The organism is Streptomyces sp. NPDC056452 (genome assembly GCF_042796085.1).
In the GTDB taxonomy this organism is placed as follows: domain Bacteria; phylum Actinomycetota; class Actinomycetes; order Streptomycetales; family Streptomycetaceae; genus Streptomyces.
Window position 1 is genome coordinate 1 of sequence record NZ_JBHTRI010000046.1, and the last position, 51,284, is coordinate 51,284.

At 70.8% G+C, this 51,284-nt stretch carries 53 protein-coding genes; 29 read left to right on the forward strand and 24 right to left on the reverse strand.

Annotated elements, in window-relative coordinates; translation table 11 throughout:
• Positions 1-40 precede the first annotated feature (40 nt).
• The 4 genes from ACFQ6X_RS32340 to ACFQ6X_RS32355 all read right to left on the reverse strand — a co-directional run bounded on the left by ACFQ6X_RS32340 (position 41) and on the right by ACFQ6X_RS32355 (position 4,560).
• Entirely contained in the window at positions 41-496 is a 456-nt protein-coding gene (locus ACFQ6X_RS32340; RefSeq protein ID WP_383186789.1) for an ATP-binding protein, read from the reverse strand.
• A 166-nt stretch (positions 497-662) separates the two neighbouring features.
• A complete protein-coding gene (locus ACFQ6X_RS32345) occupies positions 663-2,234 on the reverse strand; it encodes a CHASE3 domain-containing protein (RefSeq protein WP_383186888.1) in 1,572 nt (523 codons plus the stop codon).
• Positions 2,235-2,290: 56 nt separating this feature from the next.
• Positions 2,291-3,550: a PP2C family protein-serine/threonine phosphatase gene (locus ACFQ6X_RS32350; RefSeq protein WP_383186791.1), complete on the reverse strand. Its 1,260-nt coding sequence runs from the start codon at positions 3,548-3,550 to the stop codon at positions 2,291-2,293.
• Between the two features lie 113 nt (positions 3,551-3,663).
• Positions 3,664-4,560 (reverse strand): RNA polymerase sigma factor SigF, encoded by an 897-nt coding sequence (locus tag ACFQ6X_RS32355; RefSeq protein WP_383186793.1) that lies wholly within the window; start codon positions 4,558-4,560, stop codon positions 3,664-3,666.
• Positions 4,561-4,794: 234 nt separating this feature from the next.
• On the opposite strand from ACFQ6X_RS32355, the gene ACFQ6X_RS32360 reads away from it, so the two are divergent.
• The 3 genes from ACFQ6X_RS32360 (at position 4,795) to ACFQ6X_RS32370 (ending at position 8,464) form a co-directional block, all read left to right on the forward strand.
• Positions 4,795-6,252 carry an MFS transporter gene (locus ACFQ6X_RS32360; protein ID WP_383186795.1) on the forward strand — a complete coding sequence of 486 codons (1,458 nt, stop codon included), beginning with the start codon at positions 4,795-4,797 and terminating at the stop codon, positions 6,250-6,252.
• Between the two features lie 162 nt (positions 6,253-6,414).
• Complete coding sequence (locus ACFQ6X_RS32365) at positions 6,415-7,902, forward strand: SDR family NAD(P)-dependent oxidoreductase (RefSeq protein WP_383186797.1); 1,488 nt, start codon at positions 6,415-6,417, stop codon at positions 7,900-7,902.
• A 388-nt stretch (positions 7,903-8,290) separates the two neighbouring features.
• The gene (locus ACFQ6X_RS32370; protein WP_329215559.1) at positions 8,291-8,464 is read left to right on the forward strand and encodes a hypothetical protein; all 174 of its coding nucleotides are present in this window, start codon (positions 8,291-8,293) and stop codon (positions 8,462-8,464) included.
• Positions 8,465-8,538: 74 nt separating this feature from the next.
• Here the strand turns inward: ACFQ6X_RS32370 and ACFQ6X_RS32375 are convergent, their stop codons facing one another.
• The 3 genes from ACFQ6X_RS32375 to ACFQ6X_RS32385 are packed head-to-tail and all read right to left on the reverse strand — an operon-like array spanning position 8,539 to position 11,334.
• Complete coding sequence (locus ACFQ6X_RS32375; RefSeq protein ID WP_383186799.1) at positions 8,539-9,975, reverse strand: lipase maturation factor family protein; 1,437 nt, start codon at positions 9,973-9,975, stop codon at positions 8,539-8,541.
• A 16-nt stretch (positions 9,976-9,991) separates the two neighbouring features.
• Positions 9,992-10,504 (reverse strand): DUF1990 family protein, encoded by a 513-nt coding sequence (locus ACFQ6X_RS32380; RefSeq protein WP_383186801.1) that lies wholly within the window; start codon positions 10,502-10,504, stop codon positions 9,992-9,994.
• Positions 10,501-11,334, reverse strand: coding sequence for a YndJ family protein (locus tag ACFQ6X_RS32385; RefSeq protein WP_383186803.1), 834 nt, complete (start codon positions 11,332-11,334; stop codon positions 10,501-10,503). Before ACFQ6X_RS32385 ends, ACFQ6X_RS32380 begins: the two co-directional genes overlap by 4 nt.
• Before the next feature lie 134 nt (positions 11,335-11,468).
• On the opposite strand from ACFQ6X_RS32385, the gene ACFQ6X_RS32390 reads away from it, so the two are divergent.
• The 5 genes from ACFQ6X_RS32390 (at position 11,469) to ACFQ6X_RS32410 (ending at position 17,130) form a co-directional block, all read left to right on the forward strand.
• Positions 11,469-13,535, forward strand: a complete 2,067-nt coding sequence (locus ACFQ6X_RS32390; protein WP_383186805.1) for a SpoIIE family protein phosphatase — start codon at positions 11,469-11,471, stop codon at positions 13,533-13,535.
• Between the two features lie 120 nt (positions 13,536-13,655).
• Positions 13,656-15,017: a wax ester/triacylglycerol synthase family O-acyltransferase gene (locus tag ACFQ6X_RS32395; RefSeq protein ID WP_383186807.1), complete on the forward strand. Its 1,362-nt coding sequence runs from the start codon at positions 13,656-13,658 to the stop codon at positions 15,015-15,017.
• 159 nt (positions 15,018-15,176) lie between these two features.
• Entirely contained in the window at positions 15,177-15,347 is a 171-nt protein-coding gene (locus tag ACFQ6X_RS32400) for a hypothetical protein (RefSeq protein WP_383186809.1), read from the forward strand.
• Positions 15,344-16,213, forward strand: a complete 870-nt coding sequence (locus ACFQ6X_RS32405; RefSeq protein WP_383186811.1) for an amidohydrolase family protein — start codon at positions 15,344-15,346, stop codon at positions 16,211-16,213. Before ACFQ6X_RS32400 ends, ACFQ6X_RS32405 begins: the two co-directional genes overlap by 4 nt.
• Positions 16,214-16,269: 56 nt before the next feature.
• Positions 16,270-17,130, forward strand: a complete 861-nt coding sequence (locus tag ACFQ6X_RS32410) for an Fpg/Nei family DNA glycosylase (protein ID WP_383186813.1) — start codon at positions 16,270-16,272, stop codon at positions 17,128-17,130.
• A gap of 7 nt (positions 17,131-17,137) precedes the next feature.
• On the opposite strand, the gene ACFQ6X_RS32415 is transcribed toward ACFQ6X_RS32410, so the two are convergent.
• The gene (locus ACFQ6X_RS32415; protein WP_383186815.1) at positions 17,138-17,842 is read right to left on the reverse strand and encodes a zf-HC2 domain-containing protein; all 705 of its coding nucleotides are present in this window, start codon (positions 17,840-17,842) and stop codon (positions 17,138-17,140) included.
• Positions 17,843-17,965: 123 nt separating this feature from the next.
• Here ACFQ6X_RS32415 and ACFQ6X_RS32420 point away from each other — a divergent pair, with 123 nt between their 5' ends.
• From ACFQ6X_RS32420 to ACFQ6X_RS32435, 4 genes are all read left to right on the forward strand, one after another.
• Positions 17,966-18,718: a LytR/AlgR family response regulator transcription factor gene (locus tag ACFQ6X_RS32420; RefSeq protein ID WP_383186817.1), complete on the forward strand. Its 753-nt coding sequence runs from the start codon at positions 17,966-17,968 to the stop codon at positions 18,716-18,718.
• Between the two features lie 62 nt (positions 18,719-18,780).
• Positions 18,781-19,143: a hypothetical protein gene (locus ACFQ6X_RS32425; protein WP_383186819.1), complete on the forward strand. Its 363-nt coding sequence runs from the start codon at positions 18,781-18,783 to the stop codon at positions 19,141-19,143.
• Positions 19,144-19,166: 23 nt separating this feature from the next.
• A complete protein-coding gene (locus tag ACFQ6X_RS32430; RefSeq protein ID WP_383186891.1) occupies positions 19,167-20,630 on the forward strand; it encodes a cation acetate symporter in 1,464 nt (487 codons plus the stop codon).
• 19 nt (positions 20,631-20,649) lie between these two features.
• Positions 20,650-21,837, forward strand: a complete 1,188-nt coding sequence (locus ACFQ6X_RS32435; protein ID WP_383186821.1) for a sensor histidine kinase — start codon at positions 20,650-20,652, stop codon at positions 21,835-21,837.
• 19 nt (positions 21,838-21,856) lie between these two features.
• Here ACFQ6X_RS32435 and ACFQ6X_RS32440 read toward each other — a convergent pair whose 3' ends face one another.
• Complete coding sequence (locus tag ACFQ6X_RS32440) at positions 21,857-22,369, reverse strand: hypothetical protein (protein WP_383186823.1); 513 nt, start codon at positions 22,367-22,369, stop codon at positions 21,857-21,859.
• Positions 22,370-22,480: 111 nt separating this feature from the next.
• On the opposite strand from ACFQ6X_RS32440, the gene ACFQ6X_RS32445 reads away from it, so the two are divergent.
• Positions 22,481-22,678 (forward strand): zf-HC2 domain-containing protein, encoded by a 198-nt coding sequence (locus ACFQ6X_RS32445; RefSeq protein WP_383186825.1) that lies wholly within the window; start codon positions 22,481-22,483, stop codon positions 22,676-22,678.
• Here ACFQ6X_RS32445 and ACFQ6X_RS32450 read toward each other — a convergent pair.
• Complete coding sequence (locus ACFQ6X_RS32450) at positions 22,612-23,181, reverse strand: sigma-70 family RNA polymerase sigma factor (RefSeq protein WP_329205034.1); 570 nt, start codon at positions 23,179-23,181, stop codon at positions 22,612-22,614. The two genes, ACFQ6X_RS32445 and ACFQ6X_RS32450, sit on opposite strands and share 67 nt — an antisense overlap.
• A gap of 257 nt (positions 23,182-23,438) precedes the next feature.
• Here ACFQ6X_RS32450 and ACFQ6X_RS32455 point away from each other — a divergent pair, with 257 nt between their 5' ends.
• Positions 23,439-24,650 (forward strand): CapA family protein, encoded by a 1,212-nt coding sequence (locus tag ACFQ6X_RS32455; RefSeq protein WP_383186827.1) that lies wholly within the window; start codon positions 23,439-23,441, stop codon positions 24,648-24,650.
• 97 nt (positions 24,651-24,747) lie between these two features.
• On the opposite strand, the gene ACFQ6X_RS32460 is transcribed toward ACFQ6X_RS32455, so the two are convergent.
• Positions 24,748-25,209, reverse strand: a complete 462-nt coding sequence (locus ACFQ6X_RS32460; RefSeq protein WP_329205030.1) for a universal stress protein — start codon at positions 25,207-25,209, stop codon at positions 24,748-24,750.
• 165 nt (positions 25,210-25,374) lie between these two features.
• Between ACFQ6X_RS32460 and ACFQ6X_RS32465 the strand changes: the two genes are divergently transcribed.
• Positions 25,375-26,220, forward strand: coding sequence for a polysaccharide deacetylase family protein (locus ACFQ6X_RS32465; RefSeq protein WP_383186829.1), 846 nt, complete (start codon positions 25,375-25,377; stop codon positions 26,218-26,220).
• A gap of 27 nt (positions 26,221-26,247) precedes the next feature.
• Here ACFQ6X_RS32465 and ACFQ6X_RS32470 read toward each other — a convergent pair whose 3' ends face one another.
• Positions 26,248-26,910, reverse strand: a complete 663-nt coding sequence (locus ACFQ6X_RS32470; protein WP_383186831.1) for a class F sortase — start codon at positions 26,908-26,910, stop codon at positions 26,248-26,250.
• Positions 26,911-27,223: 313 nt separating this feature from the next.
• On the opposite strand from ACFQ6X_RS32470, the gene ACFQ6X_RS32475 reads away from it, so the two are divergent.
• The gene (locus ACFQ6X_RS32475; RefSeq protein ID WP_383186833.1) at positions 27,224-27,856 is read left to right on the forward strand and encodes a hypothetical protein; all 633 of its coding nucleotides are present in this window, start codon (positions 27,224-27,226) and stop codon (positions 27,854-27,856) included.
• Positions 27,857-27,954: 98 nt separating this feature from the next.
• Here the strand turns inward: ACFQ6X_RS32475 and ACFQ6X_RS32480 are convergent, their stop codons facing one another.
• The 3 genes from ACFQ6X_RS32480 to ACFQ6X_RS32490 all read right to left on the reverse strand — a co-directional run bounded on the left by ACFQ6X_RS32480 (position 27,955) and on the right by ACFQ6X_RS32490 (position 29,989).
• Entirely contained in the window at positions 27,955-28,500 is a 546-nt protein-coding gene (locus tag ACFQ6X_RS32480; RefSeq protein ID WP_383186835.1) for a hypothetical protein, read from the reverse strand.
• Between the two features lie 164 nt (positions 28,501-28,664).
• The gene (locus ACFQ6X_RS32485) at positions 28,665-29,432 is read right to left on the reverse strand and encodes a DUF4239 domain-containing protein (protein ID WP_383186837.1); all 768 of its coding nucleotides are present in this window, start codon (positions 29,430-29,432) and stop codon (positions 28,665-28,667) included.
• Positions 29,433-29,482: 50 nt separating this feature from the next.
• Positions 29,483-29,989, reverse strand: a complete 507-nt coding sequence (locus ACFQ6X_RS32490; protein WP_383186839.1) for a hypothetical protein — start codon at positions 29,987-29,989, stop codon at positions 29,483-29,485.
• A gap of 206 nt (positions 29,990-30,195) precedes the next feature.
• Here ACFQ6X_RS32490 and ACFQ6X_RS32495 point away from each other — a divergent pair, with 206 nt between their 5' ends.
• The 3 genes from ACFQ6X_RS32495 (at position 30,196) to ACFQ6X_RS32505 (ending at position 34,351) form a co-directional block, all read left to right on the forward strand.
• A complete protein-coding gene (locus ACFQ6X_RS32495) occupies positions 30,196-31,158 on the forward strand; it encodes an SCO0930 family lipoprotein (RefSeq protein WP_383186841.1) in 963 nt (320 codons plus the stop codon).
• A gap of 203 nt (positions 31,159-31,361) precedes the next feature.
• Positions 31,362-32,180, forward strand: a complete 819-nt coding sequence (locus tag ACFQ6X_RS32500; RefSeq protein WP_383186843.1) for an SAM-dependent methyltransferase — start codon at positions 31,362-31,364, stop codon at positions 32,178-32,180.
• Positions 32,177-34,351 carry a putative bifunctional diguanylate cyclase/phosphodiesterase gene (locus ACFQ6X_RS32505; protein ID WP_383186844.1) on the forward strand — a complete coding sequence of 725 codons (2,175 nt, stop codon included), beginning with the start codon at positions 32,177-32,179 and terminating at the stop codon, positions 34,349-34,351. Before ACFQ6X_RS32500 ends, ACFQ6X_RS32505 begins: the two co-directional genes overlap by 4 nt.
• 44 nt (positions 34,352-34,395) lie before the next feature.
• On the opposite strand, the gene ACFQ6X_RS32510 is transcribed toward ACFQ6X_RS32505, so the two are convergent.
• A complete protein-coding gene (locus ACFQ6X_RS32510) occupies positions 34,396-35,352 on the reverse strand; it encodes a LysR family transcriptional regulator (protein ID WP_383186846.1) in 957 nt (318 codons plus the stop codon).
• A gap of 96 nt (positions 35,353-35,448) precedes the next feature.
• Here ACFQ6X_RS32510 and ACFQ6X_RS32515 point away from each other — a divergent pair, with 96 nt between their 5' ends.
• The 3 genes from ACFQ6X_RS32515 to ACFQ6X_RS32525 are packed head-to-tail and all read left to right on the forward strand — an operon-like array spanning position 35,449 to position 38,850.
• On the forward strand, positions 35,449-36,156 hold the full coding sequence (locus ACFQ6X_RS32515; protein WP_383186848.1) for a succinate dehydrogenase: 708 nt from the start codon (positions 35,449-35,451) through the stop codon (positions 36,154-36,156).
• Position 36,157: 1 nt separating this feature from the next.
• A complete protein-coding gene (locus tag ACFQ6X_RS32520; protein WP_383186850.1) occupies positions 36,158-38,107 on the forward strand; it encodes a fumarate reductase/succinate dehydrogenase flavoprotein subunit in 1,950 nt (649 codons plus the stop codon).
• A complete protein-coding gene (locus ACFQ6X_RS32525; protein ID WP_383186852.1) occupies positions 38,104-38,850 on the forward strand; it encodes a succinate dehydrogenase/fumarate reductase iron-sulfur subunit in 747 nt (248 codons plus the stop codon). The genes ACFQ6X_RS32520 and ACFQ6X_RS32525 overlap by 4 nt, the downstream gene beginning before the upstream one ends.
• A 78-nt stretch (positions 38,851-38,928) precedes the next feature.
• Here ACFQ6X_RS32525 and ACFQ6X_RS32530 read toward each other — a convergent pair whose 3' ends face one another.
• Complete coding sequence (locus ACFQ6X_RS32530; protein WP_383186854.1) at positions 38,929-39,120, reverse strand: DUF6381 family protein; 192 nt, start codon at positions 39,118-39,120, stop codon at positions 38,929-38,931.
• 220 nt (positions 39,121-39,340) lie between these two features.
• Here ACFQ6X_RS32530 and ACFQ6X_RS32535 point away from each other — a divergent pair, with 220 nt between their 5' ends.
• Positions 39,341-39,667, forward strand: a complete 327-nt coding sequence (locus tag ACFQ6X_RS32535; protein WP_383186856.1) for a plasmid stabilization protein — start codon at positions 39,341-39,343, stop codon at positions 39,665-39,667.
• Between the two features lie 54 nt (positions 39,668-39,721).
• On the opposite strand, the gene ACFQ6X_RS32540 is transcribed toward ACFQ6X_RS32535, so the two are convergent.
• Entirely contained in the window at positions 39,722-40,291 is a 570-nt protein-coding gene (locus ACFQ6X_RS32540) for a type 1 glutamine amidotransferase domain-containing protein (protein ID WP_383186858.1), read from the reverse strand.
• A 37-nt stretch (positions 40,292-40,328) separates the two neighbouring features.
• On the opposite strand from ACFQ6X_RS32540, the gene ACFQ6X_RS32545 reads away from it, so the two are divergent.
• Positions 40,329-40,817: a hypothetical protein gene (locus ACFQ6X_RS32545; protein ID WP_383186860.1), complete on the forward strand. Its 489-nt coding sequence runs from the start codon at positions 40,329-40,331 to the stop codon at positions 40,815-40,817.
• Here ACFQ6X_RS32545 and ACFQ6X_RS32550 read toward each other — a convergent pair whose 3' ends face one another.
• Positions 40,818-41,033: a dodecin gene (locus tag ACFQ6X_RS32550; protein ID WP_329205008.1), complete on the reverse strand. Its 216-nt coding sequence runs from the start codon at positions 41,031-41,033 to the stop codon at positions 40,818-40,820.
• A gap of 202 nt (positions 41,034-41,235) precedes the next feature.
• On the opposite strand from ACFQ6X_RS32550, the gene ACFQ6X_RS32555 reads away from it, so the two are divergent.
• The 3 genes from ACFQ6X_RS32555 (at position 41,236) to ACFQ6X_RS32565 (ending at position 44,319) form a co-directional block, all read left to right on the forward strand.
• Positions 41,236-42,489 carry an extracellular solute-binding protein gene (locus ACFQ6X_RS32555; RefSeq protein ID WP_383186863.1) on the forward strand — a complete coding sequence of 418 codons (1,254 nt, stop codon included), beginning with the start codon at positions 41,236-41,238 and terminating at the stop codon, positions 42,487-42,489.
• Between the two features lie 175 nt (positions 42,490-42,664).
• A complete protein-coding gene (locus ACFQ6X_RS32560; protein WP_383186866.1) occupies positions 42,665-43,483 on the forward strand; it encodes a GNAT family N-acetyltransferase in 819 nt (272 codons plus the stop codon).
• Entirely contained in the window at positions 43,480-44,319 is an 840-nt protein-coding gene (locus ACFQ6X_RS32565) for a lysophospholipid acyltransferase family protein (RefSeq protein WP_383186869.1), read from the forward strand. The genes ACFQ6X_RS32560 and ACFQ6X_RS32565 overlap by 4 nt, the downstream gene beginning before the upstream one ends.
• On the opposite strand, the gene egtD is transcribed toward ACFQ6X_RS32565, so the two are convergent.
• The 4 genes from egtD to egtA are packed head-to-tail and all read right to left on the reverse strand — an operon-like array spanning position 44,262 to position 48,635.
• Positions 44,262-45,224, reverse strand: a complete 963-nt coding sequence (egtD, locus tag ACFQ6X_RS32570; RefSeq protein WP_383186871.1) for an L-histidine N(alpha)-methyltransferase — start codon at positions 45,222-45,224, stop codon at positions 44,262-44,264. The genes ACFQ6X_RS32565 and egtD overlap by 58 nt on opposite strands.
• Entirely contained in the window at positions 45,221-45,976 is a 756-nt protein-coding gene (egtC, locus tag ACFQ6X_RS32575; protein ID WP_383186874.1) for an ergothioneine biosynthesis protein EgtC, read from the reverse strand. Before egtC ends, egtD begins: the two co-directional genes overlap by 4 nt.
• Positions 45,976-47,316 (reverse strand): ergothioneine biosynthesis protein EgtB, encoded by a 1,341-nt coding sequence (gene egtB / locus ACFQ6X_RS32580; RefSeq protein ID WP_383186876.1) that lies wholly within the window; start codon positions 47,314-47,316, stop codon positions 45,976-45,978. Before egtB ends, egtC begins: the two co-directional genes overlap by 1 nt.
• Complete coding sequence (gene egtA, locus ACFQ6X_RS32585) at positions 47,313-48,635, reverse strand: ergothioneine biosynthesis glutamate--cysteine ligase EgtA (protein WP_383186879.1); 1,323 nt, start codon at positions 48,633-48,635, stop codon at positions 47,313-47,315. Before egtA ends, egtB begins: the two co-directional genes overlap by 4 nt.
• Before the next feature lie 147 nt (positions 48,636-48,782).
• Between egtA and ACFQ6X_RS32590 the strand changes: the two genes are divergently transcribed.
• Positions 48,783-49,619, forward strand: coding sequence for a TIGR02452 family protein (locus ACFQ6X_RS32590; RefSeq protein ID WP_383186882.1), 837 nt, complete (start codon positions 48,783-48,785; stop codon positions 49,617-49,619).
• Here the strand turns inward: ACFQ6X_RS32590 and ACFQ6X_RS32595 are convergent.
• Positions 49,604-50,071: a type II toxin-antitoxin system PemK/MazF family toxin gene (locus ACFQ6X_RS32595; protein ID WP_329204995.1), complete on the reverse strand. Its 468-nt coding sequence runs from the start codon at positions 50,069-50,071 to the stop codon at positions 49,604-49,606. The genes ACFQ6X_RS32590 and ACFQ6X_RS32595 overlap by 16 nt on opposite strands.
• A 71-nt stretch (positions 50,072-50,142) precedes the next feature.
• On the opposite strand from ACFQ6X_RS32595, the gene ACFQ6X_RS32600 reads away from it, so the two are divergent.
• Positions 50,143-51,261 (forward strand): glycosyl hydrolase family 18 protein, encoded by a 1,119-nt coding sequence (locus tag ACFQ6X_RS32600; RefSeq protein WP_383186885.1) that lies wholly within the window; start codon positions 50,143-50,145, stop codon positions 51,259-51,261.
• The last annotated feature ends 23 nt before the right edge of the window (positions 51,262-51,284 follow it).

The window sequence follows — 51,284 nt, forward strand, 5'->3', positions numbered from 1 at the left end:
GCCCCGGACCAACCGGTCCGGGGCGGGGCGCCGCCGTATGTCAGGTACTGAGCTGGAACTCGGCCCGGATGCGCTTGCCCACAGGGACCCGCTCGGCCGTCACCCGGTCGCAGAGCGCCACCACGATCTCCATGCCGTGACCGCCGAGACGGGCAGGGTCGGGGGCGTAGAGGACCGGGAGCGCCGTACTGCTGTCGTACACCGTGATGCTGATACGGTCCGCGTTCCCCTCGAGCTCCAGCAGATAGGGGCCGTGGCTGTAGCGGTCCGCGTTGGTGACGAGCTCGCTCACCGCCAGCATCAGATCGCTGCGGGTGTGCTCACCGAGGACCGCGAGCCACTCCGCCGCGAGCCGCGCCAGGAAGCGGTCGGCCAGGGCGCGGGCCTGCGCGATGCATCCCGGTTCGCCGTCGAACACCTCGGCGGCGAGCAGAACCTCCGTGACCGATGCCCCCTGAACGGGGTCGTCCGGCCGTGAGGTGGCCTGTTCGTTCATGTGCTCCAGCCAGGGCGCCGCAGGGGAGGTCGGAGACCTCTTCTCGCCGTTCGTCTACCCGCGTCGAGAGATCCCACTCCGGGAGATCTCTCAGATCTTACGCACGACGGGGCGGCTGTACCACGCTGATGGAGAAGTTGTCGATCTGCCGCACCGAGCCGACGGTTCACGGTGCGTCTTCCGGCTGCGGGCTGGTCAGGGCGGGCGCGAGCAGTTCCGCCGTGGTGTGCGTGGGCGCCTCGGGGGCGACGGGCAGGGTGAAGTGGATGAGCGTGCCCTCGTCCGTGCCCGGGTCCAGCCAGATCCGGCCACCGTGGAACTCGACGATCTTGCGGCAGAGGGCGAGCCCGATGCCCGTGCCCTCGTACGCGTCACGGTCGTGCAGGCGCTGGAAGATGACGAACACCTTGTCCGAGAACTCCGGCGGGATCCCGATGCCGGTGTCCGCGACCGTCAGATGCCAGTCCTCGCCCTCCCGCACGCATCCGACGGTGATCCGGCACGGCACGTCCGGACGGCGGAACTTGACCGCGTTGCCGATGAGGTTCTGCCAGACCATGGTCAGCGCCGTCGCGTCGCCGAGCAGTTCCGGCAGCCGGTCCTCGCGTACGACGACGGCCCCCGATTCCTCGACGGCCAGGGTGAGATTGGCGAGGGCCCGGTCCAGGGAGCGGTCGAGATCGACGGGCTTCCAGCTCTCGTGGATCCGTCCCACCCGGGAGAAGGTGAGCAGATCCTCGATGAGCACCCGCATCCGCACGGCGCCGTCCACCGCGAAGTCGATGTACTGCTTGCCCCGTTCGTCCAGCTCCGTGCCGTACCGCTTCTCCAGCAGCCGGCAGAAGGAGGCCACCTTGCGCAGGGGCTCCTGCAGGTCGTGCGAGGCGACGTAGGCGAACTGCTCCAGTTCGGAGTTGGACCGGCGCAGCTCCTCGGCCTGTTCGGCAAGCAGGGTCTCCCGCTCCCGGGACTCGGCGAGCTCCGCCACCAGACGGCGGCGCATGTCCTCCACCGCGGCGGCCACCGCTCGTACGTCGGACGGACCGCGGACCTCGATCCTCCCGGCGAAGGTGCCCGACCGGACCGTGTCCGACGCCGCGGTCAGTGCGTCGAGAGGCCGGCCCACCATCCGGTGCAGCAGCAGGCTGAGCGACACGACGGCCAGCACGAAGCCGATCACCAGCGCGAGGAGCACCCGGTCCCGGGTCGTGCGTGCCACGCCGAGATCGGCACGGGCCTGATCGCGGGCGACGTCCAGATGGGACTGCTGCTCCGTGTACAGCTGTCGCAGCGTGTCGAACTCCGCCTTGCTCTGCCGGATCGGCTCCGAGGACTCGCCCGCGGGTCCTGCCGCGTGGACACGGGCGATGAGCGGCTCGGCCCGGAGCAGGCGCCACTGCCGGGAGGCCTTCTCGATCCGGTCCAGGTCCCCGGCGAAGGGCTGTTCGTCCCCGACGAGAGCGCGGACCCGGTCCAGCCTCTGCCGTTCGGCCCGCACACCCGCCTCGTAGGGCTCCAGGAACGACGCGTCTCCGGTGAGCGCGAAGCCGCGCACCCCGGTCTCCTGGTCCAGAAGGGAGTTCTGCAACTGGTACGACCAGGAGCGGGCGGGCTGGATACGGTCCACCAGCTCCGTGGTCCGGTCGGATATGCGGGAGAGGACGAGGCCGCCGACGACCAGGCACCCGCAGACCATCAGCACGAAGCCGGCCAGGATCAGATGGACCCAGTTCTGCACCGACAGCCGTGCGAACCGGCCCGGCCGCTTCGTCCCGGCCGTGCTGCCGTCCTTCGTCACGAGTCCGCTCGCCAGCCCAGGTGCAGGACGGCGACATCGTCGGCGAGCCCCCCGTACGGCGAGGCGCTCTCGGTGGCCTCGGCGACGAGGGCGTCGACGAAGGCCCGGGCCGGCAGGGCCCCGTGCCGACGGGCCATGGCCAGCAGCCCTTCCTCGCCGAGGCGGGACTGCGGCCCCGTGCGTCCCTCGAACAGGCCGTCGGTGAACAGGACGAGTTCGCTGTCCGGGAAGAGGTCCAGCTCCGTGACGGTCCAGCGGCCGACCCCGGGCAGGAGTCCCAACGCCATGCCGGCCTGGGGTTCCACCCAGCTGACGTCCGTACCGCGACGCAGCAGCAGGCCGGGGTGACCGGCCCGCGCGATCCGCACCCGGTCCCGGCCCGGCGGGAAGACGAGCGCGGTGACGGTGGCGAAGACATGGGGGTCGGACCGCTCGGCGACGAGTATCTGCTCCAGGAGCCCGATCTTCTCGAGCTGGGTGACCCCGGTCAGTACGGCGGTGCGCCAGGCCACCCGCAGACAGACACCCAGCGCGGCCTCCGCGGCCCCGTGCCCCGACACATCGCCGATCACGGCGTGCACCGCGCCGTCGGCGGTCTGGATCACGTCGTAGAAGTCGCCGCTCAGCAGCCCGTGGGCGCGCCCCGCCTCGTAGCGTGCGGCCACGCCGAAACTGTCGTCGCTCAGCAGCGGGATGGGCAGCAGCGCGCGTTCCAGCCGGGCGTTCTCCTGCGCTATCAGCTGGCTCGCCCGCATCGCGGACGCGGATCGCTCGGCCTGCTTGCGCTGGAGTGCGTAGCGGACCGCGCGGCCCAGCGCCTCGGGATCGATCCTGCCCTTGACCAGGTAGTCCTGGGCACCGTGCGCCACGGCGGACAGTCCGGTCTCGGCCTCGGCCAGACCCGTGGTGACGACGATGGCGGCATCCGGTGCCGACTCGACGAGCTGCCTGACGGCGTCGAGGCCGTGCACATCGGGCAGATGCAGATCCAGCAGGACACAGACAGGAGTGCGGCAGGACCGGAGGAAGAGCCGTGCCTCGGCCAGTGACTTGCACCAGGTGAACGAGGAGTCCAGCTCACTGTCGGCCAGCAGCTCCTCGACGAGCAGAGCGTCCCCGGAATCGTCCTCGACCAGGAGAATGGCGGCCGCGCGGGCGTCCCAGACGGACGCGGCGGCGACGGTGACGCCCTGCTGTGCGGGGATCCCGGTGGGCTCCTTCGCACGTGCAGAGGTGCCCAGCGGCAGATCGGCCACGCTCCACCCCCTCGACGGACGGCAGGGGGCGACCCGTGCCGTAACGCCTGGAAGCATATGTGACCGATGCCCGGCTGGTCAGCCGGGCATCGGTCACAGAGTGTGCTCGTTTCTCAGGCCTCGACGCACATACCTGTACGCAGTCGCTGCACGATCCTGCTGAGCAGGCGCGACACGTGCATCTGGGAGACGCCGAGCTCCGCACCGATCTGGGACTGCGTCATCTCCTGGCCGAAGCGCATCTGGACGATCTTCCGCTCCCGCTCGTCCAGCTGATCGAGCAGCGGGGCCAGCGTCTGCAGGTTCTCGACACTCTCCATGGCGGGGTCGTCCTCACCGAGGAGATCGGCGTACGAACGCTGGTCGTTGCCGGAGTCGCTGTCGGCGCTCGGGGTGTCCAGCGAGCCCGCCGAGTAGCCGTTCGCCGCGACCAGCCCCTCGATGATCTCCTCCTCGGGGAGATCCAGATGAGCGGCGAGCTCCCGCACCGTGGGGTCGCGGTCGAGCTCGGCGGACAGGTGCTCCTTGGCCTTGGCGAGCTCGACGCGCAGCTCCTGGAGCCGGCGCGGAACGTGGACCGACCAGGTCGTGTCGCGGAAGAACCGCTTGATCTCACCGACGATGTACGGCACCGCGAAGGTGGCGAACTCGACCTCGCGCGAGAGGTCGAACCGGTCGATCGCCTTGATCAGGCCGATCGTGCCCACCTGGACGATGTCCTCGGTGTCGTCCCCGCCCCGGTTGCGGAACCGCGAGGCGGCGAAGCGCACCAGCGAGAGATTCATCTCGATCAGCGTGTTGCGCGCGTACTGGTACTCGTGGGTGCCTTCCTCGAGGACCTGGAGCCGGTCGAAGAAGATCTTCGACATGGCCCGCGCGTCCTGGGGCGCGACCTTTCCCGTGTCCTTGATCTGCGGCAGCGAGGACCCCTCGAATCCCGTGCCGGCCTCGTCGTACCGCGCCGTGGCTGTGCCGACTGCCTCGGTGGTTCGCACTGACATGGCCGTCATGGTGTCGCCCTCCCCTGGATCCGGTGTGGTGACGGTCGCTTGCCCCGGTATCCGGAATTGATGCCACCGAGTCCCGAGATTCTTTTTCGCCGGCGGCGGTCCGAGGCGAATGCCGCCATCAGGTGTACCGATCTGTGGCGTTTCAGGGGGATTTCGCAAGCGAGTTCTCGGGCGGTGTGTGAGCCGCGCCTCATTCCGGGCACCTGTGGTGTTCCGGAGACAGAGGAGGGGCCCATGAGCGACACCGGTACGGCTGGTGGGGCGACCGTCACGACCAGGATCCCGGCCCGACTGGACCGGCTCCCCTGGTCGCGCTGGCACTGGATGATCGTGATCGGCCTCGGGACCGTCTGGATCCTCGACGGTCTCGAGGTCACGGTCGTCGGCAACATCGCCAGCCGGCTGTCCGAGGACGGCAGCGGACTGGCCATCACCGATGCCCAGGTCACCGGCATCGCCGCCGCACTGTACGTGGCGGGCGCGTGCTCCGGTGCGCTGGTCTTCGGGTGGCTGACCGACCGCTTCGGGCGCAAGAAGCTCTTCATGATCACGCTCGCCGTCTATCTGGGCGCCACCGCGCTCACCGCGATCTCCTTCTCCGCCTGGTGGTTCTTCCTCTTCCGGTTCCTGACCGGCTTCGGAATCGGCGGGGAGTACGCGGCGATCAACTCGGCCATCGACGAGCTGATCCCCAGCAAGTACCGGGGCCGTGTCGACCTCATCATCAACGGCAGCTTCTGGCTCGGGGCGGTGGCGGGCTCCCTGCTCTCCGTCCTCGCGCTGAACACCGACATCTTCCCCAAGGACATCGGCTGGCGGCTCACCTTCGCGCTGGGCGTGGTCCTCGGGCTCGTCATCCTCCTGGTGCGCCGCCACGTACCGGAGAGCCCGCGCTGGATGTTCATCCACGGGCACGACGAGGAGGCGGAACGGCTCGTCGACGGGGTGGAGCGGGAGGTCGAGAAGGAGACCGGCCGCCCTCTGCCGCGCGCCGACCGGACGATCACCGTGCGCCAGCGAAAGGGCGTCGGGTTCGGCCTGATCGCCCGCACCGTCTTCCGCTCCTATCCCAAGCGGGCGGTTCTCGGGCTGGCTCTCTTCATCGGCCAGGCCTTCCTCTACAACGCGATCACCTTCGGATTCGGCTCGATCCTGGTGACCTTCTTCGACGTCTCCAGCGGGTCCACCGGCTACTACTTCGCCGTCATCGCGTTCTGCAACTTCCTGGGACCGCTCTTCCTCGGCCGGCTCTTCGACACGTTGGGGCGCAAGCCGATGATCGCGGGTACCTACATCCTCTCCGGGGTGCTGCTCTTCGCCACCGCCTGGCTCTTCGACGCGGGCTCGCTCAACGCCGCCACCATGACCGGCTGCTGGTGCCTGGTCCTCTTCTTCGCCTCCGCGGGCGCCAGCTCCGCCTACCTGACCGTCAGCGAGGTCTTCCCGATGGAGACGAGGGCCATGGCCATCGCCTTCTTCTACGCCGTGGGCACCGCGGCCGGAGGCATCACGGGGCCCCTCGTCTTCGCGGACCTCACGTCCAGCGGCGTGGTCGGCGACACAGCCCTGGCCTTCTCCATCGGCGCCGGTCTGATGGTGGCCGCCGGCCTGGTCGCGCTCTTCTTCGCGGTCCCCGCCGCGCAGAAGTCCCTCGAGGACATCGCCACCCCGCTCTCCGTCGAGGAGAAGTAGGGAGGCGTGGGTGGCCGACCCGAACGGAGCAGCGCCCGACTCATGGCAGACTTGACCGGGGCATTCGGCCCGTAGCGCGCCGGCCCCCGCCGGCTCCCGGCCGGACCTCCTCCCCACCGAAGCCCGGCAGCGGCGCGAGTGACGAGTAACAGAGGAACGGCAATGACGGTGACACAGGACAGCCAGGAGTTCGCTCCCGGTATCGACGAGTTCGGTCCCGGTATCGACCCGGAGCGGCTGGCCGTCTGCCTGAGTGTGCTCGACGAGCTGGACACCATCGAGGTCGACCACCCGGACGCCATCGCCGTACGCCGGGCCACCGCCGGTATCTACCGGACGGTGAAGCAGCGCCGGCGCCAGGAGCGCCGGGCCGCCAAGACCGCGCACGACAAGGCAGTCACCGAGGCCACCGCGACCGGCTCCGCCGAGCGCATCGACGACGAGACGCAGGGCGTGCTCCCGTCGTCCTCGGCCACCGCCGAGATCGCGGGCATACTGCAGCGCCCCAGGTCCTGCTACATCTGCAAGACCCGGTACGTCGAGGTGGACGCGTTCTACCACCAGCTCTGCCAGAAGTGCGCCGCGGAGAACCGGGCCCGGCGTGACGCCCGTACCGACCTCACCGGGCGCCGGGCGCTGCTCACCGGCGGCCGGGCCAAGATCGGCATGTACATCGCGCTGCGGCTGCTGCGCGACGGCGCACACACCACCATCACCACCCGCTTCCCCAGCGACGCGATCCGCCGCTTCAAGGCGATGCCGGACAGCGACGAGTGGATCCACCGGCTGAAGATCGTCGGGATCGACCTGCGCGACCCTGCGCAGGTCGTCGCCCTCGCCGACTCCGTCGCCGCCGAGGGCCCGCTGGACATCCTGATCAACAACGCCGCGCAGACGGTGCGCCGCTCCCCGCAGGCCTACAGCGAGCTGCTGAGTGCGGAGTCCGCCCCGCTGCCCGCGGGCGAGCTCCCCGCGGCGCAGGTCATCGGTACCTTCGGCAGCGGCACGGTCGACCGCGTCGCCGCGCTCCCCGCCGCACGTAAGCAGGGCGAGGGCCTGAGCGCCCAGGACGTCACCGATCTCGCCCTGGTCACCGGATCCGCCTCGCCCGCCCGCATCGCCGCGGGCACCGCGATCGACGCGGGCGGCCTCGTGCCCGACCTGCACGACACCAACAGCTGGATCCAGACGGTCGAGGAGGTCGAGCCGATCGAACTCCTCGAGGTGCAGCTCTGCAACTCGACGGCGCCGTTCATCCTGATCAGCCGGCTCCGCCCGGCGATGGCCGCGGCGACGAAGCGCGCCTACGTGGTGAACGTGTCCGCGATGGAGGGCGTCTTCAGCCGTGGGTACAAGGGTGCGGGCCACCCGCACACCAACATGGCGAAGGCCGCTCTGAACATGCTCACGCGCACCAGCGCCCAGGAGATGTTCGAGAAGGACCGCATCCTCATGACGGCTGTCGACACGGGCTGGATCACCGACGAGCGCCCGCACCCCGACAAGATCCGCCTCGCCGAGGAGGGCTTCCACGCCCCGCTCGACCTCATCGACGGCGCCGCCCGGGTCTACGACCCGATCGTGCGCGGCGAAGAGGGCGAGGAGCTCTACGGCTGCTTCCTGAAGGATTACGCGCCCGCGGGCTGGTGACCTCACCCACCTGCCCGCACGGACCAGGCAGGACAGCGAGAACGGCGGCGGCCCCTCCTCATGGGCCGCCGCCGCTTTTGTCCCGCTGTGTGATTCCTGGGGAACAAGTGGTGACCCCCGTTGGCTGAAAGTGACCCAGGCCACACGTTCTGTCGAGCGGGATCGCGCTCATTTGGTTACTCTGAATTGAACGGACGCCACCAAGGGATCCACAAAACTTCCTCGGCCGTCCTGGGACAGGTCTGTAAGCAGGCCGCCGTCCCGCCCCGTACCGGCGCCACCGCGACCGAACTGTTTCTGCCCCTGCCCCGCAGAGGGCGGTCGATACACGGTTCTCACACCGCAGCGTCGCCACCGCCCGGGGTTACGCGACACAAAGGAGTCCGCGGTGACACCTGAAATGACGAAGAGCGAGCAGCGCCCCGCCGAACGGACCGGAGCGCGGGCCCATCGGCCCGAGAAGCTCCGGAACATCGAGGTCTGGGCCAGGTCGGCGCCGATCCGGCTGGCCGGTTACGAGGACGATCTCGCCGAGCCGCACATCCTGCCCGGCATCGACTGACCGCTCGCGCCACACCGTCGTACAGAGCTGAGCCCCGGCCCCCCGCATCGGAACCCGCGGGGGCCGGGGCATTCTCATGGCCGCCCACGGGGCCGCAGCGGTACGGGTCCGGCGACGGGCCGCATGAAGTCCCGCACGTAGGTCCGCCGCCACCAGCATCCGGTGGCGCGCAACTCCCGCAGGTCCGTGTACCGGTAGTGGAAGACCCGCGCGCGGACATGCGCGGGCGGGGTGCCGGGGAAGGGGTTGTGGCGCAGCAGCCGCAGGGTGTCCCGGTCGCCCTGCAGCAGCCGTTCGACGAACGGCCCGAACCAGGACCCGGCGTACGCGGGGGAGAGCGCGGCGAACCACATCATCCAGTCGAGGCGCAGATGGTACGGGGCGAACTGGCGCGGCATCCGGTGCGGGTCGCCCGGCTTCCCGCGGAAGCCGTACTCCTGCCAGTGGGTGCCTTCGTGGATCACCGCCTCGTCGGTCCCCTCGACCACGACCTCCAGCCGCATCCTGCTGATGCTCCCGAACGCTCCGTAGGTGTTGACCAGGTGGAGCGGGTCGAAGGACCGGTTCATGACCTGGCGGCGGGAGAGGAGATTGCGTGCCGGGTGGTAGCTGAGCACCAGGACGAGGGCCGTCACCGCCATGACCACGACCTCGTACCAGAGGGGTGGCGCGGACTGCTCGGGTGGCGGGCCCGCGACCGGGGACCAGTCGATCGCGGCGAGGGCGAGGGTGATCGTCAGCCAGTTCAGCCACGCGAAGTTCCCCGACAGCACCAGCCACAGCTGGGTGACCACCATGAGGCCCGCGGCGATGCTCGCCACGGGCTGCGGGGTGAACAGCAGGAAGGGCACCACGAGCTGGGTGACGTGGTTGGCGGCCACCTCGACCCGGTGGGCGGGCTTCGGCAAGTGGTGGAAGAACCAGCTCAGCGGCCCCGGCATCGGCTGCGTCTCGTGATGGAAATCCAGACAGGTCAGACGTCGCCAGCACTCGTCGCCCCGGATCTTGATGAGGCCGGCGCCGAATTCCACCCGGAAGAGCAGCCAGCGCAGCAGCCACAGCAGCAGGACCGGGGCCGCGTGGTCCGCGTTCCCGAGGAACACCGCGAGGAAGCCCGTCTCCAGCAGCAGCGACTCCCAGCCGAAGCCGTACCAGACCTGCCCGACCTGGACGATCGACAGGTACAGCACCCAGGGCGCCGCCCACAGGGCCATGGCCGCCCACAGCGGAAGGAACCCGTCCAGGCCCGCGAGGAGGGCGAGCGAGACCGCGCAGCCCGTCCAGGCGACGACCGCGAAGAAGCGGTCGGAGTAGTGGAGACGGAAAAGGCCGGGCGCGACCCGCCAGGGAGTGCGCCGTAGCAGCTCGGGCACGGGGAGCATGCCCCGTGCCCCGATCAGCGCCCGGAACTGGAGGACCGCCGACAGGAAGGCGACCAGGTAGACGGCGGCGAGGGCCCGCTGGAAGACCAGCCGGCTGAGCCAGTACCCGTCTGCGGTGAACCACTCCATCGCTTCCAGTATCGGCTCATCGGCCCGCGAGCACGCTCCGGCGCAGCGTGTTGCCCAGCCGGCGCGCGTACAACCGCTGGAACACCGGCACGAGGGGGCCGGCGAGCCGGGCGTACCAGGAGGCGGGTCGCGAGAAGGCCATGACGGTGAACCACACCGTCCCGTCGTCCGCCAGGTCCACCACGAAGCACTCCTCGCCCCGTTCCGGGTGCCGGGCCGTGGTGCCGTAGCCGAAGCCGATGCGCTCCTGCTCGTACGCGGTCCAGACGACCTCGCAGTGCGCGGTGACGCGGAAGGGCCCTGTGCCCAGCGACATCGCGACGCCGTCTCCTTCGGCCGCCCGCTCGGCGGAGGCGTTCACCCGCGTTCCGGCCCCGCGGTGCATCCGCCACTCGGTGACGGCGGCGCCCGCGGCCTCGAAGTCGGCCCGGCCGCGGCCCACGGCGGTCCGGTGGTGCAGGTGGTGGTAGCCCTGCGGGAGCGGCCCCAGGCGGGTGGCTCCGACCTCGGGGTACGTCAGAGTGGTCATGCGGTCCTGCCTTCCGGGTGGGTGCGGTCCTGGATGCGGCGCCAGGCGAGCAGCGAGCAGAGGGCGAAGCCCAGTGCGTTGCCCAGTCCATGGGTGGCGGCCATCCACGTCAGGGTGGGGTGGGGCAGTCCGGTGGCCTCGCCGAGCGCCCAGCTCAGCGCGAGCACCATGGTCGCCACGAGTACGGCGGCCGATGTGGCGAGAAGGGCGCGGGTCACGCGGTCCCGGCCGCCGCGCGCGGTGCGCCAGGTCAGAAGGGCGACCGCCCACATCCCGGCGGTCAGCACCACGGCACCTGCCAGTTCCGCCCAGTCGCCGACGAAGTAGCCGCCGAGGACGAGCAGGGTTCCCAGGGGCACGCTCAGGGCGGCGAAGCGGCCCGCCGGCCCGTCATCGCCCCGGCAGACGAGACCCGCGACCAGGGCCGCGGCGAAGCCGGCGAAGTGGAAGTGCGGGACGGTCAGCGCCAGGATGCCGAGCCCGAAGCCGAACAGTTCGTGGCCCGCACGCTCCGCGACCAGGGCGAGTGCGGCGACCGAGGGGGTGACCAGCGCGGTGAGCAGGGCGATCTCCGCGGGGCGGACGCTGCGGGTGCGGGCCAGCCGCCACGGTGCGTGCGCCGCCAGGAGCAGGGCTCCCAGGGCGTAGCAGCAGGCGAGTGCGGTGGCGGTGGTCCCGCGCGGCAGCCACAGGGCAACGGCGCCGGGCAGCGCGAAGAGCGGCCACAGGCGCCGCATCCGGTCGAATGCAGGGTCGCCTACGAGTTTCAGGCCCGCCGGCACGATCACCAGCATTCCCAGCATCACGATGAGACCGACCAGCACGGACATCGCGTCCACCCCCGACTTCGCGCAACATTGAACGTGTTCAATTGCTGTCGTGCTGAGAGTAGGCCATTTCTTGAACGTGTTCAAGATGGACGGTTCGGTCGAGGAATCGGACAAATAATGGCAGAGTGGCGCACATGGATGATCGGGTAGCGGGTGCCCTGTCACTCCCGGACGACTGGCCCGCCCACCCGGACCTCAGCCTCGCCCTGAACCGAATGGGCAGCTTCGACTGGGATCTCGACAGCGGCCTCATGCACATGGACCAGCCCGCTCTCGACGTGTTCGACCTGCGCCCCGACGAGTACGACGACCGTCCCGCCTCGCTCGCTCCACGCGTTCCCACCGACGAGGCCATCAGGCTCGACGGCATGGTCTCGCAGGCGCTCAAGAGCGGGCGCAGCAATTACGGCGCGTACTTCCGCGTCATGCGGCGCGACGGCACACTGCGCTGGACCCACACCCAGGGCTTCATCCGCCGGGACGGCACCGGCAGGCCGCGGCGCATCATCGGCATCGTGCGCGACGCCACCCAGGAGCTGGCCGATTCCACCGCCCGCCGGGAGGTGGACCAGGAGCGGCGGCGCCGGACCAGTCTGGTGGAAGGGACGACGGCCGCACTGGCCCACGCCCGGACCGTCAAGGACGTCACCGACGTCCTGAAGAACTCCCAGGGCCTGGCCAACCTCGGTGCCACCAGCCTCGTCATGGGCCTCCTGGAGTCCGGGCGCATCCACCTCGTGGCCGACGGGCCCGAGGGAGCCTATGTGCCCGGCACGCGGTACACCCGGACGGACGAGCCGTACCCGATGAGCGAGGTGATCCGCACCCTCGCGCCCCGCTTCATCGAGTCCGCCGAGGACTTCGCCACCTCCTACCCGATCCTCTGGCCCCACATCAGCCACCTCGGCATCACCGCCGCCGCCTATATGCCGCTCATCGCCCAGGCCCGCCCGATCGGCGCACTCGGCCTCCTCTACGGCAACAAGGCGGGCTTCACGGCCGATGAGCGGAACCTGCTGGTGGCGCTCGGGAGCTCGATCGCCCAGAGCCTGCAGCGGGCCATGCTCTACGAGCAGGAGCACGATCTCGCCGAGGGTCTCCAGCAGGCGATGCTCCCGCGCCGGATCCCCGATGTCCCCGGAGCGCAGGTCGCCGTCCGCTACCGCTCCGCGCGGCTCGGCCGGGACATCGGCGGCGACTGGTACGACGTCATCTCGCTGCCCGGCGGCCGGGTCGGCGCCGTCATCGGCGACGTACAGGGGCACGACACGCACGCCGCCGCGGTCATGGGGCAGCTCCGCATCGTGCTGCGCGCCTACGCCGCCGAGGGGCACAGCCCCGCCACGGTGATGGCGCGGGCCTCCGTCTTCCTCCATGAGCTCGACACCGACCGCTTCGCCACCTGCAGTTACGCCGAGATCGACCTGAGCACCGGGGTGGTGCAACTGGTCAGGGCGGGCCACGTCGATCCGCTCGTACGCGACGTCGACGGCAGCTGCCGCAGGCTGCCCGCGGAAGGCGGCCTGCCGCTGGGGCTCTCGGCGGAGTTCGGCCGTCTGGAGTACCCGGTCAGCACCGTCGAGCTCGACCCCGGCCAGACGCTGCTGATGTACACCGACGGACTCGTCGAGCTGCCCGGGGCCGACCTCGACGAGGGCATGCAACTGCTGGCCTCCACGGTCCACAACGGTCCGCAGGACATCCAGCAGCTGGCCGACCGGCTCTGCGACGTCGTCGACGAACGGGGCGGCGAGGACGACGTCGCGATGCTGCTTCTGCGCCGCAGGGCCGCGCACGCGCCCCACCCGGGCGGAAGGCTCCAGCAGCACGTCGCGCAGAACGACCCGGAGGCGCTGAGCTCCTCCCGCCACATGATCCGGGCGGCGGTGCGCGCCTGGGGGGCGAAGGGCCGGGCGGACGAGGTCGAGCTGGCCGCCGACGAGCTGATCACCAACGCGCTGATGCACACCGACGGCGGCGCGATCGTCACCATCCGGGTGCTCACCGGCCCCGAACGGCGTCTCAGGGTCGATGTGGAGGACCGGTCCAGCGCCCTGCCGCGACGCAGGGACGCGGGGGAGTCGGGGGTCTCCGGCCGAGGGCTGATGCTCGTCGACCGGCTGTCCGACGTGTGGGGTGTGGAGTCCCGCGGCAACGGCAAATGCGTGTGGTGCGAGTTCGTCATCCCGGAGCGCGGGTAGCGCGAGGACCGCAGCGACGCGAGGATGTAACAGTACGTAACACGCCCATGCTTGACCGTAACCGATCACCAGCGATTGACTGCGATCCTGCAGTCCTGCTGTCGATGACACGAGGCCCCGTTGAGTACCGAGCTCCTTGCACCGCTTGATCTGGCTTTCTGGCACCTCGAATCCGATGCCCACCCGATGCACCTCGGCGCGCTCGCCGTCTTCTCGCCGGCGCCCGGAGTGGGTCCGCAGGACCTGCTGGCATTGCTGGGGGAGCGCGCTGCCGCGATTCCGCGCCTCCGCATGAGGGTGCGGGACGTCCTGCTGCCCGTGGGCGGGGCTGCCTGGTTCACCGACAAGGACTTCGATGTGCACCGGCACGTCCGGCGGGTGGTCCTGGCGGAGGGCGACTTCATGGACGAGGCGACCCGGCTGGCGGGCGAGCTCATGGAGCAGCCGCTCGAACGCGGCCTGCCGCCCTGGCAGATGTACCTCCTGAGCGGCGCGGGCGGCGGCCCGTTCGCCGTCCTGGTGAAACTGCACCACGCCCTCGCCGACGGGATGCGGGCCGTCGCCATCGGCGCCGGGATCTTCGACCAGATCGCCGCCGCCGGAACGGGGCGCGGCGCGGCGCGCCGCAGGACACCGGTTCCCCCGCGCTCCTGGCTGCCCGGCCCGCACAAGGTGGCGGGCGCTGCACTGGACCGCATCGGGGAGGTCCGGCGGGCGCTGGGGGTCGGTGCCTCGGTCGTACGGGCCAGCCGCCTCGACATGCGCGGCTCGACCGTCCTGACGGCGAGCTCCAGCGGCACCCGCCGCCTGGCCACCGCAGAGCTCGACGCCGAGACGGTCCAGCGGATCCGCCGGGCCGAGGGCGGCACGGCCAACGACGTCCTGCTCGCGGTGGTCGCCGGGGCGCTGCGCCGCTGGATGCTCGAACGCGGCGAGCAGCTCCCCGACGCCGACCCGCGCGCGCTGGTTCCCGTCTCCCGGCGCCGGCCGCACGGTGCGGCCACCGGCAACCGTCTCTCCGCCTACCTGCTCGGCCTCCCGGTCGGGGAACCGCGGGGCCGTGAGCGGCTGCGTCTGGTCCGCAGCGGGATGGACCGCAACAAGGCGGCGGGCCCGATGCGCGGTGCGGGCGCGGTGGCGGTGCTCGCCGACCAGCTGCCCGCCCTGGCCCACCGGTTCGGTGCTCCGCTGGCCGGGAACGCGGCACGGATGCTCTTCGACGTCCTGGTCACCAGCGTGCCCCTGCCCCGCTCGGCGCTCTCGCTCGGCGGCTGCCCGCTGAGCGCCGTCTACCCGATGGCCCCCCTGGCCCGCGGGCAGTCACTCGCCGTCGCCCTGTCCACGTACGGCGGACGGGTGCAGGTCGGACTGGTGGCCGACGGCAAGGCGCTGCCCGACCTCGACCGGCTGGCGGCGGCAGTCCAGGACGAGCTGGCGGAACTGCAGTCCCTGGTCGTGCCCGTCGTGCCTGCCCCGTCCTAGGGCTTCACGGGTTCCGAGGGCCTGTCCACCGTAGATAGATCGGACAACTTGAAGGGAAAAGGTCTTCCGGAGCCGTACTGGGGGTTGACGTGCGCCAAGTGATCCGATGAATATTCGCAGTGCAGTGCACCGGCGATCATCGGCAAGGGCGGCAGAGGCATGCGGCGCATCAGGCTCGGACCCAGCGCGGTCGAGAGTACCGAGCTGTCCTTCGGGGCGGCGGCCATGGGCCACTTCACCGAGGTCGATCCCGCCCAGGCTGCCGCAGCCGTCCACGCGGCCCGGGACGACCCGCGCGCCGAAGGGCTGCTGAGCGAGGACCGGGCATGACACCGCCCTCAGGGATCATCGACGCCCACCATCACGTCTGGGACCTCGCCGTACGGGACCAGGACTGGATCACCGGTGAGGAACTCGCCCCGATCCGCCGCACCTTCACCCTCGCCGACCTGGAGCCCGAGGCGCGCGCCGCAGGTGTACGGGCCACCGTCCTCGTCCAGACCGTCACCGTCGCGGAGGAGACCCCCGAGTTCCTCGAACTCGCCGCCGGCAGCGGACTCGTCGCGGGCGTCGTCGGGTGGACCGACCTCACCGCACCGGACGTCGCCGACGCGCTCGCCGCCCTGCGCGCCCTGCCCGGCGGCGACCTGCTCGTCGGAATCCGTCACCAGGTCCAGGGTGAACCCGACCCCGAGTGGCTGCTGCGCCCCGACGTCCTTCGTGGACTCGAGGCCGTCGCGGAGGCCGGACTCGTCTACGACCTGATCGTCCTGCCTCATCAACTGCCCGCCGCCGTCCGGGCCGCCGCCCGGCTGCCCGGACTCACCTTCGTACTCGACCACGCGGGCAAACCGCCCGTGGCACTGCGGCGCACGCACCCGTGGGCGGACGGGCTCCGGGCGCTGGCCGCGCTGCCCAACACCGTGTGCAAGCTCTCGGGCCTGGTCACCGAGGCCGACCCGCGCTCCTGGACGGTCGAGGACCTGCGCCCGTACGCCGACACGGTCATCGCCGCGTTCGGACCCGACCGGCTGATGTTCGGATCCGACTGGCCCGTGTGCCGGCTCGCCGCGTCGTACGCCGAGGTCGTCGACGCGGCCCGCGTCCTGACCGGCGGTCTCGGCGACGACGAACAGCGCTCGGTCTTCGCCGCCACCGCACACCGCGTCTACGGCCTGGGGGAAGCGGCCGGCTGAAGGCGCGCCGCGCCACTTCGCGGGCATCGGCCGGTCCGCTGCGGCAGGCTGGTGTCATGCCCGAACTGCCCGAAGTCGAAGCACTGCGGGACTTCCTCGTCGACCACCTGGTCGGCAAGGAGATCGCCCGCGTCCTGCCTCTCGCGATCAGCGTTCTCAAGACGTACGACCCGCCGCTCACCGCCCTGGAGGGGGCGACCGTGACCTCCGTGGCCAGGCACGGGAAATTCCTGGACATCACGGCAGGGCCGCTCCATCTGCTGACCCACCTCGCCCGGGCCGGCTGGCTCCAGTGGAAGGACAGCTTCCCCGCCACGCCGCCCCGGCCGGGCAAGGGCCCCCTGGCCCTGCGCCTGATCCTCGCCGGCGGCGACGGGTTCGACCTGACGGAGATGGGCACCACCAAGCGCCTCGCGGTCCACCTGGTTCGCGACCCGGCGGACGTACCGGGCGTCGCACGCCTCGGGCCCGATCCGCTGGCCGACTCCTTCGACCGGGACGCGTTCGCCCGGCTGCTCGGCGGGGAACGGCGACAGCTCAAGGGAGCCCTGCGCGACCAGTCCCTGATCGCGGGCATCGGCAACGCCTACAGCGACGAGATCCTGCACGTCGCGAAGATGTCCCCGTTCAAGCTCACCACGAGCCTCGGCGACGCCGACATCAGCCATCTGTACACGGCGATGCGCACCACCCTCCAGGAAGCCGTCGAACGTTCCCGGGGCGTCGCCGCCGGGAGGCTCAAGGCCGAGAAGAAGAGCAACATGCGCGTCCACGGGCGTACGGGTCAGCCGTGCCCCGTCTGCGGTGACACCGTGCTGGAGGTGTCGTTCAGCGACTCCTCGCTGCAGTACTGCCCCACCTGTCAGACCGGTGGCAAGCCCCTCGCCGACCGGCGCATGTCCCGCCTGCTCAAATAGCCGGCCGTCAGCGGGTCACCGTCGCCAGCCACTGCCCGTCCGACGACCAGACCTCGAAGTGGTCGATCTCGGCGGGCCGCAGCGCGGCGCCCCCTCGGACCACCGCCGGCTCCTCGCCCGGCCCTGTACCCGTACCCGACCAGGTGCTCACCGTCTGTTTGCTGCCGTCCCGCCCCACGGCGACCAGCGCGCACGACCCCGCCGCCGGGGCCCGCGCCACCTCCAGCCCGACGTCCGAGCCCCACTCCCTCTCACCGGTCGTCACCACCGCACTCACCCCGGAGCCCCGGTCCCCTCCCGCCCACCGCTCGGCCGCCACCGGACCGGGCGACGAGCCGTCGTACAGGCCCGCCACGGCCGCCGGCCCGCCGACGCCGAGGACCACGGCCGCCGCCACCAGGGCCAGGCGCCGTCTTCGGGACGTGCGGCGTCCGGCCCTCGCCACCGCGACGATCCGGTGCAGGAGTTCCGGCCCGGCATCGGCCACCGGAGCGACCCCGGCCGGTGTCCGGCGCACGTACACCGCGAGCTGAGCCGCCACCTCCCCGAACTCGCGCACCTGGACCCCGCAGGCGGAACACTCCGTCAGGTGCTCCTCGAAACGGAAGGCATCGGCAGCACCGAGCACGCCGAGCACGTAGGCTCCGACGTCGCGATGGGGTTCGAGGATGCGCATGCCCACACGTACGCAGCGGACCCGTAAATCACTCATGCCGCAACGCAGCTACACACCCAGCGACCGACCCGCCCGAGAACGGCCGGCACACGGGGGCGGAAGAAGGTGTGCCCCCGCGACGCCGCCCCCCAGGTGCCGGTCGGTCTAAACTCCGGCCTCATGCTGCGCGTACTCGCCGTCGACGACGAAGCACCCGCCCTGGAGGAACTCCTCTACCTCCTGCGCGCCGACCCCCGCATCCGGAGCGCCGAGGGTGCCACCGGTGCGACCGAGGCGCTGCGCCGCATCGGCAGTGCCGTCGATGCAGGGCCCGAGGACCCCTCGGCCATCGACGTCGTCTTCCTGGACATCCACATGGCCGGCCTCACCGGACTCGACGTGGCCCAGCTCCTGGCAGGTTTCGCCGCACCCCCGCTCATCGTCTTCGTCACCGCCCACGAAGGCTTCGCCGTGCACGCCTTCGACCTCAAGGCCGTCGACTACGTGCTCAAGCCCGTACGCCGCGAGCGCCTGGCCGAGGCCGTCCGCCGCGTCGCCGAACAGGTCGGCGAGCGCTCCGCGCCCGTCCACGACGCCGCCGCCGACCAGATCCCGGTCGAACTGGGCGGGGTGATCCGCTTCGTGCCCGTCGAGGACATCGCGTACGCCGAGGCGCAGGGCGACTACGCCCGGCTGCACACCGCCACGGGCAGCCACCTCGTCCGGATCCCGCTGACCACCCTCGAGGAGCGCTGGCGTTCCCGCGGCTTCGTGCGCATACACCGGCGCCATCTGGTGGCGCTGAACCGCATCGACGAACTCCGCCTCGACGCGGGCAGCATGAGCGTGCGCATCGGGGACGCGGAGCTCGCGGTCAGCCGTCGTCACACCCGGGCCCTGCGCGATCTCCTGATGCGCCAGACCGGCCGCTGACCTGGGCCTACCCGGGCTCACCCCTTCCCAGCCGAGGCCCGTGCCACCTAGACTCCGAGCCCATGTCCGCAGAGAGCACACCCCGGCGCGAAGTGGTCACGGGGGAGCCGCGGCGGGTGCGTCCGCTGCCCCGCTACCGTGCCCAGTCGGAGATCGACGAGCAGACCGCCCTCGGCGGCGCCTACGTCCGCTCCCTGATGCGCAGCCAGCTCCGCGCCGGACTCACCGCCTTCGGCGTACTCGCCCTCGTCGCCGGCACCCTTCCGCTGGTCTTCGAGGCCGTCCACAGCAACACCCTCGTCTGGGCGGTCCTCGGCTTCGCCACCTATCCGCCGCTCACCCTGGCCGCCTGGTGGTACGTACGCAGGGCCGAGCGCAACGAGCGCGACTTCGCCCGACTCGTGGAAGGCCGCCCCGCACCGTGACCGCCCCCGGCCATCCGGCATCGATGGTGGCGGTCGCCCTCGTCGTCCTGGCCACCGTGCTCGTCGGCGGCTTCGGACTGCGGATCTCCCGGACCACGTCCGACTTCTACGTCGCCTCCCGCACCGTGCGGCCGCGCCTCAACGCCGCGGCGATCAGCGGCGAGTACCTCTCCGCCGCGTCCTTCCTGGGCATCGCGGGCCTGGTGCTGGTGCACGGCCCCGACATGCTCTGGTACCCGGTCGGCTACACCGCCGGATACCTCGTGCTGCTGGTGTTCGTCGCCGCACCGCTGCGCCGCTCCGGGGCGTACACCCTGCCCGACTTCGCCGAAGGGCGCCTGGAATCACGCCAGGTGCGCAGGCTGGTCAGCGTGTTCGTCGTCGGCGCGGGCTGGGTCTACCTCGTACCGCAGCTGCAGGGCGCCGGACTCACCCTGAAGATCCTCACCGGAGCGCCCGGCTGGCTCGGCGACGTCCTCGTGGCCTCCGTCGTCGTGCTCGCCGTCGCGGCGGGCGGCATGCGCTCGATCACCTTCGTGCAGGTGTTCCAGTACTGGCTCAAGCTCACCGCGCTCCTCGTCCCGGCGATCTTCCTGGTGCTGGCCTGGCAGGGCGACGGACGGCCCCCGGTCAGCTTCGACGAGCAGGTCTCCGTCTTCCGCGCCGAACACCCCCTCTACGCGACGTACGGGCTGATCGTGGCGACCTTCCTCGGCACCATGGGCCTGCCCCACGTCGTCGTCCGCTTCTACACCAGCCCCAACGGCCGCGACGCCCGCCGCACCACCGTCGCCGTCCTCGCCCTCATCGGCGTGTTCTATCTGCTGCCGCCCGTCTACGGAGCCCTGGGCAGGCTGTACGCCCCCGAGCTCATGCACGAGGGTGACGCCGACGCCGCCGTACTGCTGCTGCCCGCCCGGGTGATCGGCGGCCTCGGCGGTGATCTCCTCGGCGCGCTCGTCGCCGGAGGCGCGTTCGCCGCGTTCCTGTCCACGGCGTCCGGGCTCACCATGGCCGTCGCCGGAGTGATCACGCAGGACGTCCTGCCCTCGCGCGGCGTACGGCACTTCCGGCTGGCCACCGTCCTCGCGATCGCCGTGCCGCTGGCCGGTTCACTGCTCGTCAGCCGGGTGCCGGTGGCCGACGCCGTGGGCATGGCCTTCGCGGTCTCCGCCTCCTCCTTCTGCCCGCTGCTCGTCCTCGGCATCTGGTGGCGGCGGCTCACCCCGCCGGGTGCGATCGCCGGACTGCTGCTCGGCGGGGGCTCCGCGCTCCTGTCGGTGGCCATCACCGTGAGCGGCGCGGTACGCCCGCCCGGCTGGCCGCACGCCCTGCTCGCCTGGCCCGCGGTCTGGTCCGTGCCGGTCGGCTTCCTCGCGATGATCCTGGTGTCCCTGGCCACTCCGGGGCGGATACCGCCGGGCACCAACGCGGCCATGACCCGTTTCCATCTGCCGGAAGCGCTGACCTCGGGGAGAGGGCGATGACCCCCTGCAAGGAGAACCGGTGACCGGAGCCGGAATCGCCGTCATAGCCGTACTCACCCTGCTGCTCTTCGGTACGGGCTTCCTCCTCGGACGCACCGCACGGCCCGTGCGCACCAGCGACGTGGGTACCCCCGTCGAGCACGCCACCTTCGAGACCCTGCACACCGCTTCCCTCGCCGCGCCGCCCCTGCGCGCCGGACTCACCGAGGAGAGCGCCCGCCGATCGGCACGCCGGCTGCGCTCGCTGCTGGGCACCGACGCCCTCTGCCTCACCGACCGGGACCGGGTGCTCGTGTGGGACGGCGAGGGGGACCACCACGGCAAGGACGTGATGCACCACGTCCAGGAGCTCCTCGCCAGCGGCCGGGACACCGCGTTCCACAGCGACTGCGGCGACCTCGACTGCCCGCTCCGCTGGGCCGTCGCCGTTCCGCTGACCGTCGACCACCGGGTGCTCGGCACGCTCGTCGCCTATGCGCCCCGCGAATCCGCCGTCCTGGCGAGGGCCGCGGGAGAAGTCGCCCGCTGGGTCTGCGTACAGCTGGAACTCGCCGAGCTCGACCGCTCCCGCACGCAGCTGATAGAGGCCGAGATCAAGGCGCTCCGGGCACAGATCTCCCCGCACTTCATCTTCAACTCGCTCGCGGCGATCGCCTCGTTCGTCCGCACCGACCCCGAGCAGGCACGCGAACTGCTGCTTGAGTTCGCCGACTTCACCCGCTACTCCTTCCGCAGGCACGGCGAGTTCACCACCCTGGCCGACGAACTGCACTCCATCGACCAGTACTTGGCGCTGGTGCGGGCGCGCTTCGGGGACCGGCTCTCGGTGACCCTCCAGGTCGCCCCGGAGGTGCTGCCCGTCGCCCTGCCGTTCCTCTGCCTCCAGCCGCTGGTCGAGAACGCCGTCAAGCACGGCCTGGAGGGCGCCGTCACGCGGAGCCGCATCACGATCAGCGCGCTGGACGCGGGCGCCGAGGCGGAAGTGGTCATCGAGGACGACGGCATCGGCATGGAGCCGGACCGGCTGCGGCAGATCCTGCGCGGCGAGGGCGGTACGTCCACCGGGATCGGGCTGCTCAACGTCGACGAAAGGCTGCGGCAGGTGTACGGCGACGCATACGGGCTGGTCATCGAGACCGGGGTGGGCGCAGGCATGAAGATCACCCTGCGGCTGCCCAAGTACCGTGCGGGAGTCCACGGTTCATGACGGCCGGCGGTGCGGCCGCTCAGTAGAGGTGGATCGCCAGATGCCCGAGCGGCAGTCCGAGCTGCCACGCGGGAGTCCACACCTGCGCCTCACGCTCCTCCTGGCTCCCCGTCGGCTCCCAGGGCGGCGGCGGTCCGATCGCGTCCAGGTCCGCCGCCAGGAGTTCGGTCTCCTCCAGCCAGCGCCAGGCCGCACGCGCGAGCGCGAGGTCGGGGTCCGCCGGTGAACCCTCGGCGGCCGGGCGCTCCTGGGCGTCCAGCCGTGCGCACACCCACCGTCTCCAGGGTGCTCCGTACGCGGTGAGCAGCCGCAGCTCGTCCACCCGGGCCGCGGGCAGTGCGTCGGCCACCGCACCCTCGGAGAGGAAGATCGTCAGGGCGAGGGCATCACGGCCCGCCCGGTACTCCAGAGTCGTCGGCTCCATCAGGTCGCCGGTCACCAGCAGTTCGTCCGCGATGTACTCGGCGTACATCCAGTCCATCGGGACCAGCAGCCCGCCCCCACTGGTTCCATCGTGCCGTTCGGGACGCATCCCGTCTCGCCTCTTTCTTCGACTCGGTACCGGGCTTCACGCAGCATTGAACCGGGGGCGCGTGCCCCGCGTGGGCAGAAGGGCAGGATCCGTCGGGAGATACGAGGTGCGATGACCGCCGAACGCGGCGACGACCCGCATGTGCGGGAGCTGCTGGGTGCGTATGTGCTCGACGCGCTGGCCGCCGACGAGAGCGGTCCGGTCGCCGGGCACCTCCAGCGGTGCGACGCGTGCGCCGCCGCCTATGTGGAGGTCGCGGACACGGTGTCCCTGCTCGCGCTGCTCAGCGAGGACGACCTGCTGGAGTAGCCGGGAAGATTGCGGGACAGCAGCCGCAGCGCGTAGTACGAGCGGGACTTGACGGTGCCCGCCGGTATGCCGAGCGCCTGCGCCGTCTCGCCCACGCTCAGCCCGCGGAAGTAGATCTGCACGAGCACCGCGCGGTGCTCGGGGCTGAGCGTCCTGACCGCCTCGCGCACATCGAGCGCGCGGACCGCCGAGTCCGCGGTGTTCTCCCGGGCGGGGGCGCTCTCCAGGACCACGTCGCTGACCTCGGCGGGCCGGGCCTGGCGGGACCTGCGTGCGTCGATGGCCAGACGCCGGGCGACGGTGAAGAGCCAGGGGCGCATCGAGTCGTACGGGGCGTCGAACGCCTCCGGATGCTGCCAGGCGCGGACCAGCGTCTCCTGCAGCAGGTCCTCCGCGCGCTGCCGGTCGCCGAACGTCAGCCCGAGCAGGAAATGGAACAGAGCCGGCCCGTGTTCCCGCTGCAGCTCCGCGAGGGTCCGCTCATCGGTTGTCGCCGTGGTCATCGTGAACGTCCTTTCCCGAAGAGGCCCCTGCCGCCTCGCTCCCGCCTGGCGTATACGAACGCATCCCGGCCCGGGGGAACAGGCAGCGCACCGAGATGTGCGCCGAGCGGTCGCACGGAGCGGCGAGTGGTGCGGTGAACGGTCGGCAGGCGGCGATACGGCCGATTCAGGTACTTCACCACCTATGTCCTTGACTCGCCAGTATGAATATATGTGTATTCGGATGGCCGAAATCATCCGAACTGGGAGTCGTGCCGATGACGAAGCGCATCCGACAAGGCGCGGTGATCGCCGTCGCGGGACTGCTCGCCGCCGCGACGGCCTGTACCGGCCAGCAGTCCACACCCCCAGGTTTCGCCGGACGCCAACTGTCCGCGGACAGGGGCGGCAGCGGGGCGGGCGGCGGGGGAGCGGACAGCGCGCGCACCTTCACGCTCCTGGCCTCGGGCGACATCCTGCCCCACTCCTCCGTCATCGACCGGGCCGCGGCCGACGCGGGCGGCCGGGGCTACGACTTCCGCCCGATGCTCAAGGGCTCCGTCCCCGCTGTCTCAGGTGCGGATCTGGCCATCTGTCACATGGAGACGGTGTACGGGCCGGACGGCGGCCCCTACACGGGCTACCCCACCTTCAAGTCGCCGCCCGAAGTGGCACAGGCGCTGCGTTCCACCGGATACGACTCCTGCTCCACGGCCTCCAACCACACCCTCGACGACGGAGCGCCGGGGATCGGGCGCACCCTCGACGCCCTGGACAAGGCCGGCATCGCGCACGCCGGATCCGCCCGTTCCTCGGCCGAGGCGGGCCGTCCCACCCTGTTGAAGGCCGGTCGTGGCAAGCGGGCCGCGAAGGTCGCGCACCTCGCGTACACCTACGGAACCAACGACATTCCGCTGCCCGCGGGCCAGCCCTGGGCGGTCAACCTGATCGACCGTGACCGGATCGTCGCGGACGCCAGGGCGGCCCGCCGTGCCGGCGCCGACGTCGTGGTCCTCTCCCTGCACTGGGGTACGGAGTGGCAGGACGACCCCGACGAGGACCAGCTCGCGCTGGGCCGCGCACTCACCGCCTCCGTGACCGGCGGCCGCCCCGACATCGACCTGATTCTCGGCACCCACGCCCATGTCCCGCAGGCGTACGAGAAGGTCAACGGCACCTGGATCGTCTACGGCATGGGCGACCACATCTCCGGTGCGATGGTCAACCACGAGGGCGCCGAGGATCCACGCGGCAACGAGAGCTCGATGGGCCGCTTCACCTTCGCGCCGCCCGGGAAACCCGGGGAGCGCTGGACAGTCAGCAAGGCCGAATTCATCCCCCACCGGTTCGATCCCGTCACCGGGCGCGCGTGGAACCTCGACGCGGCCGTGGAGGGCGGAGCGGACCACCGGTGGGAGGCCCGCGACCGGATTCGCGACGTCGTCCTCAGCCGGGGCGCCGGCCAGGACGGACTGGTGATGGGGAAGTAGCCCCCCGCGGCGTCAGGCGTCAGGCGTCAGGGCGTCAGGCGCCATGGCGTCAAGGTGCCAAGGCGTCGAGAGGCGAGGTGGATACGGGACCGCGGCTCTACGGGACGACCGTGACCGGCCAGCGCCCGGCCTTCACCAGCCGGACCGCCACCGATCCCACGAACCGGTGCCCGGCCGACTCCGACGCACCGACCACCACGGCGTCCGCCTTCAGCTCGTCGGCCGCGGTCACGAGCCCGTTGTACGGATCGCCGCGGAAGGTGTGGAACTCCCAGCGGACATTCCATATGTCCTTGAGCCGCTCGGTCGCCGTCCGGATCTCGCTCACCAGCTCCTCGGCGATCTCCTCCGTCGCCCCGGAGACCGGGACCCCCAGCGCCGCCCCGGCCGGGATCACCGGCTGGACGTAGACAAGGGCGAGCATGGCGTTCTGACGGCGTGCGAGGCCGGCGGCGTAGGCCGCGGCCCGCATCGAGGAGTCGGACCCGTCGATGCCCGCGACGATCACCTTGGGGCCGTCCGTGCCGCGTTCGAACCGGTCGTGTCGCTGGTCTGTCACGGCAGTGAGGTTATCCGCACGCCGGCAGCGAGCCCGACCCGGCCACCACGCAGACCGGAATGTCACCGTCCGCCCCCGTCGGCGCACTCCCTCCATCGGGTGCACATTGGCGCGCACCTGGTGTCGCCGACGGGTCCGGGCCGTACGGCGTGCGAGCAGTTGGCCATGAAACATGATCAGATTCCGGCGGGACGCCGCACACTCCTGCGCCTCGCCCTCGGACTCGGGACCGCCACCGCCGTACACATGATCGCCGCGGACCCGGCGGGCACGCCCCCGCGTCCCGGCGGAGAGCCGCCCAAGGGGACCTCCGGCCCGCCGGGGAGCGCGCGGACGCCCCCGGCCGGGTACCGCCTGCGGCCCATGACCTCCCACGCCCCGCCCCGGTTCCGGCCCGAAGCGCCACCGGTGCGCACCCGGCCGTTCGAGGAGCTGCCTGACCTGGGGCACGACGCCATGGTCCTCAGCTTCGACGACGGCCCGGACCCCTCGTACACACCGGACATCCTGGCCACCCTGCGCAGGTACGGGGTCCGGGCGATGTTCTTCGTCTGCGGGGAGATGGCGGAGGGCAACCAGGACCTGCTGCGTGAGATGGCGGCGGACGGGCACGTGGTCGGCAACCACTCCTGGTCGCACCCCCTGATCCCGGCGCTCTCCCGGCGCGCGATCGTTGCCGAGCTCGGCAGGACCAGCGACGTGATCGAGAAGACGCTGGGGGCCGCGCCGCTCTGGTACCGGGCCCCGTACGGCGCCTGGAACCGCAACTCCTTCGAGATCGGCGCCTCGATGGGCATGGAGCCGATGGCCTGGACCGTCGACTCGCTGGACTGGACCACACCGGGAACGTCCACCATCGTGCGCCGGATCCGGAAGGGCGCGGCACCGGGCGTCGTGGTGCTGTCGCACGACGCGGGCGGCGACCGGTCGCAGAGCGTCGCCGCCCTGCGCCGGTATCTGCCCGCGCTGATCGAGGACGGCTACCGCCTGACCGTCCCGCACCGCACCTGACGGCTGCGGCGCGCGCCTTCCCGGCGGCTAGCGCGTCTCGACGAGCCGGGCGAAGACGACCACGTTCCCGTCGTATCCACCGGCCTTCGAATAGCCGCCGCCGCACGTGATGACCCGGAGCTCGGAGTACCCGGTGTCGCCGTAGACCCGGGCTCCGGGGAAGTCGTTCTTGGAGAACACCTCGACCCCGTAGACCTCGAACACCGCGACCCGGTCGTCGTAGCGGGCCACTTCGACGCGCTGGCCCTTCTGGAGGGAGCCCAGACCGTAGAAGACCGCGGGGCCCGACAGGTTGTCCACGTGGCCGACCACGACGGCCGTACCGCGCTGCCCCGGTGCGATGCCGTTCTGGTACCAGCCCGCGAGGTTCGGGTCCTGCGGGGGCGGTGCCTCGATCCAGCCGGCCGGATCCAGGTTCACGTCGATCACAGGGGCGTCGACCTGGATCGACGGGATCTGTACCCGGGCGGCGGGCGCGTACGGCAGCGGCTGTACCGGTTCGCCCTCGACCGGTGCGGCGGCCGCCACGTCCCGGGGGCCCGCCACGGAGGCGGCGGCGGCGGGCTGCGGTGGTCCGGGGGAGGTCTCGACGCCATTACGCATGAGGGCGAGCCCGGTGAGCATCACCAGGGCGATCGCGCCCCAAGGTGTGCGTCTGCTCCGCTCGGCGCCCCAGTGGTCCCGGCCCATGGTTCTCCCTTCGTCGCGACACCGCGAACGCTAGGCGCGGGGAGGTGCGGCGGCGATCAGGGAAGAGCGAACGGGTGGCGGCCACCGGGGCGCCCTCTACTTCGGAGTAATGAGCAGATAAAACTTCTGACGGTCCGTGACCTGCGGCTCCGTCAGATTACGGACCCGATGCACGGCGTGTCGGCTCACCGAGGTGGAGCAGTGCCGAAGTGCAACACTTGCGGTATCTGGTGAGGGTTCGTCATGGGACGCGTTCTCGTCGATTCATCCCGGGGAACAGGACTCCGGGGCGCTTCCCGCTGGAGGTTCAAAGATGCGTGCTTCACGCACTCTCGCGGTGACCGCGACCGCATTCGCGGCGGTCGGGCTCGCTGCTCCGATGGCGATCGCCGGCGGCGGCCCGGGCAGCAACCCGAACACCGCCCCGACCAATGTCACCGTCAACCCGTCCTCCGTCCACCAGGGCGCCACCCTGCAGGTCAGTGCAGAGGGGTGCGGCCGTGCCGGCGGCAAGGTGTGGTCGAACGCCTTCCCGACGGTGAACCTCTCGCCGGGGCGGGTCGGCTACGCCACCCCCCGCATCCGGGACAACGCGACGCCCGGGCAGTACAGCCTGTCCGTGAAGTGCAACGAGAGCAACAACAACTTCGGCAACGGCACCGGCGGTAACGGTGGCGACGGCGGCCAGGGCGGCGACGGCGGCCAGGCTGGTCAGGGCGGCCAGGGTGGCAACGGCGATGAGCGCGGTGGCCGTGGCGACAACGACGCGTCCGTCGCGACGGCACGCTTCACCGTGCTCCCCAGCCGGGGTGCGCAGGGCGGTCTCGGTGGCTCCATGGGGCCGAGCTCGGTCGAGATGCAGATCGGAGGCGGTCTTGTCGCCGCGGCAGCTGTCGGCGGTGCCGTCTTCATTGTTCGCCGCCGGATGAGCAATGCGGCAATGTAAGGCGTCGAACCTCCCGCCCGGCCCGATACGCCCGTCGCCCCGAGTCCTGGACCAGGACCCGGGGCGACTGTCGTGTGCTGTGAAGTTGTGTGGAACCGTCAGTGCTGACGGCCGGTGCGCCGCTTGCGCAGGACGTACGCGGTACCGGCTGCGGCGACCGTCACCAATGCGGCCCCGGCTGCGATCTCGCCGGGGTCCATGGTGTCGACACTGCCGCCGAGCCCGCCCAGTACCCCGCTGGGAGACGCGGTGGAGCTGGTGGTGGGAGCGGTGGTGGGGGTGTTCGTGGGCGTACTCGTGGCACCGCTCGTGATGGACAGGTCGGCCGTCCGCGTCGAGGTGCCGCAGCGGAAGGTCACCTCGTAGACAGCCCCGCGCCTGGCGTCCCAGTCGACCGTGACGGTGGCCGACCTGCCTCGCGGGATCGTGGTCGTGTCGAACACACCCGAGAAGGCGGTCGCGTCACTGGTGCACCCCATCGCGCCGAGGGTGACCTGGCCCCCCGGCGCGACCGTCGACGGAGTGATGGTCGGCGTGAACGAGGACGTGTTACCTGTGAGCACGTGGGCCGACGCGGCCGGTGCCAGCAGGAAACAGGCGGCCGCGCCCAGTAGGGCGGCGGGTGCGACACGTATCGCGCGCATGGTGGATCCTCCGGGTCCCCGAGGAGCAGCTGCGGAACGGATTTCCGCAAGGGATGGGAAATGCACCTCGATGCCCGAACGCTAGAAGTGGTACATATCACCCGCGATCGGGGTCAGGCGAATGGGGCAGCCTTGTCCCCCGGCCGGCGCACCCGCCGGCTGCCCTATCCGCCCGTGGCGTGCGGGAACAGATCGACGAACGGGGCGGTCGTGGCCGAGATGCCCCGGCCGAAGGGGGCGTCGAAATCCCAGATCAAGAAGAGCAGGAAGGCGATCAGGACGCTGAAGAGGCCGGCGAGCAGCAGTTCGCGGAACGTTCTGCGGATCTGGAGTGTGAAGATCAGCCCGACCGTCACCAGCGCCCCGGTGATCAGGCCGAACCATACGACCCCCGGCATGGTCGCACCGGCGTTCTGGCCCCGGGAGCCCCGTGCGTCGTCGACCGCGGCCACCTGGTCCACCAGCGGCTGGTACGCCTGCCCCTCGTGGTCCGTACGGGGCTTGTACTCCGTGACGTCGGCCCGCAGCCGGTCCAGGAGCCGTGTCCCCTCCTCGGTGAGGCTGCTGTGCTCCGTCATCGCCCTCCACTCCTCGTCGACGACGAACGAGACGTAGGCGTCGACATCGCTGCGGATCCGGTCGCGCACCTCGACCGGGTACACCGCTGCCCGCGCGCTGACCTCATGCAGCGCCTGGGCCTCCAGGCGTACCGATTCCTGGGCGGCGCTGCGGCCCTCCCAGACGCCCGCGATGGCGAGGCCGAGCACGATCGCGTACACCACGCCGATCATCATCGTCATGTACTCGATGACGTCGGGCGTCTCGGACGGGTCGTCGTCCTCGCCGATGCGGCGGTTGTTGAGGACGGCGATGGTCAGGACGACGGCGCAGGCCGAGGCCATGGCAATGGTCAGAACAAGCCATTCCGACATGGGCTTCCTTCATCGGTCTTCATCGGTCTTCATCGGGGATCGGTCATCGGTCATCGGGACGAACGGGGCCGCAGTACGGCCACCGCGAAGACGGCTGGAGCGGTGATCACCAGGGTGAGCGAGACCAGCGAAGGGCCGGCCCGGGGCTTCTTGCGGGGCGGTTTGCGGTAGGCGGGGAGTGCCACGGGCCTGGGTGCGGGCGGCGTGGGACGTGCCGTGGGAGACGGCGGCGGCGGCGCGGGTTCCGGTTCCGGTTCGGGCGGCGCGGGGGCCGGAGGGGGCGGTGGCGGCGGTGGGGGTGGCGGTGGCGGCGGGGGCGGTGGCGGCGGTGGGGGTGGCGGTGCGGGCGGTGGAGGCGGCGGCGGTGGCGGGGCCGGCTCGGGCTCGGCGACGACTGCCTTGCACTGCCCGTCCCCCGACACGGCGACGGACGAACTGCCGTCCCCCTGGCCGATGGAGGCCACCGCGCAGTTGTCACCGGCCGCGGGCACCGGGACGGCGAGCAGCCAGAGCAGGGAGGTGGCGGCTATGAGCCGCACGATGCGTGATCCGTACACGCCGGGGATCATGTTCCCCGCCGCCCTGCGGCACGCGGAGCGGGAAGTCGATTCGCCTGATGGTGGGGACATTCGTCGATTCGCGTTTGCGGCCGGAGAAACTTTTTCGGTGACCCGTTGAACAGAGGGGGACCACCCGCCCGTACCTAGGGCCATGAACGACGCGGACTCGCGTCGCAACCGGCAGAAGGACAACGGGAGTCGACATGAATACCTGGCGGAACGCCTCGCTCGCGGTGACGACGGTGGCCCTGTTGGCGCTGACGACGGCGTGCGGTCAGGAGAAGGGCACCGCGTCCCCCAACGGCCAGGCCGTGGGCAACGCGGCCCCCGCGCAGCAGCCGGCCGACAGCGGATACGGCTCGGACGGGGGCTATGGCTCCGACACGGGTGCTGACGCAGCGGCACCGAAGGCCGCCGGGCAGCTCGCGGTGTGGGACAGCAAGGAACTGGGCAAGGTGCTGACCGACAGCGCGGGCTTCACGCTCTACCGCTTCGACAAGGACACCGCGAGCCCACCGAAGTCGAATTGCGAGGGCGACTGTGCGAAGACCTGGCCGGTGGTGCCCGCCGGTGACGCCACGGCCGCCGCGGGGACCGATGCCGAACTGATGGGTGAGGTCACACGGGCCGACGGCACCAAGCAGCTGACCATCGCCGGCTGGCCGATGTACCGGTACGCCAAGGACACCGGGCCCGGAGAAGCGAACGGGCAGGGCGTCGGAGGTACGTGGTTCGCCTCGGCTCCGGACGGGAAGAAGGCCGCGGTGAACGCGGATGGCCCCGCCGGTGCGGAACCCGCTGATCTCGCCGGACTTTCGGTCCGTAAGGACCCGAAACTCGGAGAGATCGTCGTCGACAAGCGAGGTATGACGGTTTACCGCTTCAAGAAGGACTCGGCATGGCCGATGAAGACGGCATGCACGGGAGAGTGCCTCAAGAAGTGGCCCGTCGTCAGTCCCGTGTCGAAAAATGATGTCGAGGGAGTCATCACCAAGGGATTCGTCACCTTCGACCGTCCCGACGGCATCAAGCAGCAGACCCTCGACTGCTGGCCGATCTACACTTTCGCCGGCGACCTCGAGCCCGGAGACACCAACGGCCAAGGCGTCGGGGGCACATGGTACGCGGTGGCGCCCAACTCAAAGCTCGTCGGCGCTCCCAAGTAGTACCGAAGAGGCCTTGCAGTGCCGGTCCGTCGCTGAGCGTTTACGCGCAGCGACGGACCGGTTGCACATGCCACTGGTGTGTGACCAATAACGGATCTCTAATTTCCGTTTCCACTCGCTCTCTTGGCGGTCGATCAGTAGCCTCTGGTCAACACTGACCATGAACATGGCCGGATCGCCGTGGCGACTTGTTGGAGACATCGATGGAGCGTCCCTCCTGGGCACCGCAGGGCATTGACATCTCGGTGCCGAGCGTGTCTCGCATGTACGACTTCTATCTGGGCGGTTCGCACAATTTCGAGGTGGACCGGGAAGCGGCCCGCAAGGCCATGGAGTTCATGCCGGGCCTTCCCAAGATCATGCAGGCGAATCGCGCCTTTATGCGCCGGGCCGTGCACTACGCCACCACTTCGGGTATCAGCCAGTTCCTGGACATCGGATCGGGCATACCGACGTTCGGCAACGTTCATGAAGTCGCCCAGGCGGCCGACCCGGAGGCCCGGATCGCGTACGTCGACCACGATCCGGTCGCGGTCGCACACAGCCAGGCGGTGCTGGAGGGCAACGAGCGGACCGTGGTCGCCTCCGCGGATCTGCGCAAGCCCGCCGAGATCCTGGAGAGCCCGGAGATCCGCGGACTGCTCGACTTCGACAAGCCGGTGGCCCTGCTGCTCGTGGCGGTGCTCCACTTCGTCGAGGACGCCGACTCCCCGTACGAGGCGGTCGCCGAGCTGCGCGAGTCGCTGGCGCCCGGCAGTCTGCTCGTCCTGACCCACGCCTCGTACGAGGGGATTCCGCTTTCCGAGGAGGACGCGGGCGGCACGGTCGGCGTCTACCGCAACATCCGCAATCCGCTGATCATGCGGTCCCGCGACGAGGTCAGCAGCTTCTTCGACGGATACGAGATGGTCGAGCCCGGACTCGTCTCGATGCCCGACTGGCGGCCCGAGAACCCCGAGGCGCGAGCGCAGGAAGACCCGTTCGCCTTCTCGGGCTTCGCCGGGGTTGGACGCAAGGCGTGAGCATCCCCGCCCAGGCGTCCGGCGCACCGGACGCGGAACCGGACGGCCCCGAGGGCCGGCTCCGGAGATTCGCCACCATCTGGAGCCGGGCGATCTTTCCGTCCACGGCCACCTCCATGACCCGCCCGGAGTTCGAGCAGCATCTGCTGCCGCTCGCCCGGGACCTCAGCGGAATCCTTCATGCACGGCCCTTCGACGCGGCCTCCGCACATCAGGTGGGGGCCGCGCTGGTTGCCGCCCACTGCACGGATCCCGACGCCCTCAGCTCCACACTCGGTGTCGTCGACTCGTACCTGGTGCTCTACTGCGGCAGCAACGGCCCCACGGAGCTGTCGACCGAGGACGGCCGGGCCCGCTGCGCGCGGATGCAGCACGCGCTCGCCGGCGGATTCACCCAGGCGCTGCGCGAGCGGACGCTCGCCGAGCAGGAGGCCATCGCCCGCTCGGCGCTCACGGCCCGTTCGCACGCGGAGCAGGCGCTGCACGCGACCGAGGCGCGGTTCCGCGCCGTGTTCAAGGACGCGGCCGTCGGGATCGGTATCGCCGACCTCGAAGGCAACATTCTGGAGATCAACGACACCCTCACCCGGATGTTCGGCGGCCTCGAGAACCACGTCCGCAGCCACAAGGTGAACGAGTGGGTCCACCCGGAGGACTCGCCTCAGGTGTGGAGGTACTACAACGAGCTGGTGCGCGGGGAACGTGAGCACTACCGCGTGGAGAAGGCCTACTACCGCAACGACGGCACCGTGCTGTGGACCAACCTCACGGTCTCGCTGCTGCGCGACTCGGAGGGCCGGCCGGAGTACCAGCTCGCCCTCATGGAGGACACCACCGAGCGGCGGCTGCTCAACCTGAGGCTGCGCTACGAGGCGACGCACGACGCGCTCACGGGGCTGCCCAACCGGACCCTGTTCTTCGAGCGTCTGGAGAAGGCACTCGCAGCCAAGGACGGCATGCGCTTCGGCTTGTGCTACCTCGACCTCGACGGGTTCAAGGCCATCAACGACAGCCTCGGCCACGCGGCGGGCGACCGGCTCCTGGTCGAGGTCGCCGACCGGCTGCAGAGCTGCGCGACGGCCCCGGGCGAGATGGTCGCGCGCCTCGGCGGGGACGAGTTCGTGGCCCTGACGACCGGTCCGCGCACCGAGGACGAGGTCGACGAGCTCGCCGGCCGGATCCTCTCGGCGCTCGCCACGCCCATCCGGCTCGACGGCCGGGAGCTGACGGTACGGGGGTCCATCGGCGTGGTCGAGGGACCGTCGGGCGAACGCACCGCCGCCGAGGTACTGCGCAGCGCCGACATCACCATGTACCGCGCCAAGTCGGCGGGCGGCAACCGCTTCGCGATCGCCGACGCCGAGGCCGACGCCCGTGCCATCACCCGGCACGGGCTGACGACGGCTCTGCCCGCGGCCCTGGACCGCGGCGAATTCTTCATCGAGTACCAGCCGTTGGTGCACCTGGGCGACGGCAGCGTGCACGGTGCGGAGGCGCTCGTGCGCTGGTGTCACCCGCAGCACGGTGTGCTGGGACCCGACCGGTTCATCCCGCTCGCCGAGCACACCGGGCTGATCGTGCCGCTCGGCCGCTGGGTGCTGGAGGAGTCCGTCCGCCAGGCCAAGTACTGGACGGAGCGGCACACCGACGGCGGGCCGCTCCGGATCAACGTCAACCTCTCGCCGACGCAGCTGCACCACCCGAGGCTGGTCGCCGAGACCGTCGACGTCCTGGAGCGCTCCGGACTGGAGCCGGGCGCGCTGTGCCTGGAGGTGACCGAGTCGGCGCTGATCGGTGCGGACGACGATCTGCTCAAGCCGCTGCGGCAGCTGGCGGAGATGGGCGTCGACATCGCCCTGGACGACTTCGGGACCGGCTACTCGAACCTTGCGAACCTGCGCCGTCTGCCCGTGAGCGTGCTGAAGCTGGATCGTTCGTTCACGCAGGGCATGCAGCACCATCCGGCCGACCCGGTCGACCTGAAGATCGTCGAGGGGATCGTCTCGCTCGCCCACAGCCTGGACCTCGCGGTCACGGTGGAGGGCGTGGAGACCGGAGCGCAGGCCGAGCAGCTGCGGCAGCTGGGCTGCGACACGGCTCAGGGCTGGTACTACGCGCGACCGGGGGCGCCGGACCGTATCCACTCCCTGCTGCTGGCGGACGCGGTCTGAGGTCTCCCGTCCTCAAACCCCGTACGCGGTCCGGCGGTTGATCCTCAACCGCCGGACGGGCCGGATCCGTCGGCGGTTGACGGCGCGGCGGGCCGTACCGCCGTGTCGGGCCCGTTCGTGGCCCTCGCCAGGAGCACCCGCTGCAGTTCACGCGCCGCCCGCGGCGGCGCGACGTCGCTGCGGTGCGCGAGCGCGATGGTGCGCCGCAGACCGGGCGGGGCCAGCGGTGTCGTCCGCAGGTCGCGGCCGGCCCGTACGGCGACCATCCGGGGGACCACCGCGATCCCGAGCCCCGCCCGTACGAAGCCCAGCACGGCGTCCATCTCGCCGCCCTCCACCGTGAACGACGGCTCGAAGCCCTCCGCGCGGCAGGCGGCCACCGTCAGCTCCCGCAGGTCGTAGCCGTGCCGGAACATCACCATCGGCTCGTCCGCGAGATCCGCGATGCGGACGCTCCCCTCGTGGCCGGGAGCCGGCCGGGCGGGCGACGACAGCACCACCAGGTCCTCCTGCAGCAGCTCCACCGTGGTCAGCGCGGGCGACGCGGCGGGCAGCGGCAGCACGAGGAACGCGAGGTCCAGCGCGCCCCGGGCAAGACCGCGTACGAGGTCGTGGGAGCCGCCCTCCTCGATCAGGAGCTGGACCCCCGGGTGCAGGTCGTGGAAGGCGCGGAGCATGTCGGGCAGCAGGCCCGTGCAGATGCTCGGGGTGGCGCCCAGCCTGATCCGCCCCCGGCGCAGCTGCACCAGCTCCTGCACCTCGTGCCGCGCCGTATCGGCGTCCGCCAGGATCCGGCGGGCCAGGGGCAGCAGGGCCTCGCCCGCGTCGGTGAGCGCGATGTTGCCCCGGGCGCGGCTGAACAGCTCGGCACCCAGCTCGTTCTCCAGCGCTTTGATCTGCTGCGAGAGCGAGGGCTGCGAGACGTGCACCTCCTCGGCGGCCCGGGTGAAGTGCTTCGCCTCGGCGACCGCCACGAAATAGGTGAGCTGCTGGAAGTGCATGGAACCGACGATAGCGGTCTACATAACGAATGTCTATGGACATGAGTAGTTTCATGTCTTGGACTGATGGTGCCCTTCGGTCCTAGCGTCGTGTCCATGGCATTGGCAACGCGGACGGACCGACGGCCGTCCATGACGCGTACGCTCTGGGACTCGTCCGTCGGCAAGAAGATGATCATGGCTGTGAGCGGCCTGATCATGCTCGGGTATCTGAGCGTCCACATGCTCGGCAACCTGAAGATCTTCTTCGGGTCCGACGAGTTCAACCACTACGCCCACTGGCTCCGGACCCTCGGCGAACCCTTCCTGCACTACGAGTGGGCCCTGTGGATCATCCGCGTGGTGCTCGTCGCGGCCGTCGTCCTGCACGCCGTCTCCGCGTACCAGCTGAGCCGCCGCGACATCAGGGCGCGCCCGAACGCGTACGTACACAAGAAGGCACGCGCGAGCTACGCCACCCGCACCATGCGCTGGGGCGGCATCATCCTGGCGCTGTTCATCGTCTGGCACATCCTCGACCTGACGACCGGCACCGTGCACACCGGCGGATTCCAGACCGGACACCCCTACCAGAACGTGCTCGACACCTTCTCCACCTGGTACGGCAACGTCATCTACATCGTCGCGGTGCTCGCCATGGGCCTCCACGTCCAGCACGGGTTCTGGAGCGCGGCGCAGACCCTCGGCGTGGGCAACGCGACCCGTGACCGGGTGCTGAAGTCCTTGGCCAACATCTTTGCCGTGGTGCTGACGGTGGGCTTCGTCTCCGTGCCCCTGGCCGTCATGACCGGAGTGGTGAGCTGACATGAGCGACTACACGAACTACGCGACCGGCGGCCCCGTCGTCGACACCAAGGCGCCCGAAGGCCCCGTCGCCGAGCGCTGGGACACCCGGCGCTTCCAGGCGAAACTGGTCAACCCCGCCAACCGCCGCAAGCACACCGTCATCGTCGTCGGCACGGGACTGGCCGGCGGCTCGGCAGGCGCGACCCTCGCCGAACAGGGCTACCACGTCGTCCAGTTCTGCTTCCAGGACTCACCGCGGCGCGCCCACTCCGTCGCCGCGCAGGGCGGTATCAACGCCGCGAAGAACTACCGCAACGACGGTGACTCCATCCACCGGCTCTTCTACGACACGGTCAAGGGCGGCGACTTCCGCGCCCGCGAGTCCAACGTCCACCGGCTCGCCCAGATCTCCGTCGAGATCATCGACCAGTGCGTCGCCCAGGGTGTGCCCTTCGCACGCGAGTACGGCGGCCTCCTCGACAACCGCTCCTTCGGCGGCGTCCAGGTCTCCCGCACCTTCTACGCCCGCGGCCAGACGGGACAGCAACTCCTCCTCGGGGCCTACCAGGCGCTGTCCCGCCAGATCGCCGCGGGCAACGTCGAACTGCACGCCCGTACCGAGATGCTCGACCTGATCGTCGTCGACGGGAAGGCCCGCGGCATCGTCGCCCGCGACCTGGTCACCGGGAAGATCGACACCTACTTCGCCGACGCGGTCGTGCTGGCCAGCGGCGGCTACGGCAATGTGTTCTACCTGTCGACGAACGCCATGAACTCCAACGCCACCGCCATCTGGCGCGCCCACCGGCGCGGCGCCTACTTCGCCAACCCGTGCTTCACCCAGATCCACCCCACCTGCATCCCGCGCACGGGCGACCACCAGTCCAAGCTGACGCTGATGAGCGAATCGCTGCGCAACGACGGGCGCATCTGGGTCCCCAAGGCCAAGGGCGACGACCGCCCCGCCAACCGGATCCCGGAGGACGAGCGGGACTACTACCTGGAGCGCATCTACCCGGCCTTCGGCAACCTCGTACCCCGCGACATCGCCTCACGCGCCGCGAAGAACGTCTGCGACGAGGGCCGTGGAGTCGGCCCCGGCGGGCAGGGTGTCTACCTCGACTTCGCCGAGGCCATCCAGCGGCTGGGCAGGGACAAGGTCGAGGAGAAGTACGGCAACCTCTTCGACATGTACGCGCAGATCACCGCGGAGAACCCGTACGAGACCCCGATGCGGATCTACCCTGCCGTGCACTACACGATGGGCGGGCTCTGGGTCGACTACGACCTGCAGACCACGATCCCCGGCCTCTTCGCGATCGGCGAGGCCAACTTCTCCGACCACGGGGCCAACCGGCTCGGGGCGTCCGCGCTGATGCAGGGCCTCGCCGACGGCTACTTCGTCCTGCCGTCGACCATCAACGACTACCTCGCCCGCCACCCGCACGCGGACGAGATCGACGCCGGCCACCCCGCGGTCACCGAAGCCGTCGCGGAGACCGAGGACCGGCTGAATCTGCTCCTCGCCGTCGACGGCGACCGCACCCCGGACTCCTTCCACCGGGAGATCGGCGAACTCATGTGGGAGTTCTGCGGCATGGCCCGCACCGAGGAGGGGCTGCGCAAGGCACTGGACCGGATCCCGGAGATCCGGGAGGAGTTCTGGCGCCGCATCAAGGTGCCGGGAACCGGCGAACAGTTCAACCAGTCGCTGGAGAAGGCCAACCGCGTCGTCGACTACCTGGAGCTCGCCGAGCTCATGTGCCTCGACGCCCTGCACCGCGCCGAATCCTGCGGCGGCCACTTCCGTGAGGAGTCGCAGACCCCGGACGGCGAAGCCGCCCGCCGGGACGAGGAGTTCTCCTACGCCGCCGCCTGGGAGTTCAAAGCCACCGGCGACGCCCCCGTCCTGCACAAGGAAGACCTCGTCTTCGAGTACGTCCACCCCACCCAGCGGAGCTACGCATGAAGCTCACCCTGCGCGTCTGGCGCCAGCAGAACGCCGAGGCGCCCGGCGCCATGGCCACCTACGAAGTCGACGGCATCTCGCAGGACATGTCGTTCCTGGAGATGCTCGACACCCTCAACGAGGAACTCATCCTCGCCGGGGACGAGCCCGTCGCCTTCGACCACGACTGCCGCGAAGGCATCTGCGGCGCGTGCAGCCTCGTCATCAACGGCGACGCGCACGGCCCGGAACGCACCACCACCTGCCAGCTCCACATGCGTTCCTTCCAGGACGGCGACACGATCGACGTCGAGCCGTGGCGCGCCTCCGCCTTCCCGGTCGTCAAGGACCTGGTCGTGGACCGTTCGGCCTTCGACCGCATCATCCAGTCCGGCGGATACATCTCCGCCCCGACCGGCACGGCGCCCGACGCGCACGCCACCCCCGTGCCCAAGCCGGATGCCGACTTCGCCTTCGAGCACGCCGAGTGCATCGGCTGCGGGGCCTGCGTCGCGGCCTGCCCCAACGGATCCGCGATGCTCTTCACCTCGGCGAAGATCAACCACCTCAACGTGCTCCCGCAGGGAGCACCCGAACGCGAGACCCGGGTTCTCGACATGGTCGCCACCATGGACGAGGAGGGCTTCGGCGGCTGCACCCTGACCGGCGAGTGCGCCACGGCATGCCCCAAGGGCATTCCCCTGCCCTCGATCGCGGCCATGAACAAGGAGTGGCTGCGGGCCACCCGCAAGGTGCGCCGCTGACCCGGTACACAGCTCTGCCGGTGGTCCTCCCCGTCGCTGTCGGACAGGGGAGGGCCACCGGCAGCGTGGGCCGAGGCTCTACACCATCGGGTCCATGTCGCGGTCCCGCATGCTGCTCTCCTGCTCGCTCTGCTCCTGCAGGCGGCGGGCCTTGTCCTGGAGCCGCTGGCGCTGCTCGGGGTCGGAGGCGCGCTCTGCGGCTTCCTTCAGTTCCTGCGCCTTGGCACGCAGCTGCTTGGCACGGCCGCCGGATTCACCTGCAACGCTCATGATCACTCCTGGATCTGTGGGGAGCGGACAGGATCAGCGAATCAGCGGACCGCGGAGTCTGCATCTCGAAGGCCGGGCGTCGCGACCGACGCGGTTCGGCCGTGGGGGACCCCGTCGAAGGGTGCCCCGTTCGGCTCTCCGGCCGGGCGGTGGGAGGTGTCGCACGGTGGGGTGGTGGGCAGGCGGACCAAGAACCCGGTCCGGGAGTGAGGAGGGTGTCATGCCCGCAGGTTCCAGTTCCAAGCGTGAGCGCCAGTACGAGCACATCAAGGACAGCGCGAAGAAGCGCGGCACGTCCACCGAGCGTGCGAAGGAGATCGCCGCCCGCACGGTCAACAAGGAGCGTGCGCGCTCGGGCGAGTCGAAGACCGCGAGTCCCGCTTCCCTCCGGGACCCGAAGTCGGCGTCCGAGCGCGGCGGACAGCGTTCCCACAGCGGGGCGAAGGGCCCGACGAAGGACCAGCTGTACGAGGAGGCCAAGCGGCGCAACGTCGACGGCCGCTCGTCGATGAACAAGGAGCAGCTGCGCAAGTCTCTCGGCCGCTGACGGCAGGGGCGCGGATCCGCACCGCGCCACTGCCCCGTGGCGGGACCGGAAGGCTCAGGAACCCACTGCTGCGAGTTCTCTGTCGATCTCGTGGAGGAAGTCCGGAAGGTCGTCCGGTGTGCGCGAGGTGATGAGGAGCCAGCCGCCGGTGTCGTCGCTGACGACCGGCTCGTCGACCCAGTTGCCGCCGGCGTTGCGGATGTCCGTCCGCAGCGAGGCGTACGAGGTGAGGGTCTTGTTCTCGACGGATCCCGCCTCGACCAGCACCCATGGCCCATGGCAGATGGCCGCCACCGGACGGCCGGACGACGTGAACGAGCGGACGAGGTCCAAGGCGGGCTCCTGCAGCCGCAGCGAGTCGGCGTTGAGTGTTCCGCCGGGGACCAGCAGAAGGTCGTAGTCGGCCGGATCGGCACCGGTCAGCGTCAGGGACGGCCGCACGTTCTCCCCGGGATCCGTGTCGCCGACGAGTGTCCGGATGACGTCCGAGGACTCGGCGGCGATGTCCACGGCGGCTCCGCGTTCGCGCAGATGCCGCACGGGCAGCACGAGTTCGTCCTGCTCGACGCCGTAGTTGGTCACGATCACGAGCACCCGGCGTCCGCTGAGGTCATTGCCCGTCATGCGCCTGTCCTTTCGCCATGTCTTCTAGGGTGAGCGGGTGAACGACAACGCCCGGCCGCTGGCCGTGTTCGACCTGGACGGGACGCTCGCGGACAGCGGCCATCGACAGCACTTCCTCGAGGGGGCCCGGCGCGACTGGGGAGCGTTCTTCGCCGCGGCGGTCGACGACCCTCCGCTGGAGGAGGGCGTGAGCCTCGCCCTGTCGAGCGCCGAGGAGTGCGAGGTCGTGTACCTCACCGGCCGTCCGGAGCGGTGCCGACGGGACACCCTGGCGTGGCTGGAGCAGCAGGGGCTGCCGCGGGGCCGCGTGCACATGCGGCGCAACGACGACAGGCGGCCGGCCCGCCGCACCAAGCTGGAGATCCTGAAGCGGCTGGGCCGGGAGCGTGAGGTGCGGGTCCTCGTCGACGACGACGAACTGGTCTGCGATGCGGCCGAACTGGCGGGTTTCGCGGTGGTACGTGCCCGTTGGGCCGTGCCGTCGTCGTCGCTCAAGGACGCGCAGGAGCGCGAGGGCCGTACGTGATCAGGCCTTCCCGTCGAGACGGAAACCGACCTTGAGGCCCACCTGGTAGTGCGCGATCCGGCCGTTCTCGATGTGCCCGCGCACCTGTGTCATCTCGAACCAGTCGAGATTGTGCAACGTTTCGGAAGCTCTTGCGACGCCGTTACGGATCGCCGCATCGATGCCCTCCTCGGAGGTTCCTACGATCTCGGTGACCCGATAGGTGTGATTAGACATCTATTGTCTCCTTTCCTGGTTCCACGGTGCCTCACTCCGCGTCGACGCGCGAGGGATCGCGGCTGTCGCACTCCCGGATGCAGGGCCCTTGACCTGCCGATTGGTCCATACCAAACTCCAGGCCACAACCCGTGCGAGCGCCGCCCGCAGTCCCCCCACCCGGGTCCTGTTTCGTCGTGCCGTTCCGCAGAAGGTGACCCTCGTGAAATTCCGCAAACTGGCCGGAGCCGTTGCGCTCGTTTCCTCCGTCGCGCTGGGTGGCTGCGGCTACCTGCCCGGCGGGGGTCCCGACAGCCGCACGGTGACCGTCTGGCTGATGCAGGACAGCGTTTCCCAGGGCTTTCTGGACCGCTTCACGGAGTCGTACGAAGCGGAGAACCCTTCTGTCGAACTGGAGTTTGTGATCCAGGAGTGGGGCGGCATCGGCCCCAAGGTCCTGGAAGCCCTCGACAGCGATGACGCGCCGGACGTCATCGAGGTCGGCAACACCCAGGTCGCGCAGTACGCGGACAGCGGTGGCCTGCGCGACCTCACCCTCGAGTCGATGCGTGACCTGGGCAGTGAGGACTGGCTCCCCGGCCTGGCGGAACCGGGCAGCATCAGCGGTCAGCAGTACGGGATCCCCTGGTACGCGGCCAACCGTGTCGTCATCTACAACAAGGACCTCTTCGCCCAGGCGGGAATCACGAAGCCGCCCAAGACGCGCGAGGAGTGGATCGAGACCAGCAAGAAGCTCGACGGCGACGGCCAACAGGGCATCTACCTCGCGGGCCAGAACTGGTATGTCCTCGCCGGATTCATCTGGGACGAGGGCGGTGAACTCGCCGACGAGAACGGCGGGGACTGGCAGGGTGCGCTGGGCTCGCCCGCCGCGCTGAGGGGGATGGACTTCTACAAGGATCTCCAGGCGCTCGGCGACGGACCCAAGGACGCCGACGAGCAGACGCCCCCGCAGACCGACGTGTTCGCCAAGGGTGACGTCGCCCAGATCATCTCCGTGCCGGGAAGCGCCGCCCTCATCGAGCAGGCGAATCCTGATCTCAAGGGCAAGCTCGGCTACTTCCCCATACCGGGCAAGACCGCGAAGAACCCGGGCGCCGTCTTCACCGGCGGGTCGGACCTGATCGTCCCGAACAAGGCCGACGAGCGCGCCGCGGGCATCGACGTCATCACGGCCCTGGCGAGCGAGAAGTGGCAGACGGACCTCGCCAGGACGATGAGCTACGTGCCCAACAAGCCCGCTCTCGCCCGAGTCATCGAGGGGCAGGAGGGGACGGCCGCGATGGCCGAGGGGGCCACCCAGGGCCGTGCCACACCCAATTCGCCCCACTGGGCCGCCGTCGAGGCCGAGAACCCCATCAAGCCGTACATGACCGCGGTGCTGCAGGGCGGCGATCCGGCGGAGGAAGCGAAGGCGGCGTCGGAACGCATCACCGCGAAGCTCACCACGGGCTGACAGCGGGCAGGCAGCGACGGCTGAATCCGGCCCCCGGGATTCAGCCGTCGCACATCCCCGCTCTCCGTAGCGGTCATGCCAAGTCCAGCCGGTCACGGAAGAAGTAAGGGGCCGGGCCGTCGCACTCCAGCGGAAGCCCGGCAGCCGCCCTGCTGATCCGTCCCCGGAGACTGCCATGACCGTGCTGCCCCTGCCTCTCACCTCGCCCGTACCCGCTGCCCCGGCGGTCCCTCCGCAGGGCGGAGCCCCCACCGCCCCCGCGGGTTACCGGGTTTCGCTCGCCACCTGCGAGGAGGACGTACGCGCCGCCCAGCGCCTGCGCCACCAGGTCTTCGCCGGTGAGCTCGGCGCCCGGCTCGACGGCCCCGAGCCCGGCCTGGACAGCGACGCCTTCGACGTCCACTGCGACCACCTGCTGGTGCGCGAGGTGGCCACCGGGGACGTCGTCGCCACCTACCGGCTTCTTCCGCCCGAGGGGGCCGCGCGGGCCGGCGGGCTGTACGCCGAGAGCGAGTTCGACCTCAGCCGGCTCGGACCCATACGCGACGACCTGGTCGAGGTAGGCCGTTCGTGTGTCCACCCGGCCCACCGCGACGGCGCGGTCATCGCGCTGATCTGGGCCGGACTGGCCCGCTACATGGAGCGAACCGGCCACACCTGGCTGGCCGGCTGCTGCTCCGTACCCCTCGCCGACGGCGGCGCGCTGGCGGCCAGGAGCTGGGACACCGTACGCGCCCACAACCTGGCCCCCGAGAAGTACTGGGTCACCCCCCACCGCCTCTGGGACACCTCAGGACACCCCGCGGGGGGCGCGGCAGGCCGGGCCGCGCTGCCGCCCCTGCTGCGCGGCTACCTGCGCCTGGGAGCCTGGGTCTGCGGAGCCCCCGCCCACGACCCGGACTTCAACGTCGCCGACCTCTACGTCCTGCTCTCGATGCGCCGGACCGACCCGCGCTACCTGCGCCACTTCCTCTCGCTCGCCCCCCTGCGATGAGTGCCTGGCTGCCCGTGGCCCCGTGCACCCCGCACGACTGTGCGGGACACCTGGGTGAGCGGCGTGCCCCGCTGTCCGCAGCGGCCCTGCTGGTCGCCGGTTGCACGCTCACGCTGCTCGGGGTGCTCTGCGTACCGGGCGTGCTGCTCCTTGGCCCGGCGGGCCGCGACCGGTTGGTCCGACGGTGGGCGTACCTGGTGGTGCGGGCCTTCGGCGTACGCATACGCGTCACCGGCCGGCCGGTGACGGAGGCACACGCACCGGCGGGGGAGCTCGTGGTCGCCAACCACGTCTCCTGGCTGGACATCCCGCTCGTCGCCGCCGTCTTCCCGGCCCGGATGGTCGCCAAGAGCGAGATCCGGCACTGGCCGCTGCTCGGACCGCTCGCCGCCCTCGGCGGCACGCTGTTCATCGAACGGGACCGGCTGCGGGCCCTGCCCGCCGCCGTGCGGACCCTGGCCGCGGCGCTGGGCTCCGGATCACGGGTCGCCGTCTTCCCCCAGGGCAGCACCTGGTGCGGCCGCAGCGCCGGCGGCCGGTTCCGGCCCGCCGCGTTCCAGGCGGCGATCGACGCGGGCGCCGCGGTCCGGCCGGTGCGCATCCGGTACCGGACCACGGACCTGAGCACCGCCGGGGCCGCGGCGTTCGTCGGGGACGACCCGCTCGCCGCCTCGCTCTGGAGGGTGGTGACGGCCGCCGGGCTCACGGCCGAGATCAGCGTCCTCGCGCCGATCCCGGCCGGCAGTGAGCCCGACAGACGTTCACTCGCGCGGGTCGCTCAGTCGGCCGTCGCCAGGGACAGCGCGAACCGGCCCTCGGAATCGGTCCACCACTGAGCCAGCCGCAGCCCCGCCGCGGCCAGTTCGTCCCGTACTCCCTCCTTGCGAAACTTCGCAGAGATCTCCGTACGCAGTTCCTCGCCCGCCTCGAACGACACCACCAGGTCCAGCTCGGGGATCTTCACGGTCTGGGCACGCCGGGAGCGGAGCCGCATCTCGATCCACTCGTGCTCCGGGTCCCACACGGCCACATGGTCGAAGTCGTCGAGCTGGAAGTCCGCTCCCAGCTCGCGGTCCACCACAGTCAGGACGTTCTTGTTGAACGCGGCCGTCACCCCGGCCGCGTCGTCGTACGCCGCGACGAGCGTCGCCTTGTCCTTGACCAGGTCCGTGCCGAGCAGCAGGCTGTCGCCGGGCGCGAGGCGTGCCCGTACGGACTTCAGGAACTCAGCGCGCTCCTCGGGCAGCAGATTGCCCAGCGTGCCGCCCAGGAAGGCGACAAGCCGCGGCCCGGGGCTGTCGGGCAGATCCAGGACGTGCGTGAAGTCGGCGATGAGGGCGTGCACGGAGAGTCCGGGACGCTCGGCCAGCAGCGCTTCGGCCGCACCCGTCAGCGCACTCTCGCTGACGTCGACGGGTACGTAGGTGTGCAGCTCGGGCAGGGCGTCCAGCAGATGCCTGGTCTTCTCCGAGGAACCGGACCCCAGCTCGATCAGGGTCCGCGCACCGGACGCCGCCGCGATGTCCGCGGCGTGCGCGATCAGGATCTCCCGTTCCGCACGGGTCGGGTAGTACTCGGCCAGCCGGGTGATCTCCTCGAACAGGTCACTGCCGTGCGCGTCGTAGAACCATTTGGGCGGCAGTGTCTTCGGGTGCCGGGTCAGGCCGCTCAGTACATCGGCGCGCAGCGCCGCGTCCGTCGCGTCCAGCGGCAGGGTGCGGGTCAGCAGAAAGGGACTCACTCAGTGGGCTCCTTGAGCGGGGTGAGTAGAACGTCGGTGCGGGTCGCGGCCAGCAGAGTGCGGTCGGGGACCTCGCGCCAGTACGGATCGTCGTCGTACGGCTCCGAGGCCACCACCATGCGGCGGCCCGGTTCGTCGAGATACCAGAGCGAGTCGCCCCACGCGGTCGCCACGATCGTGGAGCCGTCGGTGAGCAGCAGATTGAGGCGCGATCCGGGGGCGGCCGAGGCGACGTCGACAACGGTGTCGGCGACCGCCTGCGGTATCTCGTCGCCCGCGGCTATCCGGTGGAGGATCAGCGCCCAGATCAGCGCCGAGTCGGTCCGCGCCTCCAGCGCGAGCAATTCGGCGGGCGGCAGGGCGCCGGCCAGCGGTGCCACGGAGTCCGGCCAGCCCTTGACCGCCCCGTTGTGGCTGAACAGCAGGCGGCCGGCGGCGAACGGTGCGGCGGCTGCCTCGCCGTCCGCGCCCGCGAACGTCGCGTCACGGACCGCGGCGAGAACAGCCGTGCTGCGCACCACGCGGGCCAGATCGGCGAATGTCTCGTCGCCCCAGATGGGCCCCCGGCGGCGGTAGCGCCCCGGAGCGGGATCGCCGTCCGCGTACCAGCCGACCCCGAATCCGTCGGCGTTGACCGTGCCGTGCTTCTGGCGGCGCGGCTCCCACGACTGGCGCACGAGCGAGTGCGCCGGGGACACGAGAATGTCCCCCAGGGCCATCGGGGGTCCCAGGCAAGCGATGTGACGGCACATCAGATATCCCTCGCAGTCCGGAAGCCGGAGAAGATCTGGCGTCGCACCGGAAGGTCCCAGTTGCGGAACGTACCGCGGCAGGCCACCTGGTCCACGGCGAACGAACCGCCGCGCAGCACCTTGTGCTCGGGGCCGAAGAACACCTCCGAGTACTCCCGGTAGGGGAACGGCGCGAAGCCCGGATAGGGCAGGAAGTCGCTCGACGTCCACTCCCACACATCGCCCATCAGCTGCCCCACGCCCGACGAGGACCGGCCGGCCGCGTACGCACCCGCGGCGGCGGGGCGCAGATGGCGCTGGCCCAGGTTGGCCCGTTCGGGTGTCGGGTCCTCGTCGCCCCAGGGGTAGCGCAGCGAACGTCCGGAGGCGGGATCGTGGCGGGCCGCCTTCTCCCACTCGGGCTCCGTCGGCAGTCGGCGCCCCGCCCAGCGGGCGTACGCGTCCGCCTCGTACCAACTGACGTGGAGAACCGGCTCGTCCGGCTCCACCGGCTCGGTCACCCCGAAGCGCCGACGCAGCCACTGCCCGGCGTCGCGGTGCCAGAACAGGGGTGCGGTGAGCCCGTGTTCCCGGACCATGGCCCAGCCCCGGGGGTCCCACCAGCGCGCGTCCGTGTACCCGCCGTCGTCGATGAAGCGCTGGTAGGCGCCGCAGGTGACCGGGGCGGTGTCGATGAAGAAGGCCGCCACCTCGCGCCGGTGCGCGGGCCGTTCGTTGTCCAGCGCCCAGGGCTCGGTGGAGGTACCCATGGTGAAGGGACCCCCGGGGACGAGGACTTCGGCCGGCCGGGACACCGCGTCGGTGGGCTCCGGCGGCTCAGGCGCGCTGAGGACCGCTGGCCCCGAGCGCAGCTGATGGGTGATCAGCATCGTCTCGTCGTGCTGCTGTTCGTGCTGGGCGACCATGCCGAAGGCGAAGCCCGCCTGCTCGAGCCGTCGGCCGCCGCCGTGCAGCGGCGCACCGTCGAGGATGTCCAGAGCCCGCCCGCGTACGTCTGCGGCATACGTCCTGGCCTCCGCGGGCGCCAGCAGGGGCAGCGAGGGCCTGCTCGCGCGGGAGTGCTCGAAGGCGTCGTACAGTCCGTCGATCTCCGGGCGCATCGCCTCGCGGCCGCCCACGGCGCGCAGCAGCCACAGCTCCTCCTGATTCCCGATGTGTGCCAGATCCCAGACCAGGGGCGACATCAGCGGGGAATGCTGGGCAATGAGGTCGTGGTCGTCGACGCTGTCGGTGAGCAGTGCGGTGCGCTCGCGGGCGGTGAGGAGTGCGGCCAGGGCGCGCTTGCGCAGGGCCTCGGTGTCGAGGCCGGGTTCGGTGGGAGAAGCGGGTGTGTCGGTCATCGGGCCGGGCCCCTTCCGTGCCGCGGGGCGGATCCGTTGCCGGATCGCGCTGCCGCCGGGGCGAGCAGGTCGTCGGCCGGACATCGGCCCCGGGCCACATAGCGGTCGTGGAAGGCCGCGACGGTGTTCTGCACGTGGTCGCTCGCCCCGATCCTGGGCAGCGCCTCCAGTGCGGCCGCGAAGCAGGCGGCGGCCGCCGAGGCCAGTTCCGGATCGCTCAGCCCGTCACGGGCGGCGGCTGTCCAGAGGGGGTTGCGGGGTGCGGCCAGGGGGCCGGCTGTCTCGGCCAGCGGCTTGACGGTGCGGTACACGGTTTCGGCTGCCTCCGGGTCGTCGAACATGGCGGTCGTCACGGCCAGCGGCACCAGCCAGCCGTCGGTGCCGGACTGGGCGTCGATCATGCGCAGTTCCAGGTGCCCGCGCGGGCGTACCGGCGGGAAGAGCGTCGTGATGTGGTAATCGAGGTCGGCACGCACCGGAGGCCGTGGTCCGTCACCCCGGATCCAGTCCCTGAGCGTCAGCCCGTCCGGTACGGCCCACGGGGCCTCGCCGTTGCGGATACACATCACCGGCGTGTCCAGGGCGTGCGCCGCCCAGGCGTCGCGGGGCGCGAGGCGGCTGCTCGGCGCCAGCGTCCGCGCCGGATCGAGGTCCGCCCACAGCGACTGCCGTGTCGAGCGCCAGCCCGAACGCCGCCCCTCCCGGAACGGCGAATTGGCGAAGGCCGCGACGAGGACCGCGCCCAGCAGGTGCCCGAGCTGCCAGCGCCGCCCGTAGCCCAGTGGCCCCGGCTCCTCCTCGCCGGCGTCCAGGCAGACCTGGATGGACGCGGACGTGCACATCATGGCGCGCCCTGCGGTCCCGGACCGGTCGAGGGCGGTTTCCATGGCCGCGTACCGGGGCTCCTGCAACAGGCGGCGGGGAGGATGCCACGGATCCACGCCGAGTCCTACCGGTGCGAGGCCGGCCCGGCCGAGGGTCTCGCGCACGGTCCTCATGTCGGCGGCGGTCCGGTCGATGCACGCCATGAGGGAGGCGGCGGGCTGCGAGCTGAGCTCCAGCTGACCGCCCGGTTCGAAGGTCAGGGCCGCGTCGAGCGGAGTGCCGCGCACGGCGTCCGCGGCGGCGGCGAGCCGGTCGTGGGGGACGGGGACTTCGGGATGTTCACGGTCGTGAATGAGCCATTCGAGTTCCACGCCGACCGTCCGGGGCGGTCCTGTCTTGAAACATATGCCGCGCAGCAGATCCTCCGCCTCGTCCTCGCCGAGGAGCTCCGCGTCAACGGGGGAACTGTGATCGCCGGGTGTGTCCGGGGGCATGCTTGGCCTCCTTTTGGGGTGCTTCCCTACCACCCAAACCCTTACCGAGAGTTCGCACAAGGGTGCCCCTGTGGGACGGAAAACCGGTTGCGTCCATGCCGCCCGTCCGTCCAGCATGCCCCGTATGCACCACAGGGGGGCGCGCCCATGAGCGCACGACTGCGCGGCATCGCGCGAGATACCGAGGCCATTGTCACGGCCGGGCACTACCGCGCGCCCGACGGGCGCGAGGTGAGCATCGAGCGCGCCCTGACGGCCGCGCTGTCCGGCACCAGGCTGTACGGCCCGGAGCCGGTGCCGGTCGCCGTCCTGGACACCGACCGCACCCCGGCCTTCGAGGTCACCGGGGAGAGCAGTCTGCAGGCGGCGCACCGGATGACCGCCGGATCCTCGGCCAGGGTCGCCGTCCTGAACTACGCCTCCGCCCGCAATCCGGGAGGCGGCTACCTGAACGGGGCGCAGGCCCAGGAGGAGGCCCTGTGCCGTGGCTCCGCGCTCCATGCCACGCTGCTGCGCGCCCCCGAGTACTACGCCCACCACCGCGCGGAACGCAGTGCCTTCTACACCGACCGGGTCATTCACTCACCGGGTGTGCCGGTCTTCCGCGACGACCGGGGGAGGCTCCTCGACACCCCGTACACCGTGGGCTTCCTGACCTCACCCGCACCCAACGCCGGAGTGATCCGCAGGCAGACTCCCGCGGAGGCCCACCGCATCCCGGCCGCGCTCGCGAGCCGCGCCGAACGGGTCCTCGAAGTGGCCGCCGTCCGCGGCTACCGCCGGCTGGTCCTCGGCGCCTGGGGGTGCGGGGTCTTCCAGAACGACCCGGCCGAGGTGGCGGGCGCCTTCCGCGCCCTTCTCGCCGACGGCGGACGGTTCGCGGGCCACTTCGAGCAGATCGTCTTCGGGATCCTGGACCGCAGTCCCGAATCCCCGGTCCGGGCGGCCTTCACCCGGGTGTTCGCCGGTCAGCTCCAGCCGTAGCGCTCCCGCAGCCGCACCACGACCAGGTCGAACCTGTCCCGGTCCAGCGCACACGCCTCACGGCGCATGCCGTCCTCGTCGACCCTCAGCACCCGGTCCAGATCGACCCAGGACGGGCGCCCCGAGCTGTCCCACGGTCCTGCGCCCAGGGCGACCCACTCGTGGTCCCTGTCGTGCTGCTTGCTGGACAGCTGCACGGCGAGCAGCGTGCCCTCCTGCTCCCGGGCCACGACCAGGACCGGCCGGTCCTTGCCCCGCCCGTCGTTCTCCTCGAACGGCACCCATGTCCAGACGATCTCTCCCGGGTCGGGATCGCCGTCACGGTTCGGCGCGTACGAGGTGCGGACCGGTCCCACGTCACGCGGGTCGGCCTCCGCCGTGGCGGCCGGACCGCTGCGTCCGGGGAAGTCGGAGGAACTGTCACTGCTGTAGTTGGTGTGCTGGAACGTCATCGCAACACCGTAGAACCTGGACGGCCCAATCCGTGGAGCGGGTCCGTGAAACGGGGTTCAGGCTCGACCTCATGATCACCCCCGTCCTCACCACACACCTGGCCCGCGCCGTCGCGGTCGCCGGACTCCTCGCAGCGACGTTGCTGCCCACCGCTTCTGCCACGGCGTCAGCCCCGGTCCCCGATCCGCCACCCGCCACGGCCGAGGGGCTGTCAGGCGGCCCCGCCGCAGCGCTTCCCCGCACGGTCTCGGCGTGGCTGCCCTACTGGGACCAGGAAGGCGCGTACCAGGACGCCCTGCTCCACGCCGACCAGCTGCACACGGTCAGCCCGTTCTGGTACGAGGCCGTGTCGGCCGGCCGGATCGACGCACACCCCGGTGCGGGCGAACGACGGATCATCGACGGACTGCACGGCGCCGGAGCGAAGGTCGTCCCCACGGTCATGGAGACGATGGAGTCCGGCGTGCTCGCGGCGATCCTCACCAGCCCCGCCCGGCGCACCGAGCACGCCGACGCGCTGATGCGCACCGTCGCCACCCGTGACTACGACGGCCTCGACCTCGACTACGAATCCATCGCCGCCACGGGCGACGCCACCTACGCCGCCGTACGCGACGGGTTCACCGCGCTGGCGACCGATCTCTGCCGGCGGCTCCAGGGCCTGGGCAAACAGTGTGTGATCACCGTGTTCCCCAAGACCGCGACCACCGGCCGCATCTGGGACTACGCGGCCCTCGGCCGCGTCGCCGACCGGATCCGGATCATGGGCTACAACCTCCACTGGTCGGGCGGCGACCCCGGCCCGCTCGCCGACACACGCTGGTACGAGGACATCCTCACGCGCGCCACCGCCCTCGTCCCGGCGGCCAAACTCGAGATGGGGCTCCCCGCCTACGGCTGGGACTGGCCCGCGGACAGCGACAGCACGTCCGCGACGAAGCACGTCACCTGGAAGGAGGCCGAGGCGCTGCGCAAGGAACAGGGCGCGCCCTACCGGCTCGACGAGGTCTCAGGAACGCCGTACTTCACCTACGACGACGGCACCGAACTCCGTGAGGTCTGGTACCAGGACGCCCGCGGCGTCGCCACGCATCTGCCGGTGCTGCGCCGACACGGCGTCACCAACACCGTGCTGTGGGCACTCAATTTCGAGGACCCCGAGCTTTGGCCGGTACTCGCCGGCGGGTGAACCCGGCGGCCCCGTACGGCCCG

What these genes read in the sequence shown, in the direction of transcription:
- ACFQ6X_RS32340 (WP_383186789.1), bottom strand. Translation starts at nt 496, where the DNA reads ATGAACGAACAGGCCACCTCACGGCCGGACGACCCCGTTCAGGGGGCA.
- ACFQ6X_RS32355 (WP_383186793.1), bottom strand. Translation starts at nt 4,560, where the DNA reads ATGACGGCCATGTCAGTGCGAACCACCGAGGCAGTCGGCACAGCCACG.
- ACFQ6X_RS32360 (WP_383186795.1), top strand. Translation starts at nt 4,795, where the DNA reads ATGAGCGACACCGGTACGGCTGGTGGGGCGACCGTCACGACCAGGATC.
- ACFQ6X_RS32365 (WP_383186797.1), top strand. Translation starts at nt 6,415, where the DNA reads ATGACGGTGACACAGGACAGCCAGGAGTTCGCTCCCGGTATCGACGAG.
- ACFQ6X_RS32375 (WP_383186799.1), bottom strand. Translation starts at nt 9,975, where the DNA reads ATGGAGTGGTTCACCGCAGACGGGTACTGGCTCAGCCGGCTGGTCTTC.
- ACFQ6X_RS32380 (WP_383186801.1), bottom strand. Translation starts at nt 10,504, where the DNA reads ATGACCACTCTGACGTACCCCGAGGTCGGAGCCACCCGCCTGGGGCCG.
- ACFQ6X_RS32385 (WP_383186803.1), bottom strand. Translation starts at nt 11,334, where the DNA reads ATGTCCGTGCTGGTCGGTCTCATCGTGATGCTGGGAATGCTGGTGATC.
- ACFQ6X_RS32390 (WP_383186805.1), top strand. Translation starts at nt 11,469, where the DNA reads ATGGATGATCGGGTAGCGGGTGCCCTGTCACTCCCGGACGACTGGCCC.
- ACFQ6X_RS32400 (WP_383186809.1), top strand. Translation starts at nt 15,177, where the DNA reads ATGCGGCGCATCAGGCTCGGACCCAGCGCGGTCGAGAGTACCGAGCTG.
- ACFQ6X_RS32405 (WP_383186811.1), top strand. Translation starts at nt 15,344, where the DNA reads ATGACACCGCCCTCAGGGATCATCGACGCCCACCATCACGTCTGGGAC.
- ACFQ6X_RS32410 (WP_383186813.1), top strand. Translation starts at nt 16,270, where the DNA reads ATGCCCGAACTGCCCGAAGTCGAAGCACTGCGGGACTTCCTCGTCGAC.
- ACFQ6X_RS32415 (WP_383186815.1), bottom strand. Translation starts at nt 17,842, where the DNA reads ATGAGTGATTTACGGGTCCGCTGCGTACGTGTGGGCATGCGCATCCTC.
- ACFQ6X_RS32420 (WP_383186817.1), top strand. Translation starts at nt 17,966, where the DNA reads ATGCTGCGCGTACTCGCCGTCGACGACGAAGCACCCGCCCTGGAGGAA.
- ACFQ6X_RS32425 (WP_383186819.1), top strand. Translation starts at nt 18,781, where the DNA reads ATGTCCGCAGAGAGCACACCCCGGCGCGAAGTGGTCACGGGGGAGCCG.
- ACFQ6X_RS32430 (WP_383186891.1), top strand. Translation starts at nt 19,167, where the DNA reads ATGGTGGCGGTCGCCCTCGTCGTCCTGGCCACCGTGCTCGTCGGCGGC.
- ACFQ6X_RS32440 (WP_383186823.1), bottom strand. Translation starts at nt 22,369, where the DNA reads ATGCGTCCCGAACGGCACGATGGAACCAGTGGGGGCGGGCTGCTGGTC.
- ACFQ6X_RS32445 (WP_383186825.1), top strand. Translation starts at nt 22,481, where the DNA reads ATGACCGCCGAACGCGGCGACGACCCGCATGTGCGGGAGCTGCTGGGT.
- ACFQ6X_RS32450 (WP_329205034.1), bottom strand. Translation starts at nt 23,181, where the DNA reads ATGACCACGGCGACAACCGATGAGCGGACCCTCGCGGAGCTGCAGCGG.
- ACFQ6X_RS32455 (WP_383186827.1), top strand. Translation starts at nt 23,439, where the DNA reads ATGACGAAGCGCATCCGACAAGGCGCGGTGATCGCCGTCGCGGGACTG.
- ACFQ6X_RS32465 (WP_383186829.1), top strand. Translation starts at nt 25,375, where the DNA reads ATGAAACATGATCAGATTCCGGCGGGACGCCGCACACTCCTGCGCCTC.
- ACFQ6X_RS32470 (WP_383186831.1), bottom strand. Translation starts at nt 26,910, where the DNA reads ATGGGCCGGGACCACTGGGGCGCCGAGCGGAGCAGACGCACACCTTGG.
- ACFQ6X_RS32475 (WP_383186833.1), top strand. Translation starts at nt 27,224, where the DNA reads ATGCGTGCTTCACGCACTCTCGCGGTGACCGCGACCGCATTCGCGGCG.
- ACFQ6X_RS32480 (WP_383186835.1), bottom strand. Translation starts at nt 28,500, where the DNA reads ATGCGCGCGATACGTGTCGCACCCGCCGCCCTACTGGGCGCGGCCGCC.
- ACFQ6X_RS32485 (WP_383186837.1), bottom strand. Translation starts at nt 29,432, where the DNA reads ATGTCGGAATGGCTTGTTCTGACCATTGCCATGGCCTCGGCCTGCGCC.
- ACFQ6X_RS32495 (WP_383186841.1), top strand. Translation starts at nt 30,196, where the DNA reads ATGAATACCTGGCGGAACGCCTCGCTCGCGGTGACGACGGTGGCCCTG.
- ACFQ6X_RS32500 (WP_383186843.1), top strand. Translation starts at nt 31,362, where the DNA reads ATGGAGCGTCCCTCCTGGGCACCGCAGGGCATTGACATCTCGGTGCCG.
- ACFQ6X_RS32510 (WP_383186846.1), bottom strand. Translation starts at nt 35,352, where the DNA reads ATGCACTTCCAGCAGCTCACCTATTTCGTGGCGGTCGCCGAGGCGAAG.
- ACFQ6X_RS32515 (WP_383186848.1), top strand. Translation starts at nt 35,449, where the DNA reads ATGGCATTGGCAACGCGGACGGACCGACGGCCGTCCATGACGCGTACG.
- ACFQ6X_RS32520 (WP_383186850.1), top strand. Translation starts at nt 36,158, where the DNA reads ATGAGCGACTACACGAACTACGCGACCGGCGGCCCCGTCGTCGACACC.
- ACFQ6X_RS32525 (WP_383186852.1), top strand. Translation starts at nt 38,104, where the DNA reads ATGAAGCTCACCCTGCGCGTCTGGCGCCAGCAGAACGCCGAGGCGCCC.
- ACFQ6X_RS32530 (WP_383186854.1), bottom strand. Translation starts at nt 39,120, where the DNA reads ATGAGCGTTGCAGGTGAATCCGGCGGCCGTGCCAAGCAGCTGCGTGCC.
- ACFQ6X_RS32535 (WP_383186856.1), top strand. Translation starts at nt 39,341, where the DNA reads ATGCCCGCAGGTTCCAGTTCCAAGCGTGAGCGCCAGTACGAGCACATC.
- ACFQ6X_RS32540 (WP_383186858.1), bottom strand. Translation starts at nt 40,291, where the DNA reads ATGACGGGCAATGACCTCAGCGGACGCCGGGTGCTCGTGATCGTGACC.
- ACFQ6X_RS32550 (WP_329205008.1), bottom strand. Translation starts at nt 41,033, where the DNA reads ATGTCTAATCACACCTATCGGGTCACCGAGATCGTAGGAACCTCCGAG.
- ACFQ6X_RS32560 (WP_383186866.1), top strand. Translation starts at nt 42,665, where the DNA reads ATGACCGTGCTGCCCCTGCCTCTCACCTCGCCCGTACCCGCTGCCCCG.
- ACFQ6X_RS32565 (WP_383186869.1), top strand. Translation starts at nt 43,480, where the DNA reads ATGAGTGCCTGGCTGCCCGTGGCCCCGTGCACCCCGCACGACTGTGCG.
- egtC (WP_383186874.1), bottom strand. Translation starts at nt 45,976, where the DNA reads ATGTGCCGTCACATCGCTTGCCTGGGACCCCCGATGGCCCTGGGGGAC.
- egtB (WP_383186876.1), bottom strand. Translation starts at nt 47,316, where the DNA reads ATGACCGACACACCCGCTTCTCCCACCGAACCCGGCCTCGACACCGAG.
- egtA (WP_383186879.1), bottom strand. Translation starts at nt 48,635, where the DNA reads ATGCCCCCGGACACACCCGGCGATCACAGTTCCCCCGTTGACGCGGAG.
- ACFQ6X_RS32590 (WP_383186882.1), top strand. Translation starts at nt 48,783, where the DNA reads ATGAGCGCACGACTGCGCGGCATCGCGCGAGATACCGAGGCCATTGTC.
- ACFQ6X_RS32595 (WP_329204995.1), bottom strand. Translation starts at nt 50,071, where the DNA reads ATGACGTTCCAGCACACCAACTACAGCAGTGACAGTTCCTCCGACTTC.
- ACFQ6X_RS32600 (WP_383186885.1), top strand. Translation starts at nt 50,143, where the DNA reads ATGATCACCCCCGTCCTCACCACACACCTGGCCCGCGCCGTCGCGGTC.